Genomic DNA, 50,685 nt, shown 5'->3' with positions numbered 1-50,685 from the left:
ATGGCTGGGCAGTTTAAGATGGATTCCATCCCGGGATCGCTTGTGGTAGTTGGCGGTACTTATGAGCCTTGGTTATCGGTACTGGAGCAAGTGGGCTGGAAGTGTCACCAAGTAGGTGACTTACGCAAAGCTAATACGCTGTTAGAAGATATTGGTCCATGTATCGGTATTGTTGATCTCAGCCATGACGAGTTCAGCTTGAATGGTTTGGCGAACTTAGTCAGCTCTCACAAACACGTACGTTGGTTAGCGTTTATTCGTGAATCTCAGCTTGGCACTGACACCATATGCCAGTTCATTGTTAACTTTTGTATCGACTTTTTCACAGCGCCGATCCCAGATGCACAGTTATTAAGCACAATAGGTCACCAGCTTGGCATGCTTAAGTTGGAGAAAAAAGTTTGGCCTAGTTTTGGTAGCAGTTTAGATATGGGTCTGATCGGTGAATCTATCCCGATGAAACGTTTACGCGATCAAGTGAAGCGCATTGGTCCAACGGACGTCAGCATTCTGATTTCTGGGGAAAGTGGGACTGGTAAAGAGGCGGTTGCTAGGGCCATCCATAAAGTCTCTTCACGCTCTCATAAACCGTTTATGGCAATTAACTGTCGCGCACTCAATGAACAACGTTTCCAAGCTGAAGTATTTGGTATTAACGCCGATGAAGATATGGAAGCATGCCTGCTTGAACAAGCAGATGGTGGCACCGTGTTGTTTAATGACATTCTTACCATTTCAAAAGAGCAGCAAATGAATCTGCTGAGATTCTTGCAAGAAGGCACCATTGATACCAAAGATGGCGTAAAAGCGGTTAACGTACGCATTCTTGCTGCTAACTCGTCAGATGTTGAAAAAGCTTTGATTGACGGTGACTTCAATGAAGAACTTTACCATTACATCAACGTTCTGCGCATCAATGTCCCTAGCTTGAAAGAACGTGCGAGTGACATCGCATTGCTGGCTCGTTTCTACTTACAAGAGTTCTCAAAAGAGTACAACTCGCAAGCAAAAAGCTTTTCTGAGGATGCATTCAAGGCACTGACACGTTATTTCTGGCCTGGAAATGTGCGTGAGCTGATGAACCAAGTGAAGCGAGCGGTATTAATGTCCGACAGCGTAATGATTGAAGAGCATCACTTAGATTTACCTCAACGTAATGACTCAAAGCGCAGCTTGAAATCAATCCGAGAGAAGAGTGAACGTGATGCGTTGCTGGTTGTTTTGGAATCTCATTCTGGTCAAGTTTCAAATGCGGCGAAAGAGCTCGGAGTTTCGCGTGCAACCATGTATCGACTACTTAATAAACATAACTTGATTTCCGAACAAGCCATGTAGTTGGCCTTTCCCTGTGTCAAATAGGCGAATAAATACAATAAAAGAGAGTGGCCACAGAGCCGCTCTTTTTATTTTTTGTTTGGTTTGATTTATAAAATCCGCAAATTTATATATTCCTCAGGTGAATATGTTATACATAAAAGTATATGAAACTAAATTGCGGTGTATTGATTTGTTTTTAATCAAAAAGGCAAAAAATGTTTGATATATATTCATCAAAGCTTACAATTTAACCGTAACTCAATGAGTTATACCTTTCATAAACGGATTAATTTTTAGCTAGGAGGCGCAAGATGAAACATTACGTTGTTAACACCACTGCTTGCGCTGATCGTATGCCTATCGCTCCGATAACCCTTAAATCGGATGATACCAATACCACTGGCTCACAAGATAAAAATTAATCCGTAACCTATCATATTTATTACTAGGCTGCGGGAAAGTAGCGGCTTAGTATCAACAGAATATTTCTGTTCATTTTACGCACTATTTTTCCCAGTCGAATACATCGATAATCGGAGAAAATATTATGCGTCACTCTATTTACTTACAATTGGCCACTTTGCTATTGAAAGCAGACCTTAAACGCGAAGAAAAGCAATGGCAGCGAACCATACGCCGAACTGCTCATGATATTCCATGGACGAATGTCCATCTATTGAGGGATATTGGTTTAGATCGCGATGGGCGTTCTACACGTGCCAATGTTCCGGATGCAGTAAAAGTTGAACGTCGAGTTCGTCACCTTCGTCGAGTCTTAACGTCGCGAATAATGACGTAATCGTTAGCGTGTTGGGCTGACTGAGTTGCTAACGAGTCATTCAACACGCTTAACTTTTTATATGAAGTATGACTTCATTGGATAAACAGCTGATCTTGAAGATCAGCTGTTTTCGTTTGAAGGTGGTACTGTTAAGGGCAAGGATTCGAGTAAGTTGTACCTATTGCTTGAATTTCAGTAAGTAGTTCGTCGCTAAGTTGCAAATCAATACTGTCGATATTGGCTTTTAATTGGTCTAGGTTTGTTGCTCCTATAATGTTAGAAGCAACAAATGGACGCTGATTGACAAACGCGAGCGCCATTTGTGCAGGGTTTAGACCATGCTCTTGAGCTAAATTGACGTAAGCTTCGGTCGCTTTAACACCTTGTGGAGTGAAGTAGCGCGCAAAACGCTCCCACTTAGTGCATCGAGCGCCTTCAGGTTTTGCCCCGTGTAGGTATTTACCACTCAGGCAGCCAAATGCCAAAGGAGAGTAGGCAAGTAACTGAACGCCTTCGTAATGGCTGATTTCAGACAAGCCAACTTCGAAGCTGCGGTTCAATAAGTTATATGGGTTTTGAATGGAGACAATTCTTGGCAAATCGTGTTTTTCTGCCAAACGCAGTAGCGACATCACCCCCCACGGCGTCTCGTTGGATACGCCGATATAGCGCACTTTACCTGCATTCACTAATTCAGTAAGCGCTTCCAACGTTTCAATTAACGTGACTTCTTCTTGTTTGTCAGGGTATGGGTAGTTGAGTTGACCAAAGCAGTTGGTTTGACGCTGCGGCCAATGTAGTTGGTACAAATCGACATAATCGGTTTGTAGACGATTAAGGCTGTCATCAATTGCTGTATGGATGTGGCGACGATTAAGGCTCATGTTGTCTCTAATGTGAGGAACATTGCGAGGGCCTGCCACTTTTGTTGCCAGTACTACTTTTTCTCTTTTGCCGCTTTTTGCCAACCAATTACCGATGTATTGCTCGGTGAGCCCTTGTGTTTCCGAGTTTGGCGGTACAGGGTACATCTCTGCGGTATCGATGAAGTTCACACCATGATCGAGGGCAAAGTCGAGCTGTTCAAAGGCGTCCTTTTCTGTGTTTTGCTCGCCAAACGTCATAGTGCCGAGGCAGATTTTACTGAGCTCAAGTGATGAGTGCGGTAGTTTTGTGTATTGCATATCACGTCCTTGAAGAGTTACCGACTAAATAAGTGACTCCAATATAGGGGATTTTTAGCCGCAATCGCAAATGATTTACGTATAAAGGAAGAGCAAACTCGAAAGCTACAGTTAGCCTAACTACACTTAAATGATCGTGTGAAGGAGGTATGTTATGCAGAAGCATCAATTGGACATGTGGCTACATGGTCCACATAAAGATACTTATAAAACTCCCAAAGTATTTGTGATTGGGTGTTCTGATGTCTCTGACTATCTTTTAGCTGTGGAGTACAAGCATCAACTTGAGCCAATTAAAGACGGTGAAGACCCGATACATTTTGGCTCTCTAGACTTAGTAAAAGAAGAACTATTGAGGCTAGGGGTCGATAAAGCGTATTTAAGGCTGCGCAATGCGTATGACGAATGTGGCACTGAAGAGGCAGCCTCGTAATGCGATATTGAGTTATCGCTCGTGACGCACTAAATAGCTGATATGGTTTTATTCTGGTTGAGTGTTAATGTAGTGCTTGAGTAAGATCTGTTCAGTAAACTGTGTTCTAAGGTAAAAGCCTCGGGGCAGAGTTTTCATCGGCTTACCATTTGAGTTGTATGCTTCGGTGAGCGCTTTTGCATTTGCGGCTTTAGGGCGAAGATGCAGCGCTTCCCCGTGTCTGGCGGAAATTTGATCAAATCTTCCCAAGACGATCATCTCCATTAACTCTTCCCAGTCATTTCGCAAAATCCGCTCTTCTTCTTCATCTGGTGACCAAATGAGTGGACTGCCCACACGTCTTTCAGCGAGTGGGATTTCTCGTTCTCCTTCTACGGGTACCCAAAGCACACGAGATAGCTTGTTTCGAACATGACTTGTTTCCCATGTAAGACCATGAACACCAGTGAGGGGAGCCACAGAAACAAAAGTTGTTTCTAAAGGTTTGCCAGAATAACTGATCGGAATACTCTTCAACTCGATCCCTAGTTTTGCGAAATCTTGTTGAGGTTTACTGCCAGCTGGAGCGCCCAAGTGCCATTCGAGTAATTGACCCACCCAACCTTTGTCACGTTTTAAGTTTTCAGGAACAATCATATTCGCCTCGGCGGCCAACTCAGCAAAACTAAGTCCTGCCATATCATGCGCTCGTTCCAATAGCTCTGCTTCTGTTTGTGGTTCTGGTTTCATAGTTACAAGGTGGTATTACAAAAAATATAGTTTATCAAACTCCGACCAAATCTACTGTTTAAGATTTCACCGAGGCGGTGTAAGAACGATCAATTCATAACTTATCCACAGGTGGAGGAGGTGTTGATAAGATCCTGACGGGGTCTGTATGAATAAACAGGGGTTAAAATGCATTTTTGGGGTTGATTTTGTTGTAATCATCTAAACGAATAGCAGGTAAGTGTGGATAAATAGCCTGTTGGTGGATCTTTGACCGATCTGGGTTTGGTGAAAAGATCATCAAGAAATTGAAGATCGAATTATCGTTGTTTTTAAAAATAAATACTTTTTTATCAATGTTTTATGTTTGTTTTTTTGTTTATTCATTTGTTTTTCATTTGATGGGATTGAACTGAATTACTCATTTGAATTGAATTCTTCACAAAGTTATTCACAGAAAAGGTGAATAAATGTGGGCAATGTCTCACTCTTGTGTTGATAAGGTATGGTTTGATTAAAAGATATCCAAAAATGCTGAAAAGGTAATAAATCTTGCTCATATCACATCAGTAAGTTTGCTAGTAATGGGGATATGTGGAAAAATCACGGTAATAAAAAATTTATTCATAGAGGTTAGCCAGTGATAGATGGCGATGGTTACCGACTTAATGTTGGTATTGTGATATGTAATAACCATGGTCAGGTCTTCTGGGCTAAACGATACGGGCAACACTCATGGCAATTTCCACAAGGTGGGATTGACGAAGGTGAAACCCCTGAACAAGCCATGTTCAGGGAGTTATACGAAGAAGTCGGTTTAACGAAAAAAGACGTTAAGATCATTGCAACAAGTCGTCATTGGTTAAGATATAAGCTACCAAAGCGATTGGTGCGTTGGGACTCCAAGCCTGTTTGTATCGGCCAAAAACAGAAATGGTTTCTGCTGAGATTAGAATGCGATGAGTCTCGCATTAATATGCAACGCGGAAAATCCCCTGAATTTGATGGTTGGCGCTGGGTAAGTTACTGGTATCCAGTTAGGCAAGTTGTTTCTTTCAAGCGAGATGTTTATCGACGAGCGATGAAAGAATTTGCATCCTTAGCCATGCCTTTTCGAGAGAGAAAAGCGAAAGGGAAAAGAAAAAAGCAACGTAGAGGATAATCATGCTCAGTCAGCTAAGGGAAATAGTTGAGAAAGTCTCCAGGGTCGATGATGTGCATCTGGCACTCGATATATTGGTGAAAGAGACTTGTGCTGCCCTTAGTACTGAGTGCTGTACTATCTATCTTGCTAATGAAGAAATGCAGCGCCTTGAGTTAATGGCAACTCAAGGCCTTATTTTTGAAGGTGATAGTATTCATATCAACTTCAATGAAGGCTTGGTTGGGTTGGTAAAACGAAGCGCTGAACCCCTTAACCTTGCCGAAGCCTCAAAACATCCCGAGTTCAAATTCTTTCCTCAACTCGGCGAACAGATTTACCACTCTTTTTTAGCTACTCCAATCATTCATCGTAAACAAGTTTTAGGTGTGTTGGTGATCCAACAAAAAACGCCGCGCTTGTTTAGTGAAATGGAAGAATCGTTTCTTGTTACCTTATCCGCTCAGTTAGCGGTGCTCATTGCACATGCGCAGAATCTTGGGCATTGGCAGTTAGCATCTAAACCCACGGTATTAAAAGGTTTGCCTGCGTCTACTGGTGTCGCGATTGGAGAGTTTTGGTTCGACAATACCCAGCCGAGTTTATCGGATGTTTTCCCTTCGTCCACGTTAGATAAGGAACGCGAGCACGAGACCCTACTGGTGGCCATAGAGCGAGCGTTAAATGACTTTCGCCGTATGCGGAAAAAGCTGGACAGTGAAATCAACAAAGATGCGCTGGCGATCTTCGATCTGTTTACTCACTTACTGAATGATCCGATGCTTCGCGGTGATTTGAAGAAGCAGATTGAAAAAGGAGATAGGGCAGACTGGGCGTTACGCCAAGTTGTAGAGTCATACTCGAATCGATTTGCAAGAATGTCGGATGTATACATGCGTGAAAGAGCGCAAGATATCCGAGAGTTAGGGCAAAGGCTGCTCTATTTTCTGCACAACAGTGAGCAAGAAAATTCTGCAATTGATCGTCCCATTATTTTGGTGGCGAACGAACTCACTGCCACCTTGCTCGCTTCTGTACCTAAAGAGTTTTTGTTAGCCGTCGTATCATTAGAGGGAGGCGCAAACTCTCACGCTGCCATTTTATCTCGAGCTCTTGGGGTCCCTGCAGTCATGGGCGCCAACATTAATCCGGATGTGGTGAATGGCAAACTCGGGATAGTCGACGGCTATACGGGTGAGATCTTCTTAGAGCCAAACCGCCAGTTGTTGCGAGAGTATCGCAGCTTAGTAAGCGAAGAGTCTGAACTGTTTGCCATGGTAAACAAGGACCTCGCACTCCCTGCGGTTACGCAAGATAATCACCATATCGAAATTATGCTGAATGCGGGACTCAGTGCAGACAGTAATATTGCCATCAACACAGGTGTTGATGGTGTTGGGTTGTACCGAACTGAGATTGCATTTTTACTTCAGCATCACTTTCCTTCGGAAGATGAGCAGTATCATCAATACCAAGCAATACTTAACAGCTATCCGAATCAACGAGTAGTGATGCGTACTTTGGATATTGGTGGTGACAAACCTTTGCCGTATTTGCCCATTGAAGAAGATAATCCGTTTCTAGGCTGGCGTGGCATTCGTTTTACATTGGATCATCCAGACATTTTCTTGATCCAGCTGCGTGCAATGTTAAGAGCGAGTGCAGAAAGCGGAAACTTAAGTATCTTATTGCCAATGGTGTCAGGGGTAAAAGAGCTAGACGATGCCATTAGCTTGATTAATCAAGCTCACAGCGAAGCCGTTTTGCTTGATGATAGAATTCAATTCCCACAAATTGGGGTCATGATTGAAGTACCATCGATGGTGTATCTGTTGCCAACGATTGCTCACCGTGTTGATTTTGTTTCTGTCGGGACCAACGATTTAACTCAGTATTTATTAGCGGTAGATAGGAACAATTCGCGCGTAGCGGATGTCTATGAATCTATGCATCCTGCGGTACTGTTAGCGCTTAAGCAAATCCATGAGGTGTGTGATAAATATCAGGTGCCCGTGTGTATTTGTGGTGAGCTAGCGGGTGATCCATTTGGCGCTCTTCTCTTACTTGGGTTAGGGTATACCAGTTTGAGTATGAACACCTCCAACGTGGCTAAGGTGAAATATTTGATTCGTCATAGTCAACAAGAAGAATTAGAAAAATTAGCGGAGCAAGCAATGACAAAATCCTATGGGGAGGACATTCATCAAATGATGCATGACTTCTTCATTCAACAGGGCTTTGCGGGCTTTATCCGTGCAGGTAAAAAGTAGGAAATCGTGACCGTCTCTTTATTTTTGTTATTGTTGGCGCTAGGCGCTTTTGTGGGTGTGATGGCGGGGTTACTCGGTATCGGTGGTGGTTTGATTGTTGTTCCTGCCTTGTTGTATTTGCTTCCTCTTGCTGGGATCTCTCCAGAAATGAGTATGCACATGGCCTTAGCCACTTCGTTAGCGAGTATTATTGTCACGTCTGGCTCATCGGCGATGAATCACCTTAAGCTCGGCAATGTCGATATGTTTGTCGTAAAATGGTTGATGCCTGGTGTGGTCATTGGTGGCTTTGTTGGTGCCAATATTGCTGAGTGGATCCCTACACACTATTTGCCGAAAGTGTTTGGTGTCATTGTTCTTTGCCTGTCAGTACAAATGTTTCGTTCCATTAAAGTTACGAGCAGTAAACCTATGCCGAGCAGCCCTGTGACTGTAGTTTACGGCATGGGAATTGGTGTCGTATCAAGCCTTGCTGGTATTGGTGGTGGCTCACTGTCGGTACCATTTTTAAATAAACATGGGATAGAGATGCGTAAAGCGGTGGGCTCATCCTCCGTTTGTGGTTGCGTGATTGCTATTTCTGGTATGATCGGCTTCATCTTACATGGCTATAAAGTGGAAGGCTTACCTTCATACAGTATTGGTTATGTTTATCTTCCCGCTTTATTAGCGATTGCTATGGCCTCGATGCTCACAACAAAAGTGGGTGCGAAGCTGGCAACTAACCTTCCAACTGCGGTATTAAAAAAGATATTCGCGGTGTTCTTAATGTTTGTTGCAGCGACCATGCTGCTCTAAGTTTGTACCCAAGTCATTCTCGCTGAACCAAGCATCTAGAGGTTACTTGGGTATATTTATTTTGTTGTGATAAGAAGAGAATGATTTATGTCTCAGGGATATATTGAATTTCCCAATATTGATCCGGTTTTAATCTCTATTGGTCCTGTTTCGGTTCGTTGGTACGGTTTGATGTACCTTGTGGGCTTTATGTTTGCTCTATGGTTAGCGAACCGACGTGCGGATAAGCCTGGAAGTGGTTGGACACGAGAGCAGGTTTCTGATTTGTTGTTCGCAGGCTTCCTTGGCGTGGTGATTGGTGGCCGTGTAGGCTACGTGCTTTTCTACAATTTTGAGCTCTTCCTGGCTGACCCTTTGTATCTATTTAAAGTGTGGACCGGTGGTATGTCTTTCCACGGGGGCTTACTGGGTGTGATTACTGCGATGTTCTGGTATGCACACAAAAACGGGCGAACTTTCTTCGGTGTTGCTGACTTTATCGCGCCGCTTGTGCCATTTGGTTTGGGTATGGGGCGTTTAGGTAACTTCATGAACAGCGAGTTGTGGGGCCGAGTAACGGATGTGCCTTGGGCGATCGTTTTCCCAAATGGCGGTCCACTGCCACGTCATCCATCGCAGCTTTATGAAATGGCGCTTGAAGGTATCGTACTTTTCTTCATCTTGAATTGGTTCATCAAGAAACCTCGTCCTCTAGGTTCTGTTTCAGGGCTATTTTTAGCTGGATATGGTACATTCCGCTTCTTAGTTGAGTACGTGCGCGAACCAGACGCTCATTTGGGTTTATTCGGTGGCTTTATTTCCATGGGACAGATTTTATCCCTGCCAATGGTGGTTATCGGTGTCCTCATGATGGTTTGGGCATACAAACGTGGTCATTACAAAGACGAATTACCACAAAAGACGAAGTAAGGTATTGGTGTGAAACAGTATTTAGATTTGTGTCAACGCATCGTTGACCAAGGTGTTTGGGTTGAAAATGAGCGTACAGGCAAGCGCTGCCTGACCGTAATCAACGCGGATTTAACCTACGATGTTGCGAACAATCAATTTCCGTTGGTCACCACACGTAAAAGTTTTTGGAAAGCGGCCGTTGCAGAGCTATTAGGGTATATTCGTGGTTACGATAATGCGGAAGATTTTCGTAAGCTGGGCACGAAAACCTGGGATGCCAATGCCAACCTAAATGATGCCTGGTTGAATAACCCATACCGTAAAGGCGAAGACGACATGGGCCGTGTCTATGGGGTTCAAGGGCGCGCCTGGGCGAAACCTGATGGTGGTCATGTTGACCAGCTACGTAAGATAGTGGATGACTTAACGCGTGGTGTTGATGATCGCGGTGAAATCCTGAACTTCTACAATCCGGGTGAGTTCCACATGGGGTGCTTGCGTCCTTGTATGTACAGTCACCATTTTTCATTGCTGGATGATACGCTTTACCTGAATAGTACTCAGCGTTCGTGTGATGTACCGCTTGGCTTAAACTTCAATATGGTTCAAGTTTACGTATTCTTGGCGATTATGGCGCAAATTACGGGCAAGAAACCTGGTCAGGCATTTCATAAGATTGTGAATGCTCACATTTATGAAGACCAGCTTGAACTGATGCGCGATGTTCAGTTGAAGCGTGAGCCATTAAAAGCGCCGACGTTCCATATCAACCCAGAGATTAAATCTCTAGAAGATTTGGAAACTTGGGTAACACTGGATGACTTTTGGGTTGAAGGGTACGAGCATCACGATCCTATTCGTTACCCATTCTCAGTGTAACGAGTATCGTTCTTCAAGATATAGAAAAAGCTCCGAATGGAGCTTTTTTCTTTTTTGTACTTAGAAGGTATTATTTTAGTGCACTGACAATATAACGGTGAATTGGGTTGGTCTGCATCGGTGTGGACAGTGCCGGGCTAATAAACTTAGGTTGAGTGAATATTTCTTTACTCACTAATGAACGGATAAGCTCAAAGTACTTCAGCTCAGTTTTCCCGCACAACAATAGTGAAAAGTCATCGCCCAATTTATCATAGGCATTGAGCACTTCTCGGAATCCTCTAAGATACAAGTAATCCTTCGTTAAACCTCCACCTCGATAGACTCGGGCAGTCGTTGTAAATGCTTGAAGATCAGAAGCTTTATACTGTTCTTTTAATAGCATGAACGTATGGCGGAAATCGCGATCCTTGATCATCGACTCTACTGCCAGAACTCGTAAGGCTAAGGTTCTTAGGCGCTTGATACTGAAATGTCCTGACAGATACTCACATAATATAGCCAGCCCTTCTTGAGTGTTGGTATTGGCAGGACAACCTAAGCTCAGGACTTTTAGCGGTTGTTGACGACCGTTAAGTGTAGTCAGGAGATGTACTCCCATTTCATGATGTGCAAGAGCCTCCAGCTCATCAGTGGTGATGTACGCCGCGTGGTTAATTTTGACTCGAGATCCTGAAACTAGTGCGTTTGCTAACATCCCGTCCAACACTTGTATTTCACATTCATACCCATTGCGTTGAGCAAAATTTTGCATGAAACGTGCTATTGCACGGCTATCGTGCTGAGGTTCTTTTTCTTCTTCTGTAGGAAGGTGCAATATGAAATGGGCGTTGGCAATATCTTTGGCGCTCGGTTCCCCATAATAGCGTAAGGAGTTATAAAGAAACTCTTGCGTACCTATGGTATTCACTTGATCTAGTTTATCAGCATAAGACTGAATTACATCCGCGTACAGCCTCTGCAGTTGGGTGTCTTGAATGTTTTCTAGAGGTAGCTCATATAGGCGTCGCTTTGCGCTGTGGGTATCTACGTTAGTAATTGAATATTGAAAATTAGGCTCTTGAGAATATTTGTTTTTAATGAAACGTTCTCTTTCTTGAGCATAATTAAGAGGATTCACGCTACTGAGGATATCAATATCAGCAACCAGTTGGGTTAGGTTTTCGTCTATTGCGAGTAGCTGATCAGAAATAGCGTCATTAAGCTGCGTCATGTTGTCGACTCCAAATGAGATAGCTCAGCATAAGCATGCTGATGTGGCTCAAATTATCACCGGACAATCGATTTGAACAGTTTAATTATCATAAAAAAGGCTCCACGATGTGGAGCCTAAACAATAAGCGATGGTATGTCGTTGTTGTTACGTTGTTAGGGCTAGAATTGCACCTGGTAGAATAACGAATACTGACATTAGGTAACCACCAACAACTGCTTTATTCTTAATAGCCATTTCAGAAATCATCTCAGCGCCTTTAACCGGAATCTCACGTAGGAATGGAATTCCAAAGATAAACAGCGTCGCCATGATGTTAAATACTAAGTGGACTAGAGCGATTTGTAGTGCGAATACTGCAAACTCTCCAGATACCGCTGTCGCTGCTAGTAGTGCCGTAATACAAGTACCAATGTTAGCACCCAGAGTGAAAGGGTAGATATCTCGTACTTTCAACACGCCAGTACCAACCAACGGAACCATTAAACTTGTCGTGGTTGAGGAAGATTGTACTAGAACGGTCACGATTGAGCCTGATACGATGCCGTGAATAGGACCACGACCGATGGCGTTTTTCAAAATTTCACGTGCGCGACCAACCATTAGGCTCTTCATCAATTTACCCATCACTGTGATTGCAACGAAGATAGTCGCAATACCCAAAGCAATAAGCATGACGCCGCCAACAGTATCACCGAAGGTAGAAAGTGGCCCTTTAATTGCGCCTACGACTGGCTTTGTAATTGGTTTAATAAAGTTGAAGCCTTTAATGCTCATATCACCAGTAGCAAGCAGTGGAGAAACAAGCCAGTGAGAAACTTTCTCTAAAATGCCGAACATCATTTCCAACGGAAGGAAAATAGCGACAGCAAGCAAGTTGAAGAAGTCGTGAATGGTTGCACTTGCAAATGCACGTTTGAACTCTTCTTTACAGCGCACGTGGCCAAGAGACACAAGCGTATTGGTCACTGTGGTACCAATGTTAGCACCCATCACCATAGGGATAGCGGTTTCTACAGGTAAGCCACCTGCAACCAAGCCTACAATAATAGACGTTACAGTACTTGAAGACTGAATTAAGGCTGTTGCCACCAAGCCGATCATGAGACCTGCAACTGGGTGTGCGGCAAATTCAAATAGCACCTTAGCTTGATCGCCAGTTGCCCATTTAAAGCCACTACCAACCATAGATACTGCTAGAAGAAGCAGATATAACATGAATGCCAAGTTAGCCCAGCGTAACCAACGAGCTGTGCTCGAAATTGGTGCCACTGTTGAAGTAGCTTGGTTCATCATAATTTTCTCCGTTGACCTTTCAGTTCATTTTTCGGTCTGTAGTTGAATCTGCGGGCGATGTTAGAGAATAAATATTTCAGTAATATTACAGATTTCTTGCTGTGAGAGATTTTTATTGTTCTTTTTGATAATGGCGTAAAAGAGGAAGAAAATTAATTTTTAAATTGTTGATTTTAATGGTTAAATTTTGATTTCGTTTTGTTTGGTTTTTGCGTTTTTTTTGTAGAGAAAATGCGCCTCAGTTCAACTTTTATGACAGTATTGACTTTATACTTTCGGTAAAACTTATGCTTTTGTAAGGTATTGTATGGTTTTGTCGAGTTTATTGTTTGTCTCTGTCACATTTGGTATAAAAAGTATCACTTTCTTTTCGGGACTCGATCATGTCACATCTAAACTACAACCATCTCTATTATTTCTGGATGGTGTGCAAACAGGGCTCTGTAACTAAGGCGGCTGACGCGCTCTTCCTGACACCGCAAACCGTGACAGGACAGATTAAAGCGCTTGAAGAGCGCATGAAAGGAAAGTTAACCAAGCGCAATGGTCGTACAGTTGAGCCCACTGAGTTAGGTCAGCTTGTGTTTAAGTACGCCGACCGGATGTTCGGTTTGAGCTATGAGATGTTAGATATCGTCAATTACAGCCAGCACTCGAACATTCTATTTGAAGTTGGTGTAGCCGATGCATTATCTAAACGCTTGGTCAGTAAAGTACTGATGACGACCGTCCCGGAAGATAACAGTATTCATTTACGCTGTTATGAATCGACCCACGAACTGCTACTTGAACGCCTTTCTCAGCACAAGCTAGATATGATCCTTTCGGATTGTCCCGTTGATTCTACTCAAAGTCCTGGCCTTTATAGCAAAAAGTTGGGTGAAAGTAGCATGAGCTTTTTTGCTTCTTCTGAAATTGAAAATGTGCGATTCCCTGAGATCTTGGAACAAAAAAAACTTCTGATTCCCGCGAGCCGAACGGCTATGGGGCGTAAAGTTATTCAATGGTTTGATCGTCAAGGCCTTCAACCCAATGTGCTAGGGGAGTTTGATGATGTTGCGTTGATGAAAGCTTTTGCTCGGTACCACGACGATGTGATTTTCTTGGCACCGACCGTATACATGTCGGAGATTGAAGACGACCGAAATTTACAGCTAATTGGCCATGTCGATGGGCTAAAAGAAGAGTACTACGTGATTTTTGCGGAACGAATGATCCAACACCCCGCGGTAAAAAATGTTTGTGATGCTGATTTCAGTCAAATGTTTGAGTAAACCCGTATCGTTGCGTAAATAAATAGATTACTATCAATAAAAATATAATTCTAAATAATATCTAAGTAAGCAAGATACTTGTTTTAGTGAGCAAAACTATTAATTATTGATGGCGCACCAATTAAAATCCTTGGTGGATAATATTGGTGTATCACTAACAACTAAATTAGAGGTTCTAATAATGAAGACTCTGGAAGTGTATCTTGATTTTCTTAGATATATAAATCAGTGCAACACAACAAGCTGGCCAGGGTTGGAATAAGTAAGTTGTAGCTAGAGGTCCAACACATGAATCTACAAGAAATGGAGCAGAACTCCGCAAAAGCCGTCGTGTTGCTCAAAGCGATGGCAAACGAGAGACGCCTACAAATCCTTTGTATGCTGCATAACCAAGAGCTGTCCGTGGGAGAGCTGTGTGCAAAGTTAGAGCTAAGCCAGTCGGCATTATCTCAGCATCTTGCTTGGCTTCGCCGTGATGAGTTAGTCACGACAAGGAAAGAAGCACAGACGGTGTACTACACATTAAAGAGTGATGAAGTGAAAGCGTTAATAAAAACACTGCATAGTCTTTATTGTGCTGAGAGTGCTCAACATTAATTAAATAGTCCTAATATACTGCTCATCTTAGAGTGTGAATCTAACTTGTTGGAATATTTGAGAGTGGCGTTAAACTTTTGATGATAGGGTACTACTCATCGACCAATTTGCTTTGTTCTCAAGTGTTTTATTAGTGCTTTCTAGTATGAGCGTTATATGGGTAATGAATAAGCTGATGTCTTTAAATGGGACATTCAGAAAAAGAAAAGCTGGCATTGCCAGCTTTTTTTATTAAGAAAATTTTGTAGATATAAAAAAACCGACACAAGGTCGGTTTTTTCTTCACTGTAAAATCAGGACTCTATTAAAGAGCTTTGATTTGTGCAGCGAAACGAGACTTATGGCGAGCTGCTTTATTCTTGTGAATAAGGCCTTTAGTTGCCATGCGGTCTAGGATAGGTGTAACTACAGCGAATGCAGCAGTTGCAGCTTCTTTGTCGCCTGCTTCGATAGCAGCAACAGTTTTCTTCATGTAAGTACGCATCATTGAGCGACGGCTAGCATTGTGCTGACGACGTTTCTCAGCTTGGATAGCGCGCTTCTTAGCAGATTTACTATTTGCCAAGGGTCTAACTCCCAAAAACTTAGTTCTGTGACAATTTAAGGGCGAGGAATATCCCTCATTTGCGCTTAAATGTCAAATGATTTGTGCAAAAACCGATCTAAGCCAAAACAAATTTTGGTAAGAGAGGTTATCGCGGTTAAGATGGCGGGGATTCTAACAGCATTTTTATACCAATGCTAATAATTATCCGCGAAAGGCACACTTATTCCTTACAACCCGCGGATAGATTTTTGACGTCTATTTACAGCACCTGTCAGAGAAACAGTATAGAGTTAGCTGTCTTATGGTGATATTCCGAGGTTACAGTGAGTAAACGACTACTCAAGTCTGGCATGATCGTCAGTGCTATGACATTTATTTCCCGCGTTCTTGGCCTAGTTCGTGATGTTGTAGTGGCAAATTTAATGGGGGCAGGAGCAAGCGCAGACGTCTTTTTCTTCGCCAATAAAATTCCTAATTTTTTACGACGTTTGTTTGCTGAAGGTGCTTTTTCCCAAGCGTTTGTACCTGTTTTAACGGAAAGCCATGCTCAAGGCGACATGGATAAAACTCGGGAGCTCATTGCTCGTGCGGCGGGTACATTAGGGGTGATAGTCTCAATTGTTACCATCTTAGGTGTTCTAGGTTCCGGAGTGGTGACTGCACTGTTTGGTTTTGGTTGGTTCCTAGACTGGATGCATGGTGGTCCCGCGGCTGAGAAGTTCGAACTTGCTAGCGTGATGCTCAAGATTACCTTTCCTTATTTATGGTTCATCACTTTTGTTGCCCTATCGGGAGCCATTCTTAATACACTAGGTAAGTTTGCGGTTTCTTCGTTTACTCCCGTCTTCCTCAACGTAATGATCATTTTGGCAGCATGGTTTATCTCGCCGCAGATGTCACAGCCAGAGATTGGTCTTGCCATCGGTGTTTTCCTTGGTGGTTTGGTTCAGTTCTTATTTCAAATCCCTTTCCTTATTAAAGCGGGGGTTATGGTTAAGCCAAAATGGGGCTGGCGCGATCCGGGCGTGGTGAAGATCCGAACCTTAATGATTCCTGCTTTGTTCGGTGTGTCGGTAAGCCAAATCAACTTGTTGTTTGATACTTTTATTGCCAGCTTTCTGCAAACCGGTTCGATCAGTTGGTTGTACTATTCAGATCGCTTGTTGGAATTCCCGTTAGGTCTGTTTGGTATTGCTATTGCAACGGTGATTTTACCAGCATTATCACGCAAACATGTTGACGCACAAAATGAAGGATTCGCACAAACCATGGACTGGGGGGTGCGCATGGTGATCTTACTTGGCCTTCCTGCAATGCTTGGTTTGATGGTACTGGCAAAACCTATGTTGATGGTGTTATTCATGCGAGGTGAGTTTTCGCCACAAGACGTACATCAAGCATCATTGTCACTCTTTGCTTACGCTTCAGGCTTGTTGAACTTTATGCTGATTAAAGTGCTCGCTCCGGGTTATTACTCGCGTCAAGACACTAAAACGCCAGTGAAATACGGCATCATTGCGATGGTGACCAACATGGTATTTAATGCAATTTTTGCGTACTTCTATGGCTACGTTGGCTTGGCTATCGCGACGGCACTATCGGCATTTGTGAATATGGCACTGCTGTATCGTGGCCTGCACATCGCAGAGGTATACCAAATCACTAAGCGAACCGTCTTCTTTATTATACGTTTAGCTATTGCTGGCGCGGCGATGGTGGCGGCAATCTTATGGCAACTGGAAGATATGTCAGTATGGCTGGGCTGGAGCTTTGCTCACCGAAGCGCGGTGCTAGGGATGTTGATCGGTTTAGGAGCCGTAGTTTACCTAGTGGTTCTATTTTTAACTGGTGCGCGTTTAAAAGACCTAAAAGCTGGGACAGACTGAGGGTGATTAGTATATAATCCGTCAGTTTCACACAGTGTAAAGTAAAACAGAGGCAGAAAGCAGTATCCAATGGAACTGATTAGAGGCATTCACAATATCAACCCGCGACATCATGGTTGTGTGCTGACTATTGGCAATTTCGATGGTGTCCATAAAGGCCATCAACAAGTATTGCAGCAAGTGTCTGAGCAAGCGGACAGGCTATCCTTGCCTTCTGTTGTGATGACCTTTGAACCTCAGCCGATGGAGCTGTTTGCCAAAGACAAGGCACCTGCAAGGTTGACGCGATTACGCGATAAGTTCGTGCAATTGAGTAAGCTCGATATTGACCGCTTACTGTGTGTCAATTTCAATCGCCATTTTGCAAGTTTAACCGCGGAAGAGTTTATCCGTGACTTGTTGGTCGAGCGTTTGGGTGTTAAGTTTCTTGTCGTTGGTGATGATTTCTGCTTTGGCAAAGGCCGTACAGGTAACTTTGCAATGCTGCAGGAAGCAGGGGAAAAATACGGCTTTGATGTCGTAAGTACCCAGAGCTTTTGTTTACAACAATTACGTGTCAGCAGTACGGCTATCCGTCAAGCGCTGGCGCGTGACGATTTGCATTCCGCGCAACAGATGCTGGGAAGAAACTACAGCATCAGCGGTCGTGTTTCTCACGGAAGAAAGCTAGGTCGAACCATTGGGTTCCCTACTGCAAATATTCCTTTGAAACGCTGTGTTTCTCCGGTTTCCGGAGTCTATGTTGTTCAAGCGCTTGGCTTAGGAAATAAGCCAGTTGGTGGTGTTGCTAATATTGGTCAAAGACCAACCGTCAATGGTGTTCGCCAACAGTTAGAAGTGCACTTATTCGACTTTCATGCCAATTTATATGGCAAGCAACTAGAAGTGGAACTTTTGCATAAACTTCGAGATGAGCAAAAGTTTGAGTCGTTTGAAGCACTTAAACAACAAATCGAATTGGATGCTGAAGCAGCAAGGGTGTGGCTGCGTCAGCTTAAGCGTTGAGCGGTTTATTCCACCGTTCAACATAATGTCTAATTTTCGCCCAATATAACGGAATTAAGAATCGATGAGTGAGTATAAAGATACCCTGAACTTACCTGAAACAGGGTTTCCAATGCGCGGCAACCTGGCCAATCGTGAGCCAGAAATGCTTAAGCGTTGGTACAAAGAAGATCTTTACGGTGAAATCCGTAAAGCTAAGAAAGGCAAAAAGTCATTCGTATTGCACGATGGCCCTCCTTACGCAAATGGTGACATTCATATTGGTCACGCACTAAACAAGATTCTTAAAGACATTATTATTAAATCCAAAACACTTTCAGGTTTTGACGCACCTTACATCCCAGGCTGGGACTGCCACGGTCTACCAATCGAATTAATGGTAGAGAAGAAAGTAGGTAAGCCAGGCCAAAAAGTGACAGCAGCGGAATTCCGCGAGAAATGTCGTGAATACGCAGCTGGTCAGGTTGAAGGTCAGAAAGAGAGCTTCAAACGCCTTGGTATCATGGGTGAGTGGGACAAGCCATACCGCACTATGGATTTCGCAACTGAAGCGAACATTATTCGTGCTCTTGGTAAGATCGCAAGCAATGGTCACCTGCTAAAAGGTTTCAAACCTGTTCACTGGTGTACAGACTGTGGTTCTGCTCTTGCTGAAGCGGAAGTAGAATACAAAGATAAAGTATCGCCATCTATCGACGTTCGTTTTAAAGCGGCTGACGAAGCGGCACTGCTATCTAAATTTGAACTGACAGAAGGTCATGAAGGTCACGGTGACGTATCTATCGTTATCTGGACAACAACACCTTGGACACTGCCTGCAAACCGCGCAGTATGTCTACGTGATGATCTAGAGTACGTGCTTATCCAAACAGAAGGCGACAACGCTGAGCGTATCATCGTTGCTGCTGAGCTGGCGAAAGACGTAATGGACCGTGCTGGTATCGAGCACTTCCACAACCTAGGTTTTGCGAAAGGTGCGGACCTAGAGCTTTCTCAATTCCAACACCCATTCTACGATTTCACTGTACCGGCGATCCTTGGTGATCACGTTACGACTGATTCAGGTACTGGTGTTGTTCACACTGCTCCTGGTCACGGTCAAGAAGACTTCGCGGTTGGTAACAAGTACAACCTAGAAGTAGCAAACCCAGTTGGCTCAAACGGTGTTTACCTACCAGATACAGAGCTATTTGCTGGTCAGCACGTATTTAAAGCGAACGATGCAGTAGTAGAAGTACTAAAAGAAAAAGGTGCACTACTACACCACCACGCTTACGAGCACAGCTACCCACACTGTTGGCGTCATAAGACTCCAATCATCTTCCGTGCTACACCTCAATGGTTCGTTTCTATGGACCAAGCTGGCCTACGTGCTAAAGCATTAGAGTCAATCAAGAATGTAGAGTGGATGCCTGAGTGGGGTCAAAGCCGCATCGAAGGTATGATCGAAGGTCGCCCTGAGTGGTGTATCTCTCGTCAACGTACTTGGGGTGTGCCAATTGCTCTGTTTGTTCATAAAGAAACAGCAGAACTTCATCCAAACACGCTAGAGCTGATCGAGAAAGTCGCTAAGCTGGTTGAAGAGAAAGGCATCCAAGCATGGTGGGATGTAGATGCCGCTGAACTACTAGGTGCTGACGCTGACCAATACGAAAAAGTGCTAGATACGCTAGACGTATGGTTCGATTCAGGTGTCACTCACTTCTCTGTTGTTGATGCTCGTGAAGAGTACAACGGCAACAGTGCAGACCTATACCTAGAAGGTTCTGACCAACACCGCGGTTGGTTCCAGTCTTCTTTAATTTCATCTATTGCGATGAAAGACGAAGCACCTTACAAACAAGTACTGACACACGGTTTCGTGGTTGACGGTCACGGTCGTAAGATGTCTAAATCTATCGGTAACGTGGTTGCGCCAAAAGACGTAACTAACAAGCTAGGTGCTGACATTCTTCGTCTATGGGTTGCTTCTACAGACTACACTGGTGAAGTTGCGGTTTCTGATGAAATTCTAAAACGTAGTGCAGATGCGTACCGTCGTATCCGTAACACAGCGCGTTTCTTCCTTGCTAACCTGAGCGGCTTCAACCCTGAAACAGACATCGTTCCTGTTGAAGAGATGGTTGCGCTAGATCGCTGGGCGGTTGGTCGTGCACTAGCAGCACAAGAAGAGATCGTTAAAGCATACGAAGAGTACAACACACACGGTGTAACTCAGCGTCTAATGCAATTCTGTTCAATCGAGATGGGCTCTTTCTACCTAGACGTAATTAAAGACCGTCAGTACACAGCAAAACGTGGCGGCAACGCTCAACGTAGCTGTCAGACAGCACTTTACTACATCGTAGAAGCGCTAGTTCGTTGGATGGCGCCAATCATGTCGTTCACTGCAGATGAAATCTGGAACGAAATGCCAGGTCAACGCGACAAGTTCGTATTCACTGGTGAGTGGTTCGACGGCCTATTCGGTCTTGCTGAAGGTGAAGAGCTGAACAACGAATTCTGGACTGAGATCCAAGCGGTTCGTGGTGCGGTTAACAAACTTCTAGAAGATGCGCGTAAAGAGAAAACCATTGGTGGTGCACTACAAGCTGAAGTGACTCTATTTGCTGATGACGCACTAGCGGCGAAGATCAACAAACTTGAAGATGAACTGCGCTTTGTTCTACTAACCTCTGCGGCGAAAGTTAAGCCTCTAGGTGAGAAGACGGATGCAGCACAAGCGACAGATATCGAAGGCTTGTTTGTTGAAGTAGCAGCAGCTGAAGGCGAGAAGTGTGACCGTTGTTGGCACCACACGCCAGACGTAGGCACAATCGAAGGTCACGAGAAGATCTGTGGTCGTTGTGTGTCTAACGTAGACGGCGAAGGTGAAGTACGTAAATTCGCGTAATTGCCTAGAACGACTGAACTTTTTTTAAAATTAACAGCCCCAGTATTTACTGGGGCTGTTTGTAGGTAAAGTAATGAGTGAAAAAGCACTGACGTTAAAGCAATCTGGAGTTCGCTGGCTGTGGTTAGCAATTCTGGTATTTATTGCAGATATTGGCATCAAATTGGTGGTGATGGACAACATGGGCTACGGATGGGCAAACCGAATTGAGGTGTTGCCATTCTTCAACCTACTTTATGTTCATAACTACGGTGCTGCATTCAGCTTCTTGAGCGATCAAGCCGGTTGGCAGCGTTGGTTATTTACCGGTATCGCGTTTGTTGTGACGGGTCTTTTGACCTACTGGATGAGCAAGCTTCCAGCTAAAGAAAAATGGAACAACATCGCTTACGCATTGATTATTGGTGGTGCAGTGGGCAACGTGTTTGACCGCGTCGTTCATGGCTTTGTTGTTGATTACCTAGACTTCTTCTGGGGTAACTACCACTGGCCAGCATTCAACCTTGCTGACATGGCGATCTGTATTGGTGCGGCAATGATTATTCTGGATGGCTTCCGTAAAAAAGACGCTGACAAGTAATCTTTTACGGTATATCGAATAACCCTAAGCGTCGTCCGTTGATTCGAGCGACGCTTTTTATTATGTTGGAGCGCCAATCAGCATTTCAATGTATAAAAAGACCAAGCTGACAGCGTAATAACCCAAGAACAAGGAAGCATTAACGTGACAACAATAACCAATGAATCGGTAGTAACCCTTCACTTTACGATTAAAATGAAAGACGGATCGGTTGCAGATAGTACTCATAACATGGGTAAACCAGCGAAGTTTGTTATGGGTGATGGCAGCTTGAGTGAAAACTTTGAGCAATGCTTGATCGGCCTCGAAACAGGCGCACAAAAAGCGATTGAGCTAAAGGCAGAAGACGCGTTTGGTATGCCAAACCCTGATCATATTCACTATATGGATCGCACTAAATTTGTAGGTGATGCAGAAGTGGAAGTTGGTACAATCATGGCCTTCAGTGGCCCTGATGGCATGGAAATCCCGGGCATTATTACAGAGATTGCAGGCGATTCAGTCACTGTGGACTTCAACCATCCTCTAGCGGGACAAGACGTGACTTTCGAAGTTGAAATTTTGTCAGTAGAATAGCGAACCAAATAAAAGATAACTTCCATGAGCAATGAAATGAAAATCCTGTTAGCTAACCCACGTGGTTTCTGTGCTGGTGTTGACCGCGCGATTAGCATCGTAGAGCGTGCGCTAGAGATGTATCAGCCACCGATTTATGTGCGTCATGAAGTGGTGCATAACCGTTTTGTGGTTGAAGGTCTAAAACAGCGTGGTGCTATCTTCGTTGAAGAACTGCACGAAGTGCCAGACAACAACATTGTGATTTTCTCCGCTCATGGTGTATCGCAGGCAGTTCGTCAGGAAGCCAAGCAGCGTGATTTGACCGTATTTGACGCAACGTGCCCTTTAGTAACCAAAGTGCATATGGAAGTGGCGCGTGCGAGCCGTCGTAATATGGAAGTGGTTCTGATTGGTCACGCAGGTCACCCTGAAGTCGAAGGTACGATGGGGCAATACGCCAGTGAAACCGGTGGTATGTACTTGGTTGAAACTCCAGCCGATGTTGAGAAACTGAAGGCGATTGTGAAAGATCCATCCGATCTTCATTACGTAAGCCAAACGACGCTTTCTGTCGATGAAACTGCCGATGTTATCGAAGAGCTACGCCGCGTGTTCCCAGATATCCAAGGTCCACGTAAAGACGATATCTGTTATGCGACACAAAACCGCCAAGATGCCGTACGTGAATTAGCTGGTGACGTAGATGTGATGGTTGTGGTGGGTTCTAAAAACTCATCAAACTCTACACGTCTTAAAGAGCTAGCTGAAAAGCTAGGGACACCTGGCTACTTAACCGACTGTCCGGAAGATATCAAACCTGAGTGGTTCGAAGGCAAAACAAAGGTCGGCGTGACTGCGGGAGCATCTGCTCCGGAAGAGCTCGTTAATCAGATTCTAGAGCGAATCAAAGAACTCGTTGGTGCCGAAGCGGTTGATGAAGTACTTGGCCGTGAAGAGAATATGTTCTTTGAAGTACCTAAAGAACTTCAAATCAAGCAAGTGGATTAGTCTCCATTTATCGAATATTCAAAAGGCGACCTGTGGGTCGCCTTTTTTACATCTCTCTTAACTCATTTAGGTAATCACGAATTTGGTCTTTTCCTAAACCATCGATAATCATATCAGACATCTTCGTGATTCTTCGCTCAAGCGATTGAGCAACCTTTTCGCAATGTGCGTACATGTCTTCATCAGAACCATCGGTCGGAAAAGCATCAACTTGCCAGTTTACTCGAACACCACCTGCAAGCCACTGAGGAGCGGTTTCTTGATGTAAAGAATCACAGAGAATAATAACGATGTCGGGAAGAAATTGAGTTCGCTCCTCCCATGAATGCGTGTGGATATGCGGAATGGGGAGTTGGTGGTCATCTAAATATTTTTGCACCACTGGGTGCACCTTGCCTGTGGGATGTGAGCCTCCACTGGTGACACTAAAATCTGCTGGCAGGATATTGGTTGCGATTGACTCCGCGAGGACGCTTCGTCCAGCGTTGTGCTTACATATGAATAAAACTTTATACATCATCGCCTCGTCTTTTCAGAGCGTCCTATTTATACGCTAGCGGAAACTCAGCGATGATGTGTGAAGTTTTTGTGTTAGTGGCTAATGCCGAGCATCTCTTTGAGCACCTTTAAGTAGCGGCGGCTTACTGGTATCTCAAAGCCTGTTTTGGTGATGATTTCCGCTAACCCATTTTCCAGTAACTTGATTTCGCTAATCGCTTTAATACTGACTAAGTATTGACGATGGCAGCGGACTAGAGGGGTTTTCTCTTCCAACGTTTTTAATGTCAGTTGGGTGCTCGCGGTTTGGCTGGTGGAGCGTACATGTACGCCGCTGATATCACTGTAAGCACATTCCACCGTGTCGGTGGCCATGATAACGATGCGGTTGTGTCCGATGCACGGTATCTGATCCAACGTGTCAGGTGTAATAGCAGACAGTTGTTGCGTTAGGGCGGATTGGCTAATGACTTTGTTTAGTCGTTTGACCGTTTTAGTTAACCGGCATGGGTCGACAGGTTTGAGCAAGTAATCAAAGGCATTGTCTTCAAATGCTTGAATCGCATACTGATCATAAGCCGTGACAAAAACCACATAAGGCATGGTTTCTGGATCAAGCATCCCTAGTAATTCAATCCCCGTGACTTGAGGCATTTGGATATCGAGAAACACCACATCAGGCTTGAGTTCATTGATTTTTTTTAGGCCAAGGATTGCGTTTGAGGCATCGCCCACGACCTCAACTTGGCCTGTTTCATCCAGTAACTCTGCTAGCTCTTCACGAGCAAACTGTTCATCATCAATGACGAGTGCGGTTAACATCCAACATTACCTTTATTGCTTCAGCGTGCTTTTATGATTTTGGGGGAATGATAAAGCTCATTTTAGTAAATTGATGTGGCTCGCACGTAATTTTTAGCGCTGCATCACGTCCAAATTGATTAGTGAGACGTTTGTCGACAATTTCTAAACCTAGCCCTGAGTGGTTTTCTTTTGGCGGTTCAAAACTGCCTGCGTTGTCTTCGACGGTAATCAAGTGACCTTGTGGGTGTGCTTCGCTGTAGATATGAACTTTACCACCTTCAAGCATGTTTGAAATGCCATGCTTAATGGCATTCTCAACCAAAGGCTGGAGTGTAAAGCTTGGTAATTTGATGTCCAGCAATTCAGGTTGAATATCGATTTCAACCTCTAAGCGGTCCGTAAAACGCGCTTTTTCGATGCTCAAGTACGAGTTCACATGTGCAAGCTCTTCCTTTAGCGTCACGGTATTAATGTTCTGCTTTAAATTGCTGCGGAAGAAGTGCGATAGATTTTGGATTAGCTCGCGCGCTTTGTCAGGGTCACGACGAGTAATCGCACTAATAGTATTGAGAGCATTAAACAAAAAGTGTGGATTCACCTGAGCGTGAAGCAATTTGATTTCTGCTTGGGCGAGTAAGGCTTGTTGTTGTTGGTAATCGCCATAAAGGATTTGGCTAGATAGAAGCTGGGCTATTCCTTCCGCCATCGACATGTTGGCCGTCGAGAACAATTTACGCTTCGGTTCATACAGCTTTATGGTACCAATGACCTCTTTCCCTGCACGCAGTGGGATGATCAGCGCAGATCCGAGCTTGCAATCTTTTGCAATGGAGCATTGGTATGGACGCTCCGCGCCATCAAGATAAATGATGTCGTTTTTCTCCATGGAGTCTAATGTGCTTTGCGATGAAATCGGCGTGTTTGGTTTATGGTGATCATCGCCAATGCCCACAAACGCTAAGATTTTTTCTTGGTCAGTAATCGCGACAGCGCCCACTTTGGTTTCTTCGTAAATAATACGCGCGATTTTCTCTGCGTTTTCGGTGTTGAAGCCGTTGCTTAGAATTCCCACTGAGCGATCAGCAATGGTGAGCGCTCGACGCGAAAACGTCGCAGAAAACTTTTCAAAGATTGCTTTTCTGTCTTGCAGGATACTCATGAACAACGCCGCACCAAATGAATTCGCGATGATCATAGGCGCTGCAATAGCGGACACCAGTTCATAGGCTTGATCAAAAGGTTTCGCGACGGCGAGCAGCAAAATCATTTGCACCACTTCTGCAACAAACGTGACGCTGAATACGACGCTTGGATTAAACAGCAATGCGCCTTTATTTCGCTTGATAAGGTAAACGTGGAGCAAGCCACCAATTACGCCCTCGGCGGTGGTTGAAATTGCGCAGGCTAGGTCGGTAAAGCCACCAAGAGAGTATCGATGGATGCCACCAGTAAATCCGACGGCGAAACCTACAACAGGTCCACCAAACAGCCCGCCCATAACTGCGCCGATCGCACGAGTATTGGCAATAGCATCGTTGATGTGCAGACCGAAATAGGTGCCGAGAATACAAAAGCCAGAGAAGAGTACGTAACAAATTAGGCGGTGGCTTAAGCGCGAAGAAATACTCAGCAAAGGTAAGATGATTGGCGTTTTACTTAGCATGTAAGCCAAAACTAAGTACACACACATCTGTTGTAAAAGGGAGATGACCAGTTCCATAGTGAACCTAACCTAGAATCAATGTTGTTATTGTATACCTAAGTAACCTCAAGATGCTTGGCTCAGATAGATAAGAACAGCTAAGTAAATGATGCTGCGCTGTGCTTTCTGAGTCTTAAAGTGACTTGGGTATAAAACAAAAAGAGCCTGCAATTGGCAGGCTCCTATCTTAGTCACTCAGATGTGACGAGTATTACGCTGTTTCTGATACGGCTTGTGGTTTCTCTTCGTCAGCCAGTTCAGTTTCACCTTTACCCTTAGAGGTTTTGATAACGTAACCTGTCACAGCTAGGGCAAACACAATACCTACGATAGTTGATAGTTGCATTGGCAGACCAAAACCTAGCGAGCTGTTGTTTAAGATGAACGTGACACATACCGTGGTCATGAAGATAGCTGGGATAGTGGTAATCCAGTGCAGCTTGTTGTGACGCAGTAGGTAAGCGGACGCAGTCCAAAGCATCATTACCGCTGTTGTTTGGTTTGCAAAACCGAAGTAGCGCCAGATAATGCCGAAGTCTACTTGAGTTAAGATACCGCCGATAACGAACAGTGGAAGTGCCATCAGTAGACGGTTACGTAGCGTTTTTTGTTCCATGTTGAAGTATTCAGCAAGGATCAAGCGGCTTGAACGGAACGCTGTATCGCCAGACGTAATTGGTAGGATAACCACCCCCAGGAACGCAAGGATACCACCGAACACACCTAGCAGACCAAATGATGCGCTGTATACCACGTTACCAGGACCACCGTTTTTCACAGCTTCGGATAGAGCGTCTAGAGAGCCGAAGAAAGACAGAGCGATAGCACACCAAATTAGCGCGATAACACCTTCACCAATCATTGCACCGTAGAATACGAAGCGACCGTTTTTCTCATTTTCCATACAACGCGCCATCAGTGGAGACTGAGTTGCGTGGAAGCCAGAGATAGCGCCACATGCGATAGTGATGAACAATGCAGGCCATAACGGCATGTCATTTGGGTTGAGGTTAGAGAACATGTCCGAAACTTGGAAGTCACCCATTACTGTGTGTTCGCTAGAGAAAGCAACGGCTGTCATTAGACCAACAGACATAAAGATAAGTAGGGCGCCAAACAGTGGGTAGAAACGACCAATGATTTTATCGACAGGAACAATCGTCGCAATGATGTAGTAAGCAAAAATAGCAATAACCATTGTAGTCATGCTTACGCTCAAGCTTGTTTGATCATTGATGAGGTTAGTAATCATGCCAGCAGGGGCTGAAACGAACACTACGCCAACTAGAAGCAATAGGACAATGGCAAAAATATTCATAAAGTGTTTTGCGCCATTACCTAGGTAGCGACCTGTAATGGTAGGTACAGATGCACCGCCGTTACGCACTGAAAGCATGCCTGAGAAGTAATCGTGTACTGCACCAGCAAAAATACAACCGACTACAATCCAAAGCATCGCCGCAGGACCGTATAGTGCCCCCATGATCGGGCCAAAAATTGGACCAACACCTGCGATGTTAAGTAGTTGAACTAGGTAAACTTTCTTTGTTGACATTGGAACGAAGTCAACACCGTCCGATTTGGTGTGAGCTGGCGTTTGGCGTTTTTCATTGATGCCGAAAATCTTCTCGACGAAAGCGCCGTAGATGAAGTATCCGCCGATTAGGGCTGCGACACAGGTTAGAAACCACATCATAGCAATTGTCCTTGGTCTTAGTTGGGTAGGGTAATTTTTTAATCTCAGGATGCATGTTATGCGTCACTTGTGTTAAATGCATTCGGTTAGTAGATGAGTGGTCGAATAGAGCACTGAGTGGTCGATATGCTGCTTGAGCGGTTTTTAAAAATGGCGAAAGGTTGATGACAGTCTTGAGCGGCTGATTTGAGTCATCAGTGGTTAAATCTGCAAGCTCAGCGGCAAGCGCCAATAATTAGTGGTAAGCTTATTTTTGAAAACAATTACTTAAGGAAGAACCATGAAAAAGGTAACGGTAGGTCTGGCACTGGCTTTACTTGCAGGATGCACAGCAACGACAGCAGATCTTGCCAAGTCGGGAGATTGGCATCAGATAGGATATCAAGATGGCATAACCGGACACACATCGCGCACGATGAGCGAGCTTCGTGAGTTGGGTAGTGTTAAGCAAAGTGACTACGACCAAGGTTATTTAGAAGGTTTACGTGAGTACTGTAATCCTGCTTTTGCGTATCAAATGGGGTTATCTGGTCAGTATTACGAAGGGGTTTGTGAAGGTACTGAGCAAGCGCAAAAATTCCGCATGGAATGGCAACGTGGTTGGAATGAATACTCAAATTAATAGTCAATAAAGCCGTTGTTACACTGTCTGCATCACATAAATGTGGCAAAATCCTCCTTATTAAACTGTGTTCATATTGCTTGATAGTGAGCACAGAAAAAAAGGAATCACATTATGTCAACGCAAATGGCTGGTGGCTGGAGTCCATTTCATGAACTCACAGCAGAGAATAAAGAAGTATTTGCTAAAGGTATCGAGGGGTTTGTCGGTGTCAAATACTCCCCTTTGGTTGTGGCTACTCAAGTCGTAGCCGGACAAAACTATGCGTTTTTCTGTAATGCAGAAGTTGTCTACCCTGGAGCACAACCATACCCAGCAATGGTTCATATGTTCAGTGACCTTGAAGGTAAAGTCGGTATTACTCACATTGAACGATTGAACTACTAAATTAAGCCATAAAAGGCGCCTGACTTTTAAATAAGTGAGGCGCTTTATTGATTAAGATTGATTAGTTTGCGCGATCACGACTTTTCTTAAATATCCTTGCTTGGCGTTCAGTTGCTCAGTCGCGCTTTCTCTATCCAGCCCGGTTAAAATCATCAAAATCGCTAACTTGGCGTCGTAGTCCGTTTCTTTGAGCGCCGTTTTAGCCTCTTGGTTAGTACAATCTGTTGCTTGCATAACAATACGAGCCGCTCTTGCAACTAGCTTTGCATTCGTCGCTTTCACATCTACCATTAAGTTCTGATAACTTTTGCCCAGGCGAATCATGCTTGCGGTAGTGAGCATGTTTAGTACGAGTTTTTGTGCCGTCCCTGATTTTAAGCGAGTGGATCCCGTTAACGCTTCAGGTCCAACAACGGGGCTAATCGCAATATCAGCAATATCTGCAATCGGAGAGTCAGGGTTACAAGATAGTGCTACAGTGGTGGCACCAAGCTCGTTCGCATACTCTAAGCCACCAATCACGTAAGGTGTTCGTCCACTTGCCGCAATACCAACGACGACATCGCGTTGTGTTAGCGTATTCTCTTTAAGATCTTGCTCGCCTAATGTAGGGTCGTCCTCCGCCCCTTCTTTTGCACGGAACATCGCCTCTTTTCCACCGGCAATAATACCAACGACCATCTCTGGATCTGTGCCAAAAGTTGGTGGACATTCTGAAGCGTCCAAAACGCCAAGTCGACCACTGGTACCCGCACCGATGTAAAACAACCGACCTCCGACCTTAAATGCTTCCGTGATCTTATCAACGGCTTCAGCGATCTCAGGCAACACTTTTTCAACGGCAAGAGGAACGAGTTTGTCCTGTTGGTTGATGCGTTGAACAATATCGAGAGAAGGCAGCAAGTCGATGTCCATGGTGTCTGGGTTTCGCCCTTCAGATACCAGATGGGATAAAGCTGCGATAAGTGCATCGTTCGTCATAATGAATTAAGCCTTTTTGTTTAGGATCTATTGCCCTTAATTTTTTGAATAGAGTACACCCAGTGAAGCGAGACGACTTGCCCCCGTAACTTCCGGTAAGTTGCTAGGGAGGCCGTGAATATGGCGCTGCGCAAGCCAAGCAAACGCCATTGCTTCCATGTAGTCGCCATCAACGCCTTTTTCTGCCGTTGTCGCAACGCTCCATTGTGGCAATAACTTAGCTAGTCGCTGCATCAAAAGTGGGTTTCTTGCTCCACCGCCACAGACCAATAGTTGAGGTGTGATGCCATGAGAAAACTTGTCGACTTCGTTGGCAATGGTAATTGCAGAATACTCGCAAAGTGTACGTTGTACGTCTTCGATTGGTAAATTGTGATGGGCCAGTTGTTGATGCAGCCAGTCAATATTGAACAGTTCTCGTCCGGTACTTTTAGGGGCTGGCATGGCGAGGTAAGCTTCTTTGAGTAATTGAGTCAACAAAGTAGCGTTTACCGTTCCTTTAAGTGCAAATTGTGCATCTTCGTCGAAGCTTTGCCCAGTATGCAGCGCACACCATGCGTCCATCAACATATTGCCCGGGCCTGTGTCATAGCCAATGACTGGTTGCTCTGGATGCAGTACCGAGATATTGGCAATGCCTCCAATGTTAAGCACCACAGTTGTGGAGTCCTGCATCGCAAAAATGCTTTTATGGAAAGCAGGGACGAGTGGGGCACCTTGTCCACCTAGCGCCATGTCTTTACGACGAAAATCCGCTACCGTATCAATGCCTGTCTTGACCGCGATAATGTTGGCATCGCCCAATTGAGTGGTAAACGGCAAGTTTCCGGTAGGCTGATGGAACACTGTTTGACCGTGATTACCAATCGCACGAACTTGCTCTGCGACGTAACCAGACTTATTGAGCAGCTGTAACACGGCATCTGCAAATAGGTGGCCGAGCTGGTGGTCAAGTTCACCTATGGCTTTTAAATTTGTTGCTTGACCGGTACAAACAGATAACAGCATGTCTTTTAGTGCTGCGGGCATTGGGTAGTCGTCGTGCGCAATCAGGCGAACGTGCTCATCGCTTATTTCAACTAGAGCGGTATCAACACCATCCATACTCGTTCCAGACATCACACCAATGTACAGTTCGTTAAATTTCATAGCCGATCTCGTCAATTCTTCATTCACTTATTGTAAAGCAAATCTGAAGCGAATAACCTCATCGAATACGAGATATTCAGCCGATTTTGAGGAGAAAACATGGGACCGTTATGGGTTGACGTTGCGGGGTATGAACTGACCGCTGAAGACAAAGAAATCTTGGAGCATCCTACGGTTGGTGGCTTAATTCTATTTGCTCGCAACTATCATGATAGCGAACAGCTTCAAGCACTTACTCAATCCATCCGAAAGGCGGCTAAGCGCCCGTTTTTGATCGGTGTGGATCAAGAAGGCGGCCGAGTGCAGCGTTTTCGTGAAGGTTTCTCATTAATTCCTGCTGCTGATGAGTACGCTAAACATCAAAATGGTGAAGAGCTTGCTCGTATGGGCGGTTGGTTAATGGCAGCAGAGCTGATTGCCCATGATATTGATTTAAGCTTTGCCCCGGTACTTGACCAAGGCCATCAATGTAAAGCGATCGGTAATCGTGCATTCGGTGAAGATGCCGATACCATTCTTCGCTATAGCACTGCATATATGCAGGGAATGAAGAGTGTTGGCATGGCAACGACAGGCAAGCACTTCCCTGGACATGGTGGCGTGATTGCAGACTCACATCTAGAAACACCATACGATGAGCGCAGTGATATTTTTGAACAAGATATGGCGATCTTCAAAGCGCAAATTGATGCCGGTATTTTAGATGCCATGATGCCTGCTCACGTGATTTTCCCACATTATGATGCTCAACCAGCCAGCGGTTCTGAATACTGGTTAAAACAGGTCCTGCGTCAGCAATTGGGTTTTAAAGGTTTGGTTTTTTCGGATGACTTGACCATGGAAGGCGCTGCGATCATGGGCAGCCCTGCCGAGCGAGGTGCTCAAGCATTGAGAGCTGGCTGCGATATGTTGTTAATGTGTAATAAACGAGAAGCGCACGTTGAGGTATTAGACAACTTACCGGTTTCAACCGTGCCACTCGCGGATGGATTACTGAAAAAACAGTCATTTTCTCCAAGCGAACTTAAGCTATCTCAAGAGTGGAAAGCGGCGAGTGAAGCGATGAAACGCTTGACTAGCTAAACCTCTTGTAAAAGATTCAAAACAGCGATTAGAAGCCAAAGTTAATTATGCTTTGGCTTTTTATTTAACTGTAAACTTTAATTTACAATAAATGTTTTTTATTCTGTACGCTTGTTTTTCTTTTTTAGCCTGTTATCTTGTCGTTAAAGCTTAGTTGTCTCACCAAGGGTTTGGTTGGGTGTAAAAATAAATATACAGGTTAGAGTTATGCAGAAAAGTGAGTTGAGCAATATTAATATTATCGAAGAACAGGTTCTTATTACTCCGGAGGAACTAAAAACCAAGCTTCCTTTGAGTGAAAAAGCACGTCGCTTTATTCAAGAGTCTCGTCAAACTATCGCTAATATTATTCACAAGAAGGATCACCGCCTGCTTGTTGTATGCGGTCCATGTTCTATCCACGACGTAGAAGCGGCGAAGGATTACGCAAAGCGCCTTAAAGCACTCTCTGAACAACTAAGTGACCAACTGTATATTGTTATGCGTGTTTACTTTGAGAAGCCACGCACCACGGTCGGCTGGAAAGGCCTGATCAATGACCCACACCTAGACGGCAGTTTCGATATTGAACACGGTCTGCATGTTGGACGCGAACTTCTGGTGGAGTTGGCAGAGATGGAAATCCCGCTCGCGACTGAGGCTCTAGACCCAATTAGCCCACAATACCTGGCGGATACTTTTAGCTGGGCTGCAATCGGCGCACGTACGACGGAGTCACAAACTCACCGTGAAATGGCAAGCGGCCTGTCTATGCCAATCGGTTTTAAGAATGGCACCGATGGCAGTTTGGCAACCGCAATTAACGCGATGCAAGCTGCGTCCTCTAGTCACCGTTTTATGGGAATTAACCGTGAGGGACAAGTCGCACTGTTAACCACCCAGGGCAATGCTAATGGACATGTGATCTTACGTGGCGGTAAGCAAACTAACTACGATTCGGTATCAGTCACTGAGTGTGAGCAAGAGATGGCGAAATCTGGTCTTGATGCTTCATTAATGGTGGATTGCAGTCACGCCAACTCACGTAAAGATTACCGTCGCCAGCCATTAGTCGCGGAGGATGTGATTCATCAAATCCGTGAAGGCAATAAATCTATTATCGGTCTTATGATTGAAAGCCATATCAATGAAGGAAATCAATCTTCTGACTTAGCTCTTGAAGAGATGAAATACGGTGTATCTATCACTGACGCATGTATCAATTGGGATTCAACTGAGGCACTATTACGTCATGCACATGAAGAGCTAGTGCCTTTCTTAGAAAATCGTCTAAAGGCTAATTAATACAGGATTTAAGGAACATCAATGGCAGTTGAACTTAACGCATTACGCGATCAGATTGATGCAGTCGACAAGCAAATGTTGGAGCTATTGGCTCAGCGTTTAGCGCTCGTAGAGAAAGTTGGGGAAGTAAAAAGCGAACATGGTTTGCCAATTTATGCTCCAGACCGCGAAGCGGCGATGTTAGCTTCTCGTCGCGCTGAAGCTGAAAAAATGGGAATTCCTCCACAGCTTATTGAAGATATTCTGCGTCGAACAATGCGTGAATCTTATGCCAGCGAGAAAGATTCCGGTTTTAAGTGTTTGAACCCTGATTTACGCTCAGTTGTTATTATTGGTGGTAATGGTCAATTGGGTGGCCTGTTTGGGCGTATGTTCAAATTGTCGGGCTACCAGGTCAAAGTTCTCGGCAGTAAAGACTGGGATCGTGCGGATGAGATTCTAGACAACGCGGGTTTAGTCGTGGTCACGGTGCCGATCCATCTAACGGAAGGGGTGATCGAAAAACTGGGGAACTTGCCGCAAGACTGTATTCTGTGTGACCTGACTTCTATCAAATCGAAGCCTCTGCAAGCAATGTTGAATGTGCATCAAGGTCCTGTGGTTGGTTTGCACCCAATGTTTGGCCCAGATGTTCCGAGCCTTGCCAAGCAGGTTATTGTGTACTGTGATGGCCGTGGTCACGAGCATTACCAATGGCTATTGCAACAGTTTGGGATTTGGGGCGCAAGCTTGTGCCAAATCGATGCACAAGAGCACGATCATGGCATGACGTTGATTCAGGCGCTGCGCCACTTCACTTCGTTTGCTTACGGTATGCACCTTAGCAAAGAGAATCCGAACATCGATCAGTTGTTGAAGTTAAGCTCGCCAATCTACCGCCTTGAATTGGCGATGGTGGGACGACTGTTTGGTCAGGATCCGAACTTGTACGGTGATATCATTTTCTCTTCTCAAGAGAATATCGATATGATCAAGCGATTCCATCAGCGTTTAGGTGATGCGGTAGCGATTCTGGATAGCAGAGACAAAGCGCGATTCATCGAAAGCTTTAAGCAGGTGAGTGATTGGTTTGGTACTTATTCTCAACAATTTATGAATGAGAGCCAAAACTTACTCAAACAGGCGAATGATAATATTCATCGCGGCTAATCACGGGTCAGTTAGCCGTGCAGAGTCCGAAACAAAAAGAGCAGCGTAAGCTGCTCTTTTTCGTGTTGATGGACAAATCAGTTCGTCGCAGTATTACTCGTATCTTCACTTGATACTGTGTTGATACTGGTATCGCGATAGGGTGAATTGGTTAAATTGACTTGTAGGCGTACAACGTTATCAATCAATTGAACCAAAGGTCCCCATTTCACTTTTTTCTCTTTTTCAAAGACGTCATTGAAGTTTTCTGGTGTCCACTCCATTAAGTATTGAGGGTTGAGTGCTCGTCCGAGGAAGCGTACTTCATAGTGCAAGTGTGGCCCTGTGGAGTTGCCAGAGTTACCGCATTGAGCAATGATGTCGCCTTTACTAACAAACTGACCGCTTTTCACTTTGAAGCGTTGTAGATGAGCAAAGGAGCTCATAAAGCCAAATGAGTGACGAATGGTGACATAGTTACCATAACCACGATTGCTCGGGCGAACGGTTTCCACCACACCGTCAGCCGGTGCCAGGATCTCTTCTCCTCTTTTACAAGTCAGATCGATACCAGTATGAACATGCCTCTTACCTGAAATCGGATTAATACGACTGCCGTAAGAAGAAGAAATACGTTGGTATGTGACTGGACTGTCATTTGGTATCAAACGGAACATCGTCGCGCGAACAGCAGAATCGATAGCGGCTGCGTCAATTCGCTCCTCTAACCCCATGCTGTTCTCATCGATCATCAACTCTTCGTCTGCGAGACCTAAAACCGATTCAACGTCGAATACCCGTTTGCCCAATAGCTGAATTTGATTGTTTTTGTCCGTCAAAGATTGGGAAAGCGAATGATTGGTATCAAGCTGCTCTTCGTAAAGAGCCGTCACTTCGGCCTTTTCACTTTCCAGTTTGGCGATGATTTGTGTTAGTTCGTCTTTATTGTGCATCTGCTGCTGATTAAGGTACCACGCGCCACCAACGACGGCGGGTAATGCCAATACTGAAGCAAATACTGCTAGGACCGAACTGCGGCCCAAATAGAACTGCTGATCGCCGTCTTTCGTCGGGATCTGCATGATGATTTTTTTAGACATAGTTATTGTTACTTAAATAGGCGTTCATTTATTTTTCTCCTAAAAACCAGAGAGGTGCTCTAACTCTCGATTCAGAAGGTCGTTATTGCCTACATTCAATTCTATAAATCGTTTTAGTTGGCTAATGCTTTCGATGTCTATCTTAGCGATCTTCAACCTAACCTCACACTTAGAGACATTCACAATTTGCGCTTTTAACGTAATCACTTGTTCGGATTGATCAAATGAAAAAGTCACATGGACTGGAAGGGTTGGATCCAAAGCCTCAGTCTCTTCCACTTTCATGAGTAAACCATGCAAGGAAAGATCTTGAATCCTAGCTTCAATTGCCAAGTCACGTTGTTCTATCTTAGCTGGAGCTTGATGGAGAATACGTGAAAAGCGTCGTCTCTCTGTCATATGAATATTCTCGTCAGGTCGTCAAACAGAATTGAATAGTATATCAATACGAACAAAAAATGTTCGATTGTTGTTTGAAAAGTGTCGAAGTCGCTACAGAGTGACGTAAGTGCAATGTCATGTTCTTAACGAACGAGACGGGCTAATGAGCTCTTTTTATAACAAAGAAAACAAAGGCCGCTATGATAGCGGCCTTTGTACAAATTACAATCAAACTTTGTGGGTTGCGATTACTTCGCAATACGCTTGTATTTGATACGGTGTGGTTCTGCGGCTTCAGGACCCAATGTTTTCTTCAACCAATCCATGTACTCTGTGTAGTTACCTTCGTAGAAGTTAACTTGGCCTTCGTCACGGTAGTCAATGATGTGGGTAGCGATACGGTCAAGGAACCAACGGTCGTGCGAGATAACCATTGCACAACCAGGGAACTCTAGTAACGCTTCTTCTAGAGCACGCAGTGTTTCAACGTCAAGGTCATTGGTTGGTTCGTCGAGTAGCAACACGTTACCGCCCGCTTTAAGCAGCTTCGCAAGGTGGACACGGTTACGCTCACCACCCGATAGTTCACCAATAATCTTTTGTTGGTCACTGCCTTTAAAGTTAAAGCGTGAACAGTATGCACGAGCTGGGATTTCGAAGTTGTTGATCTTAATGATATCAGCACCTTCAGAGATCTCTTGGAATACGGTTTTAGAATCGTCCATGCTGTCACGGAACTGATCGACCGATGCCAGTTTTACTGTATCGCCCATCTCAATTGTGCCCGAGTCTGGTTGTTCAGTACCACTTAACATCTTGAATAGCGTCGATTTACCTGCGCCGTTAGCACCGATGATACCAACAATCGCACCTTTAGGGATGCTGAATGACAGGTCATCAATCAGAACACGACCGTCAAATGACTTGGTCAGGTTCTTCACTTCAATAACCTTATCACCTAGACGCTCACCTGGTGGGATAAATAGTTCATTGGTTTCATTACGTTTTTGGTGATCAGAGCTTTGCAGTTCTTCAAAGCGAGCCATACGTGCTTTTGACTTCGCTTGACGACCTTTAGGGTTTTTACGTACCCACTCAAGCTCTTTCTCGATAGTCTTTTGGCGAGCACTCTCTTGGGAGGCTTCTTGTTGTAGACGAGCGTCTTTTTGCTCCAGCCATGAGGTGTAGTTGCCTTCCCATGGGATACCTTCACCACGGTCCAGTTCTAAGATCCAGCCCGCAGCGTTATCCAGGAAGTAACGGTCGTGGGTGATGGCTACTACGGTACCTGTGTAATCCACTAAGAAGCGCTCTAGCCAAGCCACTGATTCTGCATCTAGGTGGTTGGTAGGCTCATCAAGCAGTAGCATGTCTGGCTTAGAAAGTAGCAAGCGACAAATAGCCACACGGCGGCGTTCACCACCTGATAGGTGCGCAATTTTTTGGTCCCATTCAGGTAAACGAAGTGCGTTTGCCGCACGCTCAAGCGCATTTTCTAGGTTGTGGCCATCTTTCGCTTGGATAAGGGCTTCTAGCTCGCCTTGCTCTTTTGCAAGTGCGTCGAAGTCTGCATCTGGTTCAGCGTATGCTGCGTAGACTGCGTCCAAACGTTTCAGAGCGTCAGCAACGTCAGCAACCGCTTCTTCAACAACTTCACGAACGGTTTTTGATTCGTCTAATACTGGTTCCTGAGGTAGGTAACCTACGTTTAGACCAGGTTGTGGACGCGCTTCACCGTCGATATCCGTGTCGATACCTGCCATGATACGTAGCAGTGTGGATTTACCTGCACCGTTCAGACCTAAAACACCGATTTTCGCACCAGGGAAGAAGCTCAGAGAGATGTCTTTAAGAATTTGACGCTTAGGTGGCACAATTTTGCTCACCCGCGACATGGTATATACGTATTCAGCCATTGCCGATCGTTCCTAAATTAACTGTCATTCAAACCCATCATTTTATACCAAGTGCTTTGTTTTTGTTACCGCATTGCAAGAATTTCCCTAACGAATGGATTTCTTATTTTGAGCTGACCGGAAACTTACACGGTTAGGGTATACACTTTTGTTATTCGTTAAGAATGACGAAGTGTTTTCTATGCGAGTTAGAAACGCTTTGTCTCCATCGTCTTAAAAGTTTGACGAGTACAATTTTTAATACACTAAGTTGCTTTACATGGACATCTGCATTCTGTGTAAATAGATGCATGTGTGAAAATTGCCTTAACATCACATGAACTCTAACAAAACTAGGCTTTAGGGCAGTATATGTCTGGGGAAAATGACACAAATGAGATTCAACGTATCTGAATTGGCTAAAAACGTATGCTGCGCCGCCGCGTTGTGTGCTATGAGTTTGAGTGCTAATGCCGCGCTGAGTTTGGAAAAGCAGCGCGAAGTATATGAGCAAGCTCAAGATTTATTAGATAAAAATGACATCGACGGATACCTTTCGATTCGTCCTAAAATTTCTGACTATCCACTAACGCCTTATGTGGATTACCGCACTTTTATTAGACAGTTACCGGAAAAGTCACCACAACAGGTGAACGAGTTTATTTCTGAGCACGAGTCTTTTCCATTTTCTCGTCGAGTTAGCGCTCCATACCTCAATCATCTTTATAAGCAAAAAGATTGGAAAACCATTACTGAGTTTCAAAAAGTCATTCCTAGTGGTGAGCGTTACCAATGTATTTTCTACGTCGCTCAATTAAAGCAAGGCAAGAAAGTCGCGGCATTTAAAGGGGCTGAACATATGTGGTTACGTGGCATCAGCATTGCTGATGAGTGTGACCCATTATTTGCAGCATGGGACAAGGCGGGTGAGCGTACCGATGAACTGATTCTACAGCGTATGTTACTGGCGTTTGATGCTCGTAATGGCGGTTTGATGAGTTACTTGCTCAAACTGCCTAAATCAGCGCAGGCAAAGCAACAAGCCAAAGAAATGAAAGCGTTGTTTGATAATCCTGCAAGTGTTGCGGAATTCGCGAAGAAAAAACCTGCGAATGATTTTAATCGAGCGCAAAGTGAATATGCGTTAGAAAAGTTGGCTCGTATGAACACTAGCCAAGCACAAGGGGCGTACGATGCCGTCATTAAAGGACAGAAGTTTTCTCCAGAAAAAGCGCAAGAACTTGCCGACTATATTGCATTTCGATTGACTCGTACGGAGTCTGAGTCATTAGCTAAATGGCGCGATGATAAAACGAAAACCAGTCAGTACTTACCGTTGATTGAAACGCGCATCCGCTTAGCGATTCAAAATGCAGATTGGAAAGGCGTACAAGAGTGGATTGCTGTTCTAAATAAAGAAGAACAAGCCACGCTACGCTGGCAATATTGGCTTGGAAGAAGTGAAATAGCGTTAGGTGATGACATCGCGGGGAAACAGCGTTTAGCAACTCTGCTTGGGCAACGAAACTTCTACAGTGTGGCTGCCGCCAATGCAATCGGGCAATCAATCAAATACCCAACGCATACGGTTAAGTTGGATAAGAAAGTTGTTCAACCCTATCAAGACTCGTTAGCTCGTATCGAAGAGTTGATCGCGACGGATAAAATCGCAGCAGCGAAGAGTGAATGGGCACACTTACTGCGCCGCGTAGGGAAAGATGAAAAGGCGATGTTGGCGGCTTATGCATCATTTAAACGTTGGCATCACCTAACGGTGACCGCGAGTATTCAAGCGCAGATGTGGGATAATATCGAACTTAGGTTCCCAATAGCACACCGCTGGTGGTTTAACTTTTATGCGAAAAAGCACAACATTGATCCCGTCACGATGATGTCTCTCGCTCGACAGGAAAGTGCGTTAGATGTTGAAGCCCGCTCTCCAGTTGGCGCTCGTGGTCTTATGCAGATCATGCCTGCGACGGCGAAGTACACGGCACGTAAATATAAGTTGAGTTATCAAGGTACGCAGGATCTCTACAATGTAGGAAAAAATATCGAAATTGGTAGCCATTATTTGCAAGGTTTATTAGAGGATTACGATAATAATCGTATTTTTGCTCTTGCTGCTTATAATGCAGGTCCTAACAGAGTAAAAACGTGGCGAGAGCGTACCCAAGGAAAAGTGGATGCTTATGCCTTTATTGAGGCAATTCCATTTAAAGAGACGCGCGGTTATGTACAAAACATCTTGATGTTTGAAACATACTATCGTGATCTTTTGGGTATCGATGGCGCGTTCTTGAATCAACATGAGATCAATACCAAGTATTGAGTGAGGTAACTTGATGTCGCACGAACCCGAGTACAAAGACTGGCAACAGATTATTGAGCTAATTCGAACAAGTATGGGCACCCAGCAAGATGACATGCTGTTAACAATGTTGATGTCACGTGATGAGAGAGAGTCATTAATATCACGCGTTAATATAATTAACGAACTTCTTAAAGGAGAATTATCTCAACGTCAGATCAGTCAGATGCTTGGTGTGGGCATTGCCACCATTACTCGTGGCTCTAACGAACTAAAGTCGAAATCTGATGAAGAAAAAGACAAGTTGAAAGTCTTGTTAGAACAAGTTGCGGTATCTAAGTAGACAGTATATCCAATTTGCTTTTAGGCCTTGGTGTTACAAGTGACTAAGATAACGTATTACAAAGGGCGGAAATATCCGCCCTTTTTGCGTATCTAGAGACTAGGCTGAGTGTTATAAATTTGAAGGAAAATGCTCAGGGTTTGTGAATGGAATTAAAGCCAGAATCAAGGCTTGGTGATAGACCGAGCTTCGAGTTAGCTGGTTTTGGGTTAGCAGGCTAATAGCGCCACCTTTCTGTTTGATATTATCAGTACCAAACACTTCGTCCATTACATCTCCCAACTCATTCGCATCCTTGAGTTTTTCCAAGACTTTTGGCGGCAACATTAAGCTTGCAGAACGAGATTCACCGCGGTGAGTCTCTGACTCAACCACCATCCAAGCAAACGTCACGTTTGCTTCAATTCCCGCTTCGAGACCGACATAGTAATCCGCGTTTGGCATCTCTACTTTTGCGTTTTTAACGCGGTTTAGCGCACCACGATGAGTTTCTTCATTCGTCATGGGCTGATCTGCGACCTCACTCGGTACACTGATGCCAACGAAGTTGAACTCTTGATACGGAAATGCATTACGAAATGCACTTTGAACTGCATTAATTTTGGCTGGGTTTAGCGATGCGATTACGACTTTTTGGGTTGCCATGATCTTTTTACTCACTGGTGTCTATTAACTCAATTTTACTTGCGTAGGCTTTACGTTCTCACTCGGGTAACAGCCTAATACTTTCAAGTGTTTAGTGATTTTTGTTAGCTCTTCAAGTGCCTGTTGCATTTCTGTCGAAGCAAGATGTGATGTCAAGTCTACGTAGAACATCTCTTCCCACGGGTTCCCCATAATTGGGCGTGATTCTAGCTTGGTCATATTGATGCCGTAACGTTGCAGCACTAATAGTGTTTCAACCAATGAACCTGCCTCTTGGGAGGTCGACATGATCAATGTGGTTTTTGCTGGAATCTGAGTAGAAACTTCAACCGGTTTACGAGCAACCACGATAAAGCGAGTATGGTTTTCGGTTTGGTTTGCGATGTTGCCTTGAATTGCTTGCAAGCCATATAGCTTACCGCTTGATGCATTACCAATTGCAGCCACATCATCACGATCCATCTCTTGGACTTTCTGCATTGCATCTGCTGTGCTCGCGCAGGACTCCAGCTTTACCCCTTTCATACGGCTTAAAAACTCACTGCACTGTTGGTGTGGCTGAGGGTGAGAATACAGCGTTTTAATATCTTCCAGACGAATGTCTTTTTTCGCAACCAAGCAGTGTTCGATTGGTTGAGTCAGCTCTCCAACGATGTAAAGCGTCGTGTGTTGTAGTAAGTCATACACTTCATTAATAGAGCCTGAGCTGGTGTTTTCGATTGGCAGAACGCCATAATCAGCATGGCCAGATTCAACCGTTTGAGTCACTTCTTTAAAGTGCTCGCAGTTGAGCTCGATAAGCTCTGTATTTTTACGACTGAAGTATTCGCGACTTGCCAAGTGCGAATAAGAGCCTTTGGCTCCTAAAAAAGCGACGCGAGCAAGTGGCTTACGGCTTTGCTGTGGGTTAACGAGATTTTGCAGATAACTTTGTTGAAGCAGAACTGAGTCTTCAATGATGGTATGGAAAAGTTTAGTGATGTACTGCGCGTCAAGTTCGTATTTATTTTGGCCATTAGAAATCAGCTTGACCAATAATTGCTGTTCACGGACGGCGTCGCGAACAGGCTTTGAGGTTTGTACTTTGCTTTTGGCTACTTCAATGCTGAGTTTACGGCGCTCAGACAATAAGCTGAGAAGTTGGTCATCCAACTCATTCAAGCGTAAACGAATTTCTTCGAGGGAAATAGGTTGGTCAGTCATCAATTCTTTCCTTATAAAAAAGCCTCCCGATTTGGGAGGCTTTCTGTTTGTTTTTGACTTTTCTTTCACAAACGAGTTCGCCCCTCCAACTATGGGAGGAAAAAGAAGTCAAAAATAAACAGTGAGGTTAAATGCATAAATAGTGCTTAATTTATGAGTGTTTAAACACAATAAGCAAGGCTGGGGAGAGCGTCAAGCAAAAAAATAGCGCCTTTCGGCGCTATTTCCTCAATCTGTTCAGTTTACTCTTCTTCTTCCACTAGCTCAGGCTTACTTGCACGTCGAGCTTCAGGTTTGTGGGTCAGCTTGTTCAATTGTCGTTCTAGTTTTTGCTCCACTTCGTTGATAGCTGCGTAAAGATCTTCGTGAGTTGCTGAGGCAATGAGCTGGCCTTTAGGAACTTTGATAACCGCTTCGAATTTCTTCTGTTTGTTTGGTTCCTCACTGAAAGTTGCTTGGCAACCAATTAGGTCTACTTGCCATTTCTCCAGTTTTTTAAATTTGCTCTCAATATGAGCTCGGATTGCAGAGGTGATTTCGATGTTTTTGCCAGTGATATTCATTGTCATAAGTGTTTTTCCTCTGTTGCATCCCTCATGGGTTGAGTTCAGATTACCGCTTTAAGCATAAAAAAATGTGATTCAGATCATTATTTTGCTCGGGTTTTTTATGATGAAAAATGAATGTGATCTCACTCAAGAACTTCTGAGATTTATCGTGAAATTGCTTGTTATCGGTTAGTAAATCCGTAGATTGGATAGAGTACTCAGCTGAAAACGGCCTCGTTTTTAGGGAAGTTTTACGGCCTAATATTTGAGGTGGTTAAAATTTAACTACACGTAAGGTGTGATGACGATCACTGAGTTTTTCCAATGAATCCATTTAAAAAGCCGCTTACTGTACAAGCGGCTTTTTACTGTCTGGCATTTGGCTGACTTTTCGTAGCGGTATCATGAAAATGGGGTCTTTTGGGGCTAGTGAAACCCTTTCTAGACTTTTGACTTGGTCCAAACTTTCTAGTTGTTTGTATATTATGTAGTAGCGATTAATGCTTGTGACGTACCCAACCGTTGAGCTTAAACTTTTCCGCATAACGACTTCCACGTTATTAAACCAAACATTAGGATCGTAACCTTGTTGGGCTGCACGCTTACGAATACGCTCTACATTGCCGGGGCCCGCATTGTAAGCCGCCAATGTAAAGTAGAGTTTATTTTGTGCAGTAATATCAGGATCACTGAAGTACTGCTTACGCAAAAAAGCTAAGTATTTCACTCCAGCATGAATGTTGTTTTCTAATTGTCGAACATTTTTGATATTGATATTCGGATCTTGAGCGGTGCTGGGTAGGACTTGCATTATGCCAACGGCACCTCGGCTTCCAACTAGGTCGTTATTAAATCCTGATTCCTTGTAAGCGATTGCAGCGATCAGTAAATAGTCGATATCGTATTTCTCACCATAGCGTGAAAATAGCGCTGCGAGTTTTTCTAGTTGAGCAATTTTCTTAGGGTTAAGAGCTCTGTTCAACCATCCCGTGTTATCGATGTATTTACCGTAAATAACGTTACCGAGTAGTGTCCCAGAGCGAGACTTCTGGATGAACTTATTCACGACGGCTTTTAATTTGGGACTATTTTCTCGCATTGCCCAAGCAATTTTGCCATTTTTGCGGATAGGGATTTTTTTGTGCACCCGAATATCATCCATCACTTTCAGCCAAAGCTTGGCTTTATGGCTATCGAGAACAATGGCTTTGACGTAACCATTGTTGAGCATTCCGACCAGCTCATAATCTTGAAGTGTTTCTTCAATAAAGTGCACGATAACAGGCGGTAAGCCTTTTTTGTTTAGTTTCTTATTTAGTGTCTGAATGCTTTCAAAGTAGCTAGAGCTGGCGCGCACCCAAATCTCTTTGCCGCTCAGTTGTTCGATTTTCGTCATCGTTGGTGTGCTTTTGTTTGTCACTACCCACTCTTGAATGTCAGTGAGAATGGGTGAACTGAACTCCACTTTCTGTTTGCGCGTGTCGGTAATAGTCAGGTTGGCGACAACTAAGTCACCTGAACCGTTTTCTAAGGCTGGCAGTAGCTGGTCGCGGGCAACAGGAATAATTTGTACGTTAAGCTTTGGTTTGAGTTTACGAAGGTCTTTTTCGAAATGCGCCAGCAATTCCGCGCCTATGCCTTTTGGTGTGCCGCCCTCAATGTAGTAAAAGCCTAAATCAGCAGAAACTAAGACGCGCAGTACATTCTTCTCCTTGATGACATCGAGGTCCCCAGTATAAGGAGGCTGTTTGAGCGGCGAGATTTGCAGTGCGCAAACGGAAGCAGACAATAGGAGCAGCATAACTGCGCAAAGCTTAGATATCGTCACGTTCACATCCTTTTTATAAAGGGGGGAGGAGAACTTTAAGCATATGTGGAGCTAGGAAGATCATCAAGAAAGGGCTGAATACACTATTGAGAGTAATAAAAAACCGCCACGGTAAAAACGGTGGCGGTTCAGTTTAAAGCAAGTTCAATTACTTCACAGGGTTGAGCTCTATAAGCTTTTCAGTTCTTGCTACGGCGTCTTCCAAACCAAGTTGCTTGTAGGCCTCTAGCTGGATAGTCAGTGACTTACGTGCAGCTTCTGTGTCTGGATACGCTTTTTGTAGCTCTTGGCTGCGATTAATAGCAGCGACCCAAGCTTCACGGCGAAGGTAGAAGTCAGCAGTCGCTAAATCATAGTTCGCTAGACGGTTTTTCAGCGCGACCATACGTTTTTGTGAATCTTCTGCATATGGGCTATTCGGGTAACGTTGAAGTAGTTTTTTGAAGTCATCAAACGCTTTTTTTACCGGTTCAGGATCGCGATCGCTTCGATCTACGCTGAATAAATCATGCATAAAGTTACGATCTTGCGCCATGTGGCTTAGACCTCGCATGTACAGCACCCAATCCATCTTTTCATGGGTTGGGTTTAAACGCATAAAGCGAGAAATGGTTGCCAAGCCCAAAGCAAGGTCGTCGTTTTTGTAGTACGCATAGATTAGGTCAAGCTGCACCTGTTCAGAGTAGGCACCGAATGGGTAACGTGAGTCTAATGCTTCCAGTTTCTCAATTGCAGAAAGCCAATTACCACTTTGAAGAGAAATCTGTGCGTCTGCATACAGTTCCGAAGGCGGCACATCAGGAACGATTTCTTCTTTGCTTGCACATCCAAACAGAAGGGATACCGCTAAAAGGCCTGTTAAAGTCTGACGTTTCATATCAGGAGTCTGTTCCTTGAATCTAAATATTTCTTAAGCTGCCGTTACTTTCTTTCCAGTAACAGATACAATGACGTAATAGTCTATTTTTTCACAGTCGTGAGCATTAGTCTCACAGTTTTTAAAAAAGTTCGATATGGCTCAGCAGATTGTATTAACAAATACCGTAAAAGATAGCCAGTTAGGTCAACGTTTAGACCAAGCTATCGCCGAATTATTCGCGGACTTCTCTCGCTCGCGCCTAAAAGAGTGGCTGCTTGATGGGAAAGTTCAAGTTGATGGTGAAGTTGTCACTAAACCTCGTACCAAAGTAATGGGTGGCGAGGAAATTACATTGCAAGCCGAGTTAGAAGATGAAGAACGCTGGGAAGCGCAAGATATCCCGCTAGATATCGTCTATGAAGATGAAGATATTATCGTTATCAACAAACCTCGTGACTTTGTGGTTCATCCGGGCGCTGGTACGCCTGATGGCACTGTGCTTAATGCGTTGTTGCATCATTACCCTGATATTGCAGAAGTACCTCGTGCAGGTATCGTGCACCGTTTGGATAAAGACACAACGGGTTTGATGGTGGTGGCGAAAACCGTTCCTGCACAAACTCGTCTGGTTCGCGCACTGCAAAAACGTAATATTACTCGTGAGTACGAAGCGATCGCTATTGGTCGTATGACTGCGGGCGGTAAAGTGGATCAACCTATTGGTCGTCACTCTACTAAGCGCACGCTTATGGCGGTGGCACCAATGGGCAAACCAGCAGTAACGCACTACCGTGTTGCTGAACGCTTCCGCGAACACACGCGTATTCGTTTGCGTCTAGAAACGGGTCGTACGCACCAGATTCGTGTGCACATGTCTTATCTTCAGCATCCGCTGCTCGGTGATATTGCATATGGTGGACGTGCTCGCATCCCGACAGGTGCGTCTGAAGAGCTAACGGCAATGATCCGGGGCTTCGATCGCCAAGCATTGCACGCAGTAATGCTGCGCTTTGAGCACCCAATTACGGGCGAAGTTCTTGAGTTTCATGCTCCAGTGCCTGATGACATGGTTGTGATGACTGAAGCGCTTCGTCAAGATACAGAAGAGCACGGCTTACCGGAAGAATTCTAATATGAAGACGATCATTCCGAACTGGCCAGCGCCTAAAAATGTCAAAGCTTTCGCCTCAACACGCATAGGCGGATTTTCGACAGGCCCTTACCAAGGGCTAAATTTAGGTACTCACGTTGGGGATGATTTGTCTTTAGTAGAGAAGAACCGAGCTTGGTTGGCGCAACAGGCAAGCATGCCAAATGCGCCAATCTGGTTAAACCAAACGCATTCAACCGTTGTGGCTCAAGCAAATGAACCAACAACACAGGTGCTTGATGCGGATGGTGTATTTACTTCTTCAAGCCATGTTGTTTGTTCAGCGATGACCGCCGATTGTTTACCTGTATTATTGACTAATACACAAGGTACGCAAGTAGCCGCTGTTCACGCAGGTTGGCGCGGCTTAGCAAATGGCATTGTCGAAAATGCGTTAGCGTTGTTTTCTGGTGAAGTGATAGCGTGGCTTGGCCCCGCCATTGGCCCTCAAGCCTTCGAAGTGGGTGAAGATGTTCTGCAAGCTTTTGTTGATTTTGATTCACAGGCGAATCAAGCATTTGCTCCACGCGATATCGACGGTAAATGGTTTGCTGACATGTCGGTGCTGGCAACGCAACGTCTAAACCGGACTGGTGTGACACAAGTGTTTGATTCTGGACTTTGTACTTACCAAGATAAAGCCTCTTTTTACTCTTATCGCCGTGATGGTAAGACTGGTCGACAAGCAACCTTTATTTGGATCGAAGACTAGCTATAAGCACCAAAGTGCTAAGATGCATACTACTATTTTTGCAAAGCTATCTTTATTCATTCACTCCCTTGAAATTCCCCACCCGAGTATCCATCTTTCTAACTGTCAAAAGAATTTCCTTTAGTTGAGGTTAGGAAGGTAGATATGCGTCTTGATCGATTCACAAGTAAGTTTCAAATCGCTATCTCTGATGCTCAATCACTAGCGTTAGGGCGCGATCATCAATATATCGAGCCAGTTCACCTCATGGTGGCTTTGCTTGATCAAAATGGCAGTCCAATTCGTCCATTGCTTACTATGCTGGATGTGGACGTAACGCATTTACGCTCTAAATTGAGTGAAATGTTAGATCGATTACCAAAAGTCAGTGGCATCGGTGGGGATGTTCAGCTCTCTAGCTCGATGGGCACATTGTTTAACCTGTGTGACAAAGTGGCGCAAAAGCGTCAAGACTCCTATATCTCGTCTGAAGTCTTCCTGCTTGCCGCTTTAGAAGATCGCGGACCATTGGGGCAATTGCTCAAAGAGATCGGCTTAACAGAGCAAAAAGTCAGCCAGGCAATCGAAAAGATCAGAGGTGGTCAAAAGGTCAATGATCCGAATGCAGAAGAGCTTCGTCAAGCATTGGAAAAGTTCACCATAGACCTTACCGAACGTGCAGAGCAAGGTAAATTGGATCCGGTTATCGGCCGTGATGATGAAATCCGTCGTACTATCCAGGTATTGCAGCGTCGTACTAAAAACAACCCTGTGATTATCGGTGAACCAGGCGTAGGTAAGACAGCAATTGTTGAAGGCTTAGCGCAGCGCATAGTTAACAATGAAGTACCTGAAGGTCTGCGTGGTCGCCGTGTGCTATCACTGGATATGGGCGCACTGGTTGCTGGCGCGAAATACCGTGGGGAATTTGAAGAGCGTTTAAAATCAGTATTGAATGAACTTGCTAAAGAAGAAGGCAATGTCATCCTCTTCATTGATGAACTACACACTATGGTCGGTGCTGGTAAAGGTGAAGGCTCAATGGATGCGGGCAACATGCTAAAACCGGCATTAGCTCGTGGTGAGCTGCACTGTGTTGGCGCAACAACATTGGATGAATATCGTCAGTACATCGAAAAAGATGCAGCATTAGAACGTCGTTTCCAAAAAGTGCTGGTGGATGAGCCGACCGTTGAGGATACCGTGGCGATTTTACGTGGCTTGAAGGAGCGTTATGAGCTTCATCATCACGTCGAAATTACCGACCCAGCGATTGTTGCTGCGGCGAGTTTGTCACATCGCTATGTCTCCGACCGTCAGTTGCCGGATAAAGCGATCGACTTAATCGACGAAGCGGCTTCAAGCATTCGTTTACAAATTGACTCTAAGCCGGAGTCCTTGGATAAGCTTGAGCGTAAAATCATCCAACTCAAAATTGAGCAGCAAGCACTAAGTAACGAGCACGATGAAGCGAGTGAAAAGCGTTTGAAAGCGCTTAATGAAGAACTCAATGAAAAAGAACGTGAGTACGCTGAACTAGAAGAGGTTTGGAATACAGAAAAAGCAGCTCTTTCTGGTACTCAACATATTAAGTCTGAGCTTGAACAAGCTCGTATGGACATGGAGTTTGCTCGCCGAGCTGGTGATCTAAACCGCATGTCGGAGCTTCAATATGGTCGTATTCCTGAACTTGAGAAGCAGTTAGATCTTGCAACCCAAGCTGAAATGCAGGAAATGACGCTATTGCGTAATAAAGTAACCGACAACGAGATTGCAGAAGTACTTTCTAAGCAAACCGGTATTCCGGTATCCAAGATGCTAGAAGCGGAAAAAGAGAAACTACTTCGCATGGAAGACGTGCTGCATAATCGTGTGGTAGGTCAAAGCGAAGCGGTCTCTGTTGTATCGAATGCCATTCGTCGTAGTCGAGCTGGGCTTTCTGATCCAAACCGACCAATTGGCTCCTTCTTATTCTTAGGTCCAACTGGTGTGGGTAAAACAGAGCTTTGTAAGACACTTGCGAGCTTTATGTTCGACAGCGAAGATGCGATGGTCCGTATCGATATGTCTGAGTTCATGGAGAAACACTCAGTGGCAAGATTGGTGGGTGCGCCTCCAGGCTATGTCGGATATGAAGAGGGTGGTTACTTAACGGAAGCGGTTCGTCGCAAGCCGTATTCGGTAATTTTGTTAGACGAAGTAGAGAAAGCGCATCCGGATGTATTTAACATTCTGCTGCAAGTTCTCGATGATGGGCGTTTAACGGATGGTCAAGGTCGTACTGTTGACTTCCGTAATACGGTTGTGATCATGACATCTAACTTGGGTTCATCTCGTATCCAAGAGAATTTCGCAACATTAGACTATCAAGGTATCAAGAGTGAAGTGATGGATGTGGTTAGCAAACACTTCCGCCCAGAGTTCTTGAACCGTGTTGACGAAATCGTGGTGTTCCATCCACTTGGTCAAGAACACATTAAGTCCATTGCTTCTATTCAATTGGGACGTTTGGCGAAACGACTAGAGGAGAAAGGCTATCAACTAGAAGTTTCCGACAAAGCGCTCGATTTGATCGCTCAAGTTGGTTTCGATCCTGTGTATGGTGCGCGTCCTTTAAAACGTGCAATTCAGCAGAATGTCGAGAATCCGTTAGCCAAATCAATTCTGTCTGGTGAAATCGTTCCAGACAAGACAGTGCAGCTAATTGTTACTAATGACCAAATTTGTGCTCATCAATAATTGTATGGATACAGTAAAATTGAGATAAAAATCACACTAAAGGGGCCGTTTGGCCCCTTTTCTATAGTTTTTTAGAGTCTTTTGTCTGTTTTCTATACGAATAAACTAAAAAGGTGAGTTTTTTTAAAAAATGCACTTGTGTTCTTTAATGAACTCCCTATAATGCGCCTCCGTTGTCACGGGAAAGCAAGTAAAGCGGAACCTAAACAACTACGGTTAGTGAGTTAAAATTAACTCGCAGATAAATAACTTAAAAAAGTGTTTGACACGATAAGTTATCTAGCTAAAATAGCCGTCCACTTTGAAGAGAACTTCGAAGTGTGCTCTTTAACAATATAGACCTATCAATCTGTGTGGGCACTCGTTGATGATAATCCAATTCGATACTTCGGTATCAAA

45 protein-coding genes and 1 other annotated feature are annotated in these 50,685 nt (G+C 44.4%); of the genes, 26 read left to right on the top strand and 19 right to left on the bottom strand.

What is annotated here, in order from left to right; translation table 11 throughout:
* Together vpsR and R7P67_RS19480 are read left to right on the top strand one after the other, a co-directional pair.
* Complete coding sequence (vpsR, locus tag R7P67_RS19485) at positions 1 to 1,335, top strand: cyclic-di-GMP-binding transcriptional regulator VpsR (protein ID WP_017635067.1); 1,335 nt, start codon at positions 1 to 3, stop codon at positions 1,333 to 1,335.
* A 529-nt stretch (positions 1,336 to 1,864) separates the two neighbouring features.
* A complete protein-coding gene (locus R7P67_RS19480) occupies positions 1,865 to 2,116 on the top strand; it encodes a hypothetical protein (RefSeq protein WP_005381776.1) in 252 nt (83 codons plus the stop codon).
* Between the two features lie 131 nt (positions 2,117 to 2,247).
* Here R7P67_RS19480 and R7P67_RS19475 read toward each other — a convergent pair whose 3' ends face one another.
* Positions 2,248 to 3,282, bottom strand: coding sequence for an NADP(H)-dependent aldo-keto reductase (locus R7P67_RS19475; protein ID WP_262652791.1), 1,035 nt, complete (start codon positions 3,280 to 3,282; stop codon positions 2,248 to 2,250).
* A 154-nt stretch (positions 3,283 to 3,436) separates the two neighbouring features.
* Between R7P67_RS19475 and R7P67_RS19470 the strand changes: the two genes are divergently transcribed.
* Positions 3,437 to 3,715 carry a DUF6482 family protein gene (locus R7P67_RS19470; protein WP_318086046.1) on the top strand — a complete coding sequence of 93 codons (279 nt, stop codon included), beginning with the start codon at positions 3,437 to 3,439 and terminating at the stop codon, positions 3,713 to 3,715.
* A gap of 48 nt (positions 3,716 to 3,763) precedes the next feature.
* On the opposite strand, the gene mutH is transcribed toward R7P67_RS19470, so the two are convergent.
* The gene (mutH, locus tag R7P67_RS19465) at positions 3,764 to 4,444 is read right to left on the bottom strand and encodes a DNA mismatch repair endonuclease MutH (protein WP_017821501.1); all 681 of its coding nucleotides are present in this window, start codon (positions 4,442 to 4,444) and stop codon (positions 3,764 to 3,766) included.
* 619 nt (positions 4,445 to 5,063) lie between these two features.
* Between mutH and rppH the strand changes: the two genes are divergently transcribed.
* The 5 genes from rppH (at position 5,064) to R7P67_RS19440 (ending at position 10,402) form a co-directional block, all read left to right on the top strand.
* Positions 5,064 to 5,585, top strand: coding sequence for an RNA pyrophosphohydrolase (gene rppH, locus R7P67_RS19460; RefSeq protein ID WP_005381953.1), 522 nt, complete (start codon positions 5,064 to 5,066; stop codon positions 5,583 to 5,585).
* 2 nt (positions 5,586 to 5,587) lie between these two features.
* On the top strand, positions 5,588 to 7,834 hold the full coding sequence (gene ptsP, locus R7P67_RS19455; RefSeq protein ID WP_005385966.1) for a phosphoenolpyruvate--protein phosphotransferase: 2,247 nt from the start codon (positions 5,588 to 5,590) through the stop codon (positions 7,832 to 7,834).
* 6 nt (positions 7,835 to 7,840) lie between these two features.
* Positions 7,841 to 8,632, top strand: coding sequence for a sulfite exporter TauE/SafE family protein (locus R7P67_RS19450; protein ID WP_213972908.1), 792 nt, complete (start codon positions 7,841 to 7,843; stop codon positions 8,630 to 8,632).
* 87 nt (positions 8,633 to 8,719) lie between these two features.
* Positions 8,720 to 9,541, top strand: a complete 822-nt coding sequence (gene lgt, locus R7P67_RS19445) for a prolipoprotein diacylglyceryl transferase (protein ID WP_005381948.1) — start codon at positions 8,720 to 8,722, stop codon at positions 9,539 to 9,541.
* A 9-nt stretch (positions 9,542 to 9,550) separates the two neighbouring features.
* On the top strand, positions 9,551 to 10,402 hold the full coding sequence (locus R7P67_RS19440) for a thymidylate synthase (RefSeq protein ID WP_005381947.1): 852 nt from the start codon (positions 9,551 to 9,553) through the stop codon (positions 10,400 to 10,402).
* 70 nt (positions 10,403 to 10,472) lie between these two features.
* Here R7P67_RS19440 and R7P67_RS19435 read toward each other — a convergent pair whose 3' ends face one another.
* Both R7P67_RS19435 and R7P67_RS19430 read right to left on the bottom strand, forming a co-directional pair.
* Positions 10,473 to 11,615 (bottom strand): flavohemoglobin expression-modulating QEGLA motif protein, encoded by a 1,143-nt coding sequence (locus tag R7P67_RS19435; protein WP_053306894.1) that lies wholly within the window; start codon positions 11,613 to 11,615, stop codon positions 10,473 to 10,475.
* A 147-nt stretch (positions 11,616 to 11,762) separates the two neighbouring features.
* Positions 11,763 to 12,908 (bottom strand): Na/Pi symporter, encoded by a 1,146-nt coding sequence (locus R7P67_RS19430; protein WP_182016015.1) that lies wholly within the window; start codon positions 12,906 to 12,908, stop codon positions 11,763 to 11,765.
* A gap of 386 nt (positions 12,909 to 13,294) precedes the next feature.
* On the opposite strand from R7P67_RS19430, the gene nhaR reads away from it, so the two are divergent.
* On the top strand, positions 13,295 to 14,185 hold the full coding sequence (nhaR, locus tag R7P67_RS19425) for a transcriptional activator NhaR (RefSeq protein WP_005381942.1): 891 nt from the start codon (positions 13,295 to 13,297) through the stop codon (positions 14,183 to 14,185).
* Between the two features lie 288 nt (positions 14,186 to 14,473).
* A complete protein-coding gene (locus tag R7P67_RS19420) occupies positions 14,474 to 14,782 on the top strand; it encodes an ArsR/SmtB family transcription factor (protein ID WP_005381940.1) in 309 nt (102 codons plus the stop codon).
* Between the two features lie 304 nt (positions 14,783 to 15,086).
* On the opposite strand, the gene rpsT is transcribed toward R7P67_RS19420, so the two are convergent.
* A complete protein-coding gene (gene rpsT / locus R7P67_RS19415) occupies positions 15,087 to 15,347 on the bottom strand; it encodes a 30S ribosomal protein S20 (protein WP_005381938.1) in 261 nt (86 codons plus the stop codon).
* A gap of 305 nt (positions 15,348 to 15,652) precedes the next feature.
* Between rpsT and murJ the strand changes: the two genes are divergently transcribed.
* The 6 genes from murJ to ispH all read left to right on the top strand — a co-directional run bounded on the left by murJ (position 15,653) and on the right by ispH (position 23,259).
* Positions 15,653 to 17,215: a murein biosynthesis integral membrane protein MurJ gene (murJ, locus tag R7P67_RS19410; protein WP_005381936.1), complete on the top strand. Its 1,563-nt coding sequence runs from the start codon at positions 15,653 to 15,655 to the stop codon at positions 17,213 to 17,215.
* A gap of 69 nt (positions 17,216 to 17,284) precedes the next feature.
* Entirely contained in the window at positions 17,285 to 18,220 is a 936-nt protein-coding gene (ribF, locus tag R7P67_RS19405) for a bifunctional riboflavin kinase/FAD synthetase (RefSeq protein ID WP_005381933.1), read from the top strand.
* 64 nt (positions 18,221 to 18,284) lie between these two features.
* Positions 18,285 to 21,113, top strand: a complete 2,829-nt coding sequence (gene ileS, locus R7P67_RS19400; protein WP_138938945.1) for an isoleucine--tRNA ligase — start codon at positions 18,285 to 18,287, stop codon at positions 21,111 to 21,113.
* Positions 21,114 to 21,186: 73 nt separating this feature from the next.
* Positions 21,187 to 21,693 (top strand): signal peptidase II, encoded by a 507-nt coding sequence (lspA, locus tag R7P67_RS19395; RefSeq protein WP_005385948.1) that lies wholly within the window; start codon positions 21,187 to 21,189, stop codon positions 21,691 to 21,693.
* A 144-nt stretch (positions 21,694 to 21,837) separates the two neighbouring features.
* A complete protein-coding gene (fkpB, locus tag R7P67_RS19390) occupies positions 21,838 to 22,269 on the top strand; it encodes an FKBP-type peptidyl-prolyl cis-trans isomerase (RefSeq protein ID WP_005381922.1) in 432 nt (143 codons plus the stop codon).
* Positions 22,270 to 22,293: 24 nt separating this feature from the next.
* Complete coding sequence (gene ispH, locus R7P67_RS19385; protein ID WP_005381920.1) at positions 22,294 to 23,259, top strand: 4-hydroxy-3-methylbut-2-enyl diphosphate reductase; 966 nt, start codon at positions 22,294 to 22,296, stop codon at positions 23,257 to 23,259.
* A gap of 46 nt (positions 23,260 to 23,305) precedes the next feature.
* Here ispH and R7P67_RS19380 read toward each other — a convergent pair whose 3' ends face one another.
* From R7P67_RS19380 to R7P67_RS19365, 4 genes are all read right to left on the bottom strand, one after another.
* Positions 23,306 to 23,779, bottom strand: coding sequence for a low molecular weight phosphatase family protein (locus R7P67_RS19380; RefSeq protein WP_017636163.1), 474 nt, complete (start codon positions 23,777 to 23,779; stop codon positions 23,306 to 23,308).
* Positions 23,780 to 23,850: 71 nt separating this feature from the next.
* The gene (gene btsR, locus R7P67_RS19375; RefSeq protein ID WP_005381917.1) at positions 23,851 to 24,579 is read right to left on the bottom strand and encodes a two-component system response regulator BtsR; all 729 of its coding nucleotides are present in this window, start codon (positions 24,577 to 24,579) and stop codon (positions 23,851 to 23,853) included.
* 31 nt (positions 24,580 to 24,610) lie between these two features.
* Positions 24,611 to 26,281 (bottom strand): sensor histidine kinase, encoded by a 1,671-nt coding sequence (locus tag R7P67_RS19370; RefSeq protein WP_005381915.1) that lies wholly within the window; start codon positions 26,279 to 26,281, stop codon positions 24,611 to 24,613.
* 193 nt (positions 26,282 to 26,474) lie between these two features.
* Positions 26,475 to 27,959 (bottom strand): carbon starvation protein A, encoded by a 1,485-nt coding sequence (locus R7P67_RS19365; protein WP_005381914.1) that lies wholly within the window; start codon positions 27,957 to 27,959, stop codon positions 26,475 to 26,477.
* Between the two features lie 280 nt (positions 27,960 to 28,239).
* Between R7P67_RS19365 and R7P67_RS19360 the strand changes: the two genes are divergently transcribed.
* Positions 28,240 to 28,581 carry a DUF2799 domain-containing protein gene (locus R7P67_RS19360; RefSeq protein ID WP_005381912.1) on the top strand — a complete coding sequence of 114 codons (342 nt, stop codon included), beginning with the start codon at positions 28,240 to 28,242 and terminating at the stop codon, positions 28,579 to 28,581.
* Positions 28,582 to 28,695: 114 nt separating this feature from the next.
* Positions 28,696 to 28,968: a hypothetical protein gene (locus R7P67_RS19355; RefSeq protein WP_005381911.1), complete on the top strand. Its 273-nt coding sequence runs from the start codon at positions 28,696 to 28,698 to the stop codon at positions 28,966 to 28,968.
* 51 nt (positions 28,969 to 29,019) lie between these two features.
* Here the strand turns inward: R7P67_RS19355 and murQ are convergent, their stop codons facing one another.
* Both murQ and R7P67_RS19345 read right to left on the bottom strand, forming a co-directional pair.
* Entirely contained in the window at positions 29,020 to 29,949 is a 930-nt protein-coding gene (gene murQ, locus R7P67_RS19350; protein WP_005381910.1) for an N-acetylmuramic acid 6-phosphate etherase, read from the bottom strand.
* Positions 29,950 to 29,985: 36 nt separating this feature from the next.
* Positions 29,986 to 31,098 (bottom strand): anhydro-N-acetylmuramic acid kinase, encoded by a 1,113-nt coding sequence (locus R7P67_RS19345; RefSeq protein ID WP_262652788.1) that lies wholly within the window; start codon positions 31,096 to 31,098, stop codon positions 29,986 to 29,988.
* A 99-nt stretch (positions 31,099 to 31,197) separates the two neighbouring features.
* Between R7P67_RS19345 and nagZ the strand changes: the two genes are divergently transcribed.
* From nagZ to tyrA, 3 genes are all read left to right on the top strand, one after another.
* Positions 31,198 to 32,181: a beta-N-acetylhexosaminidase gene (gene nagZ / locus R7P67_RS19340; RefSeq protein ID WP_005381905.1), complete on the top strand. Its 984-nt coding sequence runs from the start codon at positions 31,198 to 31,200 to the stop codon at positions 32,179 to 32,181.
* 207 nt (positions 32,182 to 32,388) lie between these two features.
* Entirely contained in the window at positions 32,389 to 33,465 is a 1,077-nt protein-coding gene (locus R7P67_RS19335; RefSeq protein ID WP_005381904.1) for a 3-deoxy-7-phosphoheptulonate synthase, read from the top strand.
* A 21-nt stretch (positions 33,466 to 33,486) separates the two neighbouring features.
* On the top strand, positions 33,487 to 34,614 hold the full coding sequence (gene tyrA / locus R7P67_RS19330) for a bifunctional chorismate mutase/prephenate dehydrogenase (RefSeq protein WP_206959259.1): 1,128 nt from the start codon (positions 33,487 to 33,489) through the stop codon (positions 34,612 to 34,614).
* 77 nt (positions 34,615 to 34,691) lie between these two features.
* Here tyrA and R7P67_RS19325 read toward each other — a convergent pair whose 3' ends face one another.
* The 3 genes from R7P67_RS19325 to ettA all read right to left on the bottom strand — a co-directional run bounded on the left by R7P67_RS19325 (position 34,692) and on the right by ettA (position 37,990).
* Entirely contained in the window at positions 34,692 to 35,693 is a 1,002-nt protein-coding gene (locus tag R7P67_RS19325) for a M23 family metallopeptidase (RefSeq protein ID WP_005381900.1), read from the bottom strand.
* Positions 35,694 to 35,732: 39 nt separating this feature from the next.
* On the bottom strand, positions 35,733 to 36,092 hold the full coding sequence (locus R7P67_RS19320; protein WP_065274196.1) for a PilZ domain-containing protein: 360 nt from the start codon (positions 36,090 to 36,092) through the stop codon (positions 35,733 to 35,735).
* Positions 36,093 to 36,322: 230 nt separating this feature from the next.
* Positions 36,323 to 37,990 (bottom strand): energy-dependent translational throttle protein EttA, encoded by a 1,668-nt coding sequence (gene ettA, locus R7P67_RS19315; protein WP_005381894.1) that lies wholly within the window; start codon positions 37,988 to 37,990, stop codon positions 36,323 to 36,325.
* 364 nt (positions 37,991 to 38,354) lie between these two features.
* Here ettA and sltY point away from each other — a divergent pair, with 364 nt between their 5' ends.
* Positions 38,355 to 40,301 carry a murein transglycosylase gene (gene sltY / locus R7P67_RS19310; protein WP_411912811.1) on the top strand — a complete coding sequence of 649 codons (1,947 nt, stop codon included), beginning with the start codon at positions 38,355 to 38,357 and terminating at the stop codon, positions 40,299 to 40,301.
* Positions 40,302 to 40,314: 13 nt separating this feature from the next.
* Positions 40,315 to 40,623, top strand: a complete 309-nt coding sequence (gene trpR / locus R7P67_RS19305; protein ID WP_005381892.1) for a trp operon repressor — start codon at positions 40,315 to 40,317, stop codon at positions 40,621 to 40,623.
* A gap of 111 nt (positions 40,624 to 40,734) precedes the next feature.
* Here the strand turns inward: trpR and yjjX are convergent, their stop codons facing one another.
* The 5 genes from yjjX to bamD form a co-directional block, all read right to left on the bottom strand.
* Positions 40,735 to 41,268 carry an inosine/xanthosine triphosphatase gene (gene yjjX, locus R7P67_RS19300; protein ID WP_005385931.1) on the bottom strand — a complete coding sequence of 178 codons (534 nt, stop codon included), beginning with the start codon at positions 41,266 to 41,268 and terminating at the stop codon, positions 40,735 to 40,737.
* Positions 41,269 to 41,292: 24 nt separating this feature from the next.
* Complete coding sequence (gene pheA / locus R7P67_RS19295; RefSeq protein ID WP_318086045.1) at positions 41,293 to 42,471, bottom strand: prephenate dehydratase; 1,179 nt, start codon at positions 42,469 to 42,471, stop codon at positions 41,293 to 41,295.
* 12 nt (positions 42,472 to 42,483) lie between these two features.
* Positions 42,484 to 42,605 (bottom strand) — a sequence feature (Phe leader region).
* Positions 42,606 to 42,713: 108 nt separating this feature from the next.
* Positions 42,714 to 43,040 carry a ribosome hibernation-promoting factor, HPF/YfiA family gene (gene hpf / locus R7P67_RS19290; RefSeq protein ID WP_005381889.1) on the bottom strand — a complete coding sequence of 109 codons (327 nt, stop codon included), beginning with the start codon at positions 43,038 to 43,040 and terminating at the stop codon, positions 42,714 to 42,716.
* A gap of 325 nt (positions 43,041 to 43,365) precedes the next feature.
* Positions 43,366 to 44,847, bottom strand: a complete 1,482-nt coding sequence (locus R7P67_RS19285; protein WP_309473959.1) for a lytic transglycosylase F — start codon at positions 44,845 to 44,847, stop codon at positions 43,366 to 43,368.
* 148 nt (positions 44,848 to 44,995) lie between these two features.
* A complete protein-coding gene (bamD, locus tag R7P67_RS19280) occupies positions 44,996 to 45,724 on the bottom strand; it encodes an outer membrane protein assembly factor BamD (protein WP_005381876.1) in 729 nt (242 codons plus the stop codon).
* 136 nt (positions 45,725 to 45,860) lie between these two features.
* Between bamD and rluD the strand changes: the two genes are divergently transcribed.
* The 3 genes from rluD (at position 45,861) to clpB (ending at position 50,286) form a co-directional block, all read left to right on the top strand.
* Positions 45,861 to 46,838 (top strand): 23S rRNA pseudouridine(1911/1915/1917) synthase RluD, encoded by a 978-nt coding sequence (gene rluD, locus R7P67_RS19275; RefSeq protein WP_005381875.1) that lies wholly within the window; start codon positions 45,861 to 45,863, stop codon positions 46,836 to 46,838.
* Position 46,839: 1 nt separating this feature from the next.
* Positions 46,840 to 47,568 carry a peptidoglycan editing factor PgeF gene (pgeF, locus tag R7P67_RS19270; protein WP_104978810.1) on the top strand — a complete coding sequence of 243 codons (729 nt, stop codon included), beginning with the start codon at positions 46,840 to 46,842 and terminating at the stop codon, positions 47,566 to 47,568.
* Positions 47,569 to 47,712: 144 nt separating this feature from the next.
* Positions 47,713 to 50,286 carry an ATP-dependent chaperone ClpB gene (gene clpB / locus R7P67_RS19265; RefSeq protein WP_262652783.1) on the top strand — a complete coding sequence of 858 codons (2,574 nt, stop codon included), beginning with the start codon at positions 47,713 to 47,715 and terminating at the stop codon, positions 50,284 to 50,286.
* The last annotated feature ends 399 nt before the right edge of the window (positions 50,287 to 50,685 follow it).

It is taken from the genome of Vibrio sp. Vb0937 (assembly GCF_033338855.1).
The sequence above is the reverse complement of the archived record's forward strand: the minus strand, read 5'-3'. Positions and strand labels throughout refer to the sequence as shown.

Excerpts from the sequence above, each read along its gene's own strand:
- vpsR (WP_017635067.1), top strand. The coding sequence starts at position 1 with ATGGCTGGGCAGTTTAAGATGGATTCCATCCCGGGATCGCTTGTGGTA.
- R7P67_RS19480 (WP_005381776.1), top strand. The coding sequence starts at position 1,865 with ATGCGTCACTCTATTTACTTACAATTGGCCACTTTGCTATTGAAAGCA.
- R7P67_RS19475 (WP_262652791.1), bottom strand. The coding sequence starts at position 3,282 with ATGCAATACACAAAACTACCGCACTCATCACTTGAGCTCAGTAAAATC.
- R7P67_RS19470 (WP_318086046.1), top strand. The coding sequence starts at position 3,437 with ATGCAGAAGCATCAATTGGACATGTGGCTACATGGTCCACATAAAGAT.
- mutH (WP_017821501.1), bottom strand. The coding sequence starts at position 4,444 with ATGAAACCAGAACCACAAACAGAAGCAGAGCTATTGGAACGAGCGCAT.
- ptsP (WP_005385966.1), top strand. The coding sequence starts at position 5,588 with ATGCTCAGTCAGCTAAGGGAAATAGTTGAGAAAGTCTCCAGGGTCGAT.
- lgt (WP_005381948.1), top strand. The coding sequence starts at position 8,720 with ATGTCTCAGGGATATATTGAATTTCCCAATATTGATCCGGTTTTAATC.
- R7P67_RS19435 (WP_053306894.1), bottom strand. The coding sequence starts at position 11,615 with ATGACGCAGCTTAATGACGCTATTTCTGATCAGCTACTCGCAATAGAC.
- R7P67_RS19430 (WP_182016015.1), bottom strand. The coding sequence starts at position 12,908 with ATGAACCAAGCTACTTCAACAGTGGCACCAATTTCGAGCACAGCTCGT.
- nhaR (WP_005381942.1), top strand. The coding sequence starts at position 13,295 with ATGTCACATCTAAACTACAACCATCTCTATTATTTCTGGATGGTGTGC.
- R7P67_RS19420 (WP_005381940.1), top strand. The coding sequence starts at position 14,474 with ATGAATCTACAAGAAATGGAGCAGAACTCCGCAAAAGCCGTCGTGTTG.
- ribF (WP_005381933.1), top strand. The coding sequence starts at position 17,285 with ATGGAACTGATTAGAGGCATTCACAATATCAACCCGCGACATCATGGT.
- ileS (WP_138938945.1), top strand. The coding sequence starts at position 18,285 with ATGAGTGAGTATAAAGATACCCTGAACTTACCTGAAACAGGGTTTCCA.
- lspA (WP_005385948.1), top strand. The coding sequence starts at position 21,187 with ATGAGTGAAAAAGCACTGACGTTAAAGCAATCTGGAGTTCGCTGGCTG.
- ispH (WP_005381920.1), top strand. The coding sequence starts at position 22,294 with ATGAGCAATGAAATGAAAATCCTGTTAGCTAACCCACGTGGTTTCTGT.
- R7P67_RS19380 (WP_017636163.1), bottom strand. The coding sequence starts at position 23,779 with ATGATGTATAAAGTTTTATTCATATGTAAGCACAACGCTGGACGAAGC.
- btsR (WP_005381917.1), bottom strand. The coding sequence starts at position 24,579 with ATGTTAACCGCACTCGTCATTGATGATGAACAGTTTGCTCGTGAAGAG.
- R7P67_RS19370 (WP_005381915.1), bottom strand. The coding sequence starts at position 26,281 with ATGGAACTGGTCATCTCCCTTTTACAACAGATGTGTGTGTACTTAGTT.
- R7P67_RS19365 (WP_005381914.1), bottom strand. The coding sequence starts at position 27,959 with ATGATGTGGTTTCTAACCTGTGTCGCAGCCCTAATCGGCGGATACTTC.
- R7P67_RS19360 (WP_005381912.1), top strand. The coding sequence starts at position 28,240 with ATGAAAAAGGTAACGGTAGGTCTGGCACTGGCTTTACTTGCAGGATGC.
- R7P67_RS19355 (WP_005381911.1), top strand. The coding sequence starts at position 28,696 with ATGTCAACGCAAATGGCTGGTGGCTGGAGTCCATTTCATGAACTCACA.
- murQ (WP_005381910.1), bottom strand. The coding sequence starts at position 29,949 with ATGACGAACGATGCACTTATCGCAGCTTTATCCCATCTGGTATCTGAA.
- R7P67_RS19345 (WP_262652788.1), bottom strand. The coding sequence starts at position 31,098 with ATGAAATTTAACGAACTGTACATTGGTGTGATGTCTGGAACGAGTATG.
- nagZ (WP_005381905.1), top strand. The coding sequence starts at position 31,198 with ATGGGACCGTTATGGGTTGACGTTGCGGGGTATGAACTGACCGCTGAA.
- R7P67_RS19335 (WP_005381904.1), top strand. The coding sequence starts at position 32,389 with ATGCAGAAAAGTGAGTTGAGCAATATTAATATTATCGAAGAACAGGTT.
- tyrA (WP_206959259.1), top strand. The coding sequence starts at position 33,487 with ATGGCAGTTGAACTTAACGCATTACGCGATCAGATTGATGCAGTCGAC.
- R7P67_RS19325 (WP_005381900.1), bottom strand. The coding sequence starts at position 35,693 with ATGTCTAAAAAAATCATCATGCAGATCCCGACGAAAGACGGCGATCAG.
- R7P67_RS19320 (WP_065274196.1), bottom strand. The coding sequence starts at position 36,092 with ATGACAGAGAGACGACGCTTTTCACGTATTCTCCATCAAGCTCCAGCT.
- ettA (WP_005381894.1), bottom strand. The coding sequence starts at position 37,990 with ATGGCTGAATACGTATATACCATGTCGCGGGTGAGCAAAATTGTGCCA.
- sltY (WP_411912811.1), top strand. The coding sequence starts at position 38,355 with ATGACACAAATGAGATTCAACGTATCTGAATTGGCTAAAAACGTATGC.
- trpR (WP_005381892.1), top strand. The coding sequence starts at position 40,315 with ATGTCGCACGAACCCGAGTACAAAGACTGGCAACAGATTATTGAGCTA.
- yjjX (WP_005385931.1), bottom strand. The coding sequence starts at position 41,268 with ATGGCAACCCAAAAAGTCGTAATCGCATCGCTAAACCCAGCCAAAATT.
- pheA (WP_318086045.1), bottom strand. The coding sequence starts at position 42,471 with ATGACTGACCAACCTATTTCCCTCGAAGAAATTCGTTTACGCTTGAAT.
- hpf (WP_005381889.1), bottom strand. The coding sequence starts at position 43,040 with ATGACAATGAATATCACTGGCAAAAACATCGAAATCACCTCTGCAATC.
- bamD (WP_005381876.1), bottom strand. The coding sequence starts at position 45,724 with ATGAAACGTCAGACTTTAACAGGCCTTTTAGCGGTATCCCTTCTGTTT.
- rluD (WP_005381875.1), top strand. The coding sequence starts at position 45,861 with ATGGCTCAGCAGATTGTATTAACAAATACCGTAAAAGATAGCCAGTTA.
- pgeF (WP_104978810.1), top strand. The coding sequence starts at position 46,840 with ATGAAGACGATCATTCCGAACTGGCCAGCGCCTAAAAATGTCAAAGCT.
- clpB (WP_262652783.1), top strand. The coding sequence starts at position 47,713 with ATGCGTCTTGATCGATTCACAAGTAAGTTTCAAATCGCTATCTCTGAT.